At 72.0% G+C, this 51,701-nt stretch carries 46 protein-coding genes and 1 tRNA gene; 28 read left to right on the top strand and 19 right to left on the bottom strand.

Going from position 1 to position 51,701, the window contains the following annotated elements; genetic code table 11:
* Positions 1 to 165 precede the first annotated feature (165 nt).
* From J2S22_RS28990 to J2S22_RS28975, 4 genes are all read left to right on the top strand, one after another.
* A complete protein-coding gene (locus J2S22_RS28990) occupies positions 166 to 819 on the top strand; it encodes a protein-L-isoaspartate(D-aspartate) O-methyltransferase (RefSeq protein WP_272780570.1) in 654 nt (217 codons plus the stop codon).
* Between the two features lie 134 nt (positions 820 to 953).
* The gene (locus J2S22_RS28985; RefSeq protein WP_272780569.1) at positions 954 to 1,958 is read left to right on the top strand and encodes an ABC transporter ATP-binding protein; all 1,005 of its coding nucleotides are present in this window, start codon (positions 954 to 956) and stop codon (positions 1,956 to 1,958) included.
* Positions 1,955 to 2,722, top strand: coding sequence for an ABC transporter permease (locus J2S22_RS28980; RefSeq protein ID WP_272780568.1), 768 nt, complete (start codon positions 1,955 to 1,957; stop codon positions 2,720 to 2,722). Before J2S22_RS28985 ends, J2S22_RS28980 begins: the two co-directional genes overlap by 4 nt.
* Before the next feature lie 265 nt (positions 2,723 to 2,987).
* Complete coding sequence (locus J2S22_RS28975; protein WP_272780567.1) at positions 2,988 to 4,451, top strand: LysM peptidoglycan-binding domain-containing M23 family metallopeptidase; 1,464 nt, start codon at positions 2,988 to 2,990, stop codon at positions 4,449 to 4,451.
* Positions 4,452 to 4,614: 163 nt separating this feature from the next.
* On the opposite strand, the gene J2S22_RS28970 is transcribed toward J2S22_RS28975, so the two are convergent.
* Complete coding sequence (locus J2S22_RS28970) at positions 4,615 to 5,544, bottom strand: ATP-binding protein (protein WP_272780566.1); 930 nt, start codon at positions 5,542 to 5,544, stop codon at positions 4,615 to 4,617.
* Between the two features lie 235 nt (positions 5,545 to 5,779).
* Here J2S22_RS28970 and yajC point away from each other — a divergent pair, with 235 nt between their 5' ends.
* The 7 genes from yajC (at position 5,780) to J2S22_RS28935 (ending at position 11,950) form a co-directional block, all read left to right on the top strand.
* Positions 5,780 to 6,124 carry a preprotein translocase subunit YajC gene (gene yajC, locus J2S22_RS28965; protein ID WP_272780565.1) on the top strand — a complete coding sequence of 115 codons (345 nt, stop codon included), beginning with the start codon at positions 5,780 to 5,782 and terminating at the stop codon, positions 6,122 to 6,124.
* A gap of 75 nt (positions 6,125 to 6,199) precedes the next feature.
* Complete coding sequence (secD, locus tag J2S22_RS28960; protein WP_272780564.1) at positions 6,200 to 7,807, top strand: protein translocase subunit SecD; 1,608 nt, start codon at positions 6,200 to 6,202, stop codon at positions 7,805 to 7,807.
* A gap of 60 nt (positions 7,808 to 7,867) precedes the next feature.
* A complete protein-coding gene (gene secF / locus J2S22_RS28955; protein WP_272780571.1) occupies positions 7,868 to 8,782 on the top strand; it encodes a protein translocase subunit SecF in 915 nt (304 codons plus the stop codon).
* Positions 8,783 to 8,790: 8 nt separating this feature from the next.
* Complete coding sequence (locus J2S22_RS28950; protein ID WP_272780563.1) at positions 8,791 to 9,174, top strand: Mth938-like domain-containing protein; 384 nt, start codon at positions 8,791 to 8,793, stop codon at positions 9,172 to 9,174.
* 361 nt (positions 9,175 to 9,535) lie between these two features.
* Complete coding sequence (locus J2S22_RS28945) at positions 9,536 to 10,675, top strand: chymotrypsin family serine protease (protein ID WP_272780562.1); 1,140 nt, start codon at positions 9,536 to 9,538, stop codon at positions 10,673 to 10,675.
* A gap of 132 nt (positions 10,676 to 10,807) precedes the next feature.
* Positions 10,808 to 11,035: a hypothetical protein gene (locus tag J2S22_RS28940; RefSeq protein ID WP_272780561.1), complete on the top strand. Its 228-nt coding sequence runs from the start codon at positions 10,808 to 10,810 to the stop codon at positions 11,033 to 11,035.
* Between the two features lie 78 nt (positions 11,036 to 11,113).
* On the top strand, positions 11,114 to 11,950 hold the full coding sequence (locus tag J2S22_RS28935) for a phytoene/squalene synthase family protein (protein ID WP_272780560.1): 837 nt from the start codon (positions 11,114 to 11,116) through the stop codon (positions 11,948 to 11,950).
* On the opposite strand, the gene trmFO is transcribed toward J2S22_RS28935, so the two are convergent.
* Together trmFO and J2S22_RS28925 are read right to left on the bottom strand one after the other, a co-directional pair.
* Positions 11,951 to 13,357, bottom strand: coding sequence for a methylenetetrahydrofolate--tRNA-(uracil(54)-C(5))-methyltransferase (FADH(2)-oxidizing) TrmFO (gene trmFO / locus J2S22_RS28930; protein ID WP_272780559.1), 1,407 nt, complete (start codon positions 13,355 to 13,357; stop codon positions 11,951 to 11,953). It abuts the gene before it with no gap.
* A 211-nt stretch (positions 13,358 to 13,568) separates the two neighbouring features.
* Positions 13,569 to 13,730, bottom strand: coding sequence for a DUF1127 domain-containing protein (locus J2S22_RS28925; protein ID WP_272780558.1), 162 nt, complete (start codon positions 13,728 to 13,730; stop codon positions 13,569 to 13,571).
* Between the two features lie 531 nt (positions 13,731 to 14,261).
* Here J2S22_RS28925 and J2S22_RS28920 point away from each other — a divergent pair.
* The 3 genes from J2S22_RS28920 (at position 14,262) to J2S22_RS28910 (ending at position 16,028) form a co-directional block, all read left to right on the top strand.
* Positions 14,262 to 14,690, top strand: coding sequence for a hypothetical protein (locus J2S22_RS28920; protein ID WP_272780557.1), 429 nt, complete (start codon positions 14,262 to 14,264; stop codon positions 14,688 to 14,690).
* Positions 14,691 to 14,865: 175 nt separating this feature from the next.
* Positions 14,866 to 15,363, top strand: coding sequence for a MaoC family dehydratase (locus J2S22_RS28915; RefSeq protein WP_272780556.1), 498 nt, complete (start codon positions 14,866 to 14,868; stop codon positions 15,361 to 15,363).
* 116 nt (positions 15,364 to 15,479) lie between these two features.
* The gene (locus tag J2S22_RS28910) at positions 15,480 to 16,028 is read left to right on the top strand and encodes a hypothetical protein (protein WP_272780555.1); all 549 of its coding nucleotides are present in this window, start codon (positions 15,480 to 15,482) and stop codon (positions 16,026 to 16,028) included.
* 77 nt (positions 16,029 to 16,105) lie between these two features.
* Here the strand turns inward: J2S22_RS28910 and J2S22_RS28905 are convergent, their stop codons facing one another.
* From J2S22_RS28905 to J2S22_RS28895, 3 genes are all read right to left on the bottom strand, one after another.
* The gene (locus J2S22_RS28905; RefSeq protein ID WP_272780554.1) at positions 16,106 to 16,897 is read right to left on the bottom strand and encodes a DUF2189 domain-containing protein; all 792 of its coding nucleotides are present in this window, start codon (positions 16,895 to 16,897) and stop codon (positions 16,106 to 16,108) included.
* A 237-nt stretch (positions 16,898 to 17,134) separates the two neighbouring features.
* Positions 17,135 to 17,365: a DUF3222 family protein gene (locus J2S22_RS28900; protein ID WP_272780553.1), complete on the bottom strand. Its 231-nt coding sequence runs from the start codon at positions 17,363 to 17,365 to the stop codon at positions 17,135 to 17,137.
* A 214-nt stretch (positions 17,366 to 17,579) separates the two neighbouring features.
* A tRNA-Lys gene (locus J2S22_RS28895) sits at positions 17,580 to 17,655 on the bottom strand.
* A gap of 208 nt (positions 17,656 to 17,863) precedes the next feature.
* Here J2S22_RS28895 and J2S22_RS28890 point away from each other — a divergent pair.
* Positions 17,864 to 19,039 carry a M20 aminoacylase family protein gene (locus J2S22_RS28890; RefSeq protein ID WP_272780552.1) on the top strand — a complete coding sequence of 392 codons (1,176 nt, stop codon included), beginning with the start codon at positions 17,864 to 17,866 and terminating at the stop codon, positions 19,037 to 19,039.
* Positions 19,040 to 19,252: 213 nt separating this feature from the next.
* Here J2S22_RS28890 and J2S22_RS28885 read toward each other — a convergent pair whose 3' ends face one another.
* Together J2S22_RS28885 and J2S22_RS28880 are read right to left on the bottom strand one after the other, a co-directional pair.
* Positions 19,253 to 21,970 (bottom strand): glycosyltransferase, encoded by a 2,718-nt coding sequence (locus J2S22_RS28885; protein WP_272780085.1) that lies wholly within the window; start codon positions 21,968 to 21,970, stop codon positions 19,253 to 19,255.
* A gap of 191 nt (positions 21,971 to 22,161) precedes the next feature.
* On the bottom strand, positions 22,162 to 22,761 hold the full coding sequence (locus tag J2S22_RS28880) for a beta-1-3, beta-1-6-glucan biosynthesis protein (protein WP_272780084.1): 600 nt from the start codon (positions 22,759 to 22,761) through the stop codon (positions 22,162 to 22,164).
* A 270-nt stretch (positions 22,762 to 23,031) separates the two neighbouring features.
* Here J2S22_RS28880 and J2S22_RS28875 point away from each other — a divergent pair, with 270 nt between their 5' ends.
* Positions 23,032 to 24,681, top strand: coding sequence for a glycoside hydrolase family 17 protein (locus J2S22_RS28875; RefSeq protein ID WP_272780083.1), 1,650 nt, complete (start codon positions 23,032 to 23,034; stop codon positions 24,679 to 24,681).
* On the opposite strand, the gene J2S22_RS28870 is transcribed toward J2S22_RS28875, so the two are convergent.
* Together J2S22_RS28870 and J2S22_RS28865 are read right to left on the bottom strand one after the other, a co-directional pair.
* Entirely contained in the window at positions 24,644 to 25,021 is a 378-nt protein-coding gene (locus J2S22_RS28870) for a hypothetical protein (protein WP_272780082.1), read from the bottom strand. The genes J2S22_RS28875 and J2S22_RS28870 overlap by 38 nt on opposite strands.
* Positions 25,022 to 25,147: 126 nt before the next feature.
* Positions 25,148 to 26,215, bottom strand: coding sequence for a hypothetical protein (locus J2S22_RS28865; protein WP_272780081.1), 1,068 nt, complete (start codon positions 26,213 to 26,215; stop codon positions 25,148 to 25,150).
* Positions 26,216 to 26,374: 159 nt separating this feature from the next.
* Between J2S22_RS28865 and glmU the strand changes: the two genes are divergently transcribed.
* The 5 genes from glmU to J2S22_RS28840 all read left to right on the top strand — a co-directional run bounded on the left by glmU (position 26,375) and on the right by J2S22_RS28840 (position 31,619).
* Complete coding sequence (gene glmU, locus J2S22_RS28860) at positions 26,375 to 27,724, top strand: bifunctional UDP-N-acetylglucosamine diphosphorylase/glucosamine-1-phosphate N-acetyltransferase GlmU (protein WP_272780080.1); 1,350 nt, start codon at positions 26,375 to 26,377, stop codon at positions 27,722 to 27,724.
* Between the two features lie 73 nt (positions 27,725 to 27,797).
* Positions 27,798 to 28,226, top strand: a complete 429-nt coding sequence (locus J2S22_RS28855) for a GNAT family acetyltransferase (protein WP_272780079.1) — start codon at positions 27,798 to 27,800, stop codon at positions 28,224 to 28,226.
* 118 nt (positions 28,227 to 28,344) lie between these two features.
* A complete protein-coding gene (gene glmS, locus J2S22_RS28850; RefSeq protein ID WP_272780078.1) occupies positions 28,345 to 30,168 on the top strand; it encodes a glutamine--fructose-6-phosphate transaminase (isomerizing) in 1,824 nt (607 codons plus the stop codon).
* A 67-nt stretch (positions 30,169 to 30,235) separates the two neighbouring features.
* Positions 30,236 to 31,051, top strand: a complete 816-nt coding sequence (locus tag J2S22_RS28845; RefSeq protein ID WP_272780077.1) for a DUF502 domain-containing protein — start codon at positions 30,236 to 30,238, stop codon at positions 31,049 to 31,051.
* A 4-nt stretch (positions 31,052 to 31,055) separates the two neighbouring features.
* Positions 31,056 to 31,619 carry a hypothetical protein gene (locus J2S22_RS28840; RefSeq protein ID WP_272780076.1) on the top strand — a complete coding sequence of 188 codons (564 nt, stop codon included), beginning with the start codon at positions 31,056 to 31,058 and terminating at the stop codon, positions 31,617 to 31,619.
* Positions 31,620 to 31,688: 69 nt separating this feature from the next.
* On the opposite strand, the gene J2S22_RS28835 is transcribed toward J2S22_RS28840, so the two are convergent.
* From J2S22_RS28835 to J2S22_RS28820, 4 genes are all read right to left on the bottom strand, one after another.
* Complete coding sequence (locus J2S22_RS28835; RefSeq protein ID WP_272780075.1) at positions 31,689 to 32,003, bottom strand: HdeA/HdeB family chaperone; 315 nt, start codon at positions 32,001 to 32,003, stop codon at positions 31,689 to 31,691.
* 227 nt (positions 32,004 to 32,230) lie between these two features.
* Complete coding sequence (gene recG, locus J2S22_RS28830; protein WP_272780074.1) at positions 32,231 to 34,333, bottom strand: ATP-dependent DNA helicase RecG; 2,103 nt, start codon at positions 34,331 to 34,333, stop codon at positions 32,231 to 32,233.
* A gap of 98 nt (positions 34,334 to 34,431) precedes the next feature.
* Positions 34,432 to 35,304: an SDR family NAD(P)-dependent oxidoreductase gene (locus J2S22_RS28825; RefSeq protein WP_272780073.1), complete on the bottom strand. Its 873-nt coding sequence runs from the start codon at positions 35,302 to 35,304 to the stop codon at positions 34,432 to 34,434.
* On the bottom strand, positions 35,301 to 35,879 hold the full coding sequence (locus tag J2S22_RS28820; protein ID WP_272780072.1) for a TetR/AcrR family transcriptional regulator: 579 nt from the start codon (positions 35,877 to 35,879) through the stop codon (positions 35,301 to 35,303). Before J2S22_RS28820 ends, J2S22_RS28825 begins: the two co-directional genes overlap by 4 nt.
* A 276-nt stretch (positions 35,880 to 36,155) precedes the next feature.
* Between J2S22_RS28820 and J2S22_RS28815 the strand changes: the two genes are divergently transcribed.
* The 4 genes from J2S22_RS28815 (at position 36,156) to mfd (ending at position 42,045) form a co-directional block, all read left to right on the top strand.
* Positions 36,156 to 36,722, top strand: a complete 567-nt coding sequence (locus J2S22_RS28815; protein ID WP_272780071.1) for a DUF2087 domain-containing protein — start codon at positions 36,156 to 36,158, stop codon at positions 36,720 to 36,722.
* A gap of 90 nt (positions 36,723 to 36,812) precedes the next feature.
* Positions 36,813 to 37,667: an alpha/beta fold hydrolase gene (locus J2S22_RS28810; RefSeq protein WP_272780070.1), complete on the top strand. Its 855-nt coding sequence runs from the start codon at positions 36,813 to 36,815 to the stop codon at positions 37,665 to 37,667.
* A gap of 390 nt (positions 37,668 to 38,057) precedes the next feature.
* Positions 38,058 to 38,348: an FAD assembly factor SdhE gene (locus tag J2S22_RS28805; protein WP_272780069.1), complete on the top strand. Its 291-nt coding sequence runs from the start codon at positions 38,058 to 38,060 to the stop codon at positions 38,346 to 38,348.
* A 154-nt stretch (positions 38,349 to 38,502) separates the two neighbouring features.
* Positions 38,503 to 42,045, top strand: coding sequence for a transcription-repair coupling factor (gene mfd, locus J2S22_RS28800; protein WP_272780068.1), 3,543 nt, complete (start codon positions 38,503 to 38,505; stop codon positions 42,043 to 42,045).
* A gap of 81 nt (positions 42,046 to 42,126) precedes the next feature.
* On the opposite strand, the gene J2S22_RS28795 is transcribed toward mfd, so the two are convergent.
* The 4 genes from J2S22_RS28795 to J2S22_RS28780 form a co-directional block, all read right to left on the bottom strand.
* Complete coding sequence (locus J2S22_RS28795) at positions 42,127 to 42,840, bottom strand: DsbA family oxidoreductase (protein ID WP_272780067.1); 714 nt, start codon at positions 42,838 to 42,840, stop codon at positions 42,127 to 42,129.
* A gap of 142 nt (positions 42,841 to 42,982) precedes the next feature.
* Positions 42,983 to 44,251 (bottom strand): PleD family two-component system response regulator, encoded by a 1,269-nt coding sequence (locus J2S22_RS28790; protein ID WP_272780066.1) that lies wholly within the window; start codon positions 44,249 to 44,251, stop codon positions 42,983 to 42,985.
* 91 nt (positions 44,252 to 44,342) lie between these two features.
* A complete protein-coding gene (locus J2S22_RS28785) occupies positions 44,343 to 45,911 on the bottom strand; it encodes an AMP-binding protein (protein ID WP_272780065.1) in 1,569 nt (522 codons plus the stop codon).
* A gap of 83 nt (positions 45,912 to 45,994) precedes the next feature.
* The gene (locus J2S22_RS28780; protein ID WP_272780064.1) at positions 45,995 to 47,788 is read right to left on the bottom strand and encodes an extracellular solute-binding protein; all 1,794 of its coding nucleotides are present in this window, start codon (positions 47,786 to 47,788) and stop codon (positions 45,995 to 45,997) included.
* A 408-nt stretch (positions 47,789 to 48,196) separates the two neighbouring features.
* On the opposite strand from J2S22_RS28780, the gene J2S22_RS28775 reads away from it, so the two are divergent.
* Complete coding sequence (locus tag J2S22_RS28775) at positions 48,197 to 48,928, top strand: invasion associated locus B family protein (protein WP_272780063.1); 732 nt, start codon at positions 48,197 to 48,199, stop codon at positions 48,926 to 48,928.
* A 362-nt stretch (positions 48,929 to 49,290) separates the two neighbouring features.
* On the opposite strand, the gene J2S22_RS28770 is transcribed toward J2S22_RS28775, so the two are convergent.
* Complete coding sequence (locus tag J2S22_RS28770; protein WP_272780062.1) at positions 49,291 to 50,181, bottom strand: LysR family transcriptional regulator; 891 nt, start codon at positions 50,179 to 50,181, stop codon at positions 49,291 to 49,293.
* A 96-nt stretch (positions 50,182 to 50,277) separates the two neighbouring features.
* On the opposite strand from J2S22_RS28770, the gene J2S22_RS28765 reads away from it, so the two are divergent.
* Positions 50,278 to 50,718 carry a CidA/LrgA family protein gene (locus J2S22_RS28765; protein WP_272780061.1) on the top strand — a complete coding sequence of 147 codons (441 nt, stop codon included), beginning with the start codon at positions 50,278 to 50,280 and terminating at the stop codon, positions 50,716 to 50,718.
* On the top strand, positions 50,693 to 51,427 hold the full coding sequence (locus tag J2S22_RS28760) for an LrgB family protein (protein WP_370878261.1): 735 nt from the start codon (positions 50,693 to 50,695) through the stop codon (positions 51,425 to 51,427). Before J2S22_RS28765 ends, J2S22_RS28760 begins: the two co-directional genes overlap by 26 nt.
* Positions 51,428 to 51,701 lie beyond the last annotated feature (274 nt).

Genomic DNA, 51,701 nt, shown 5'->3' with positions numbered 1-51,701 from the left:
TCGGCTGCGCCCGGCTGACGCCGGTCTTGAACGGGCGATTCGTCATAAGACGAATCTTACATCAGCTCGACCCGCCGATTCTTGCCCAGTCTCGATGGTCGCCGCGCCGCCGCCCCGGCGCGAACACGCGACGATATCACGGCGTCCGAAAGGAACGCGAGCGCCATGACGACGCTTGCCGATCGGAGGATCGGCCGAATGGAGTTCATTCTCGGCCTGCGCCGCCGCGGCATCGCCGACGCCGCCGTGCTGCGCGCCATGGAGGAGGTGCCGCGCGAGCAGTTCGTGCGGGACGAGGACGTCGCGCTCGCCTATGCGGACCACGCGATGCCGATCGCCTGCGGCCAGACGATCAGCCAGCCCTACGTGGTCGCCTACATGACCGAGCGCCTCGCGGTGGAGCCCGGCCACCGCGTGCTCGAGATCGGCACCGGCTCCGGCTACCAGGCCGCCGTGCTGTCGCGGCTCGCCGCGTCGGTGGTCACGGTGGAGCGCTACCGCACGCTCGCCGAGTCGGCGCGCGAGAAATTCGCGGCGCTCGGCTGGGACAACATCGCGGTGGTGGTGGGCGACGGGCTCGCCGGGGTGCCGGAGCGGGGGCCCTACGACCGCATCATGGTGACGGCCGCGGCCGAGACGATCCCGCGGGCGCTGGTCGAGCAGCTCGCCCCGGGCGGCATCATGGTGCTTCCGCTCGGGCCGCACGACAGCGCCCAGATCATCGTCCGGCTGACCAAGGCGCCGAACGGGCTCGTGCGCGAAAACTTCATCGCGGTGCGATTCGTGCCGCTCCTGCCCGGCAAGGCGCGCGAGCTGTAGGATCGCCTGTCACCGCCGCGCCACACCGCGGCATGGCGGTTCTGTCCGGGGTTGCCGTGTGCCGCGGGCGTGCCGATATGTCGCCGGCGGCTCCGGCCGCGCCGAACCCCCGACCGGCCCGGAGCCGTGCCCCCATGTTCTCGCCTGCGGACTCGACCCTCGCGGATCCGTCCCCCGCGGACCGCACCCCGCCCGCCGTCGCGCCCGCCGCGACGGCGCCCGTGATCGCGATCGCCGGCCTGTCGAAGACCTACGCGTCCGGCTTCCAGGCGCTGAAGACCATCGACCTCGACATCCGGCGCGGCGAGATCTTCGCCCTGCTCGGTCCCAACGGCGCCGGCAAGACGACGCTGATCTCGATCGTCTGCGGCATCGTGCGGGCCTCGACGGGCCGCGTCACGGTCGACGGCCACGACATCCTCGCCGACTACCGGGCGGCGCGCGAACTGATCGGCCTGGTGCCGCAGGAGCTGACCACCGACGCCTTCGAGAGCGTGTGGGACACGGTGTCGTTCAGCCGCGGCCTGTTCGGCAAGCCGAAGAACCCGGCCCATATCGAGAAGGTGCTGCGCGATCTCTCGCTGTGGGAGAAGAAGGACAGCAAGATCATGACGCTGTCGGGCGGCATGAAGCGCCGGGTGCTGATCGCCAAGGCGCTGTCGCACGAGCCGCGCATCCTGTTCCTCGACGAGCCGACCGCCGGCGTCGACGTCGAGCTGCGCAAGGACATGTGGGAGGTGGTGCGCCGCCTGCGCGCCTCCGGCGTCACCATCATCCTCACCACGCACTACATCGAGGAAGCCGAGCAGATGGCCGATCGCATCGGCGTCATCAACAAGGGCGAGATCGTGCTGGTCGAGGAGAAGGCGACGCTGATGCGCGAGCTCGGCCGCAAGCAGCTCACCATCCTGCTCAACGGCCGGGTCGACGCGGTGCCCGAGGCGCTCGCCGGCTACGGCCTGACCCTGGCCCGGGAGGGGACGGCGCTGGTCTACACCTACGACACCCAGGGCGAGCGCACCGGCATCACCGGCCTGCTGCAGGACCTCGCGCGCGCCGGCATCGAGTTCCACGACCTGCAGACGACCCAGAGCTCGCTGGAGGACATCTTCGTCGATCTGGTGAGGCAGCGCCGATGATCAGCAACCTCCGGGCGGTGCGCGCCATCTACGTGTTCGAGATGTCGCGCACCGGGCGCACGCTGCTGCAGAGCATCGTCTCGCCGGTGCTGTCGACCTCGCTCTACTTCGTCGTGTTCGGGGCGGCGATCGGCTCGCGCATCTCCGAGATCGAGGGGGTGCCGTACGGCGCCTTCATCGTGCCCGGGCTGATCATGCTGCTGCTGCTCACCCAGAGTGTCGCCAACGCCTCCTTCGGCATCTACTTCCCGCGCTTCACCGGGACCATCTACGAGATCCTGTCGGCGCCGGTGTCGTACGGCGAGATCGTGCTCGGCTATGTCGGCGCGGCGGCGACCAAGTCGATCGTCCTCGGCCTGATCGTGCTCGCCACCGCCGGCCTGTTCGTGCCACTGCAGATCGCCCATCCGGTGTGGATGCTCGTCTTCCTGGTGCTGACCGCCGTCACCTTCAGCCTGCTCGGCTTCATCATCGGCATCTGGGCCGACGGCTTCGAGAAGCTCCAGCTGGTGCCGCTGCTGGTCATCACGCCGCTGACCTTCCTGGGCGGCACGTTCTACTCGATCTCGGTGCTCCCGCCGGCCTGGCAGACGGTCGCGCTGTTCAACCCAGTCGTGTACCTGATCTCCGGCTTCCGCTGGGCCTTCTTCGAGACCGCCGACGTCCATGTCGGGGTCAGCCTGGGTATGACGCTGGTCTTCCTGGCCGCCTGCCTGGCAACCATCGCGTGGATCTTCCGCACCGGCTATCGCCTCAAGGCGTGATCCGGATGGTTGCGCAAATGTGTCGGCACAGTTAACGCAAACAAGAACAAACGTAGAACAAAGTCGCGTGCCAGAAGAGCGCCGCCGGCGGCGCGCGGGCGCCAACATACGGGCGTCGCAGGGCAAAGTTCCATTGTAATCGTAAAGGAAACGTCTTTCGGGAACCCCGAGGGTTAAATCAATCTTTACTCGGCCGGTGCTTAACTCGCTCGCGTCTCCGAGTGATGTCCGTCGCGTAGCGTTGTCGCGTAGAGTGAGTGAGCCGATGCGTACGATCGCCGAATCGTCGAGCCCGTACTCCGTGTCGCGGGTGCTGGTGTTGCTCATCGTCGGCTTCGGCGTGGCGAACTGCAGCACCGATTCGACCCGGCTGGCGGAGAGCCCCCTTCAGAATCCCTATGCGGGCGGCGCCCGCCCGTCCTACGAGACCACCGGCGCGGTGCCGCACGGGCAGGGCGTCCCGGTGGGGCGCGTCGATTCGCGGCCGCTCGGCCAGCCGGTGGCGGCCCAGCCACTGCCGCCCCCGTCGGCCCCGCCCCAGACCTACGCGTCCTACACCCCGGCCTCGCATCACGGGGCGGTGGCGGGCGGCGGCGTCGCCGGCGGCGGCCGCGGCATGGGCTCGTACCAGCCCGCCTCGCTCGGAACCCAGGTCGCCTCGGCCGACGTGACCGGCACGGTGCCGCGCCTGCAGTCCCCGGCCAAGCCGATGACGGCGGCGGCCCCCGGCTGGCAGTGGGAGGGCGGCACGCCGGTGACGGTCGCCCCCGGCGACACGCTCTCCTCGCTGTCGAAGCGCTACGGCGTCCCGGTCAACGTGATCGCCGAGGCGAACGGCCTCGCCGGTCCGGCCGTGCTGCAGCCCGGCCGCCGGCTGGTGATTCCCCGCTATGCCGGCCCGGCGACCACGGCCGCGGCGGCGCCGGCCGCCCCCCAGGCGGGGCCGCGGGTGCAGCCCCCCGCCGGCGGCGTCCACGTGGTGGCGCCGGGCGAGACGCTGGTCGGCATCGCCAAGCGCTACAAGACCTCGATCAAGGATCTCGCGGCGGCCAACAACATCCCGCCGCACGCCATGCTGAAGATGGGCGACCGGCTGGTGATTCCCGGCAAGGGCGGCCGCACCGCACTGCTGCAGCCGAAGCCCGCCGCGGCTCCGGCGGCGGCTCCGGCGCCCGCACCCGTCGCCCAGCAGGCGCCGCCGCTCCGCACCGCGGCCGCGCCGCCCGCGCCGGCCGCCCAGCAGGCCCCGACCCGGGTCGCCTCGATCGAGCCGCAGGCGACCGCCTCGGTCCATCGCACCACGGTGGCCGACCCGCCGGCCGACGAGGACGACAAGGCCGCCCGCAACGGCGCGCTGTCGTTCCGCTGGCCCGTGAAGGGCCGGGTGATCGCGTCCTTCGGCAAGGCCAACGGCCAGCAGAACGACGGCATCAACCTCGCGGTGCCGGAAGGCACCGCCGTGCGGGCCGCCGAGGACGGCATCGTCGCCTATGCGGGCAGCGAGCTGAAGGGCTACGGCAACCTGGTGCTGATCCGGCACGCCAACGGCTTCGTCACCGCCTACGCCCACAACAGCGAGCTGATGGTGAAGCGCAACGACCAGGTCCGCCGCGGCCAGGTGATCGCCAAGTCGGGCCAGACCGGCACCGTCTCGTCGCCGCAGCTCCACTTCGAGATCCGCAAGGGCTCCGCCCCGATCGACCCGATGCAGCACCTGCCGGGGGCGTGAGCCGACGCCGCGTCCGGCACCAGCCGACTGTTTTTTCCGTCATGGCCGGGCTCGTCCCGGCCATCAACGTCGTCGGGCACGGAAACGCCGCAGGGCGTGGATGGCCGCGACGAGCGCGGCCATGACGGGCCTAGACGTCGACGGGCGCGCGGCGGCTCGCCGTCTAGCCCGCCGTCGGCTCGCTCAGCCGCACGCCGAGCCGGCCGGCGAGGTCCTGGACGAACTGCCAGGCGACGCGGCCGGAGCGCGAGCCGCGGGTGGTGGCCCATTCCAGCGCCTCGCGGCGCAGCGCGTCGGGCGCGATCGGGATGGCGTGGTGCGCGACATAGCCCTGGATCATCGACAGGTACTCGTCCTGGCTGCAGCGGTGGAAGCCGAGCCACAGGCCGAAGCGGTCCGACAGCGACACCTTCTCCTCGATCGCCTCGCCCGGATTGATCGCCGTCGAGCGCTCGTTCTCCATCATGTCGCGCGGCAGCAGGTGCCGGCGGTTGGAGGTGGCATAGAGGATGACGTTCTCGGGGCGCCCCTCGATGCCGCCTTCCAGCACGGCCTTCAGCGACTTGTAGGAGGTGTCGGCGGCGTCGAAGGAGAGGTCGTCGCAGAACACGACGAAGCGGCAATCGGAGCCGCGCAGCAGGCCCATCAGGTCGGGCAGGCTCTCGATGTCCTCGCGGTGGATCTCGATCAGCTTGAGGGTGCCGGCCCGGGCCCCGAGCCCGGCATTGACGCCGGCGTGCACGGCCTTGACCAGCGACGACTTTCCCATCCCGCGCGCGCCCCACAGGAGGGCGTTGTTGGCGGGCAGGCCGCGGGCGAAGCGCTCGGTGTTGGCGAGCAGCTGGTCGCGCACGCTGTCGATGCCGCACAGGAGCGACATGTCGACCCGGTTGACGTGCGGCACCGGGGCCAGCCGGCGGCCCTCCGGCTGCCAGATGAAGGCGTCGGCCACGCCGAAGTCCGGCACGGCCGGGGCGGGCGGCGCGATGCGCTCGAGCGCCGCGGCGATGCGCTCCAGCAGCGCCTGCGGCGCGGCGGTGGCGTCGGGGTGGGACGGCGGGGCGGCGAGGGGGGTCTTCGAGGGCTGATGCATGGGGTCGGGCTCCGGGGTTCCCCATACCGGGGGGCGGCCGGCGCCGCAAGGCATCGCGGCGATCCGCCCTGCGTCCGGCGCAGGGCTCGCTGCAACCCGCTGCCGCGACACGAAGAGCCGGCGACCGCCGTTGCAATCAGCCGGCCCCCCGGTATAGTCCCGGCGGTTTTTTCGCCCAGGCCCGCGCGAACGACCGGGCCCGCCGGCCAATCCCGCCTTCCGAAGGAGCAAGTCGATGTTCGTGACGCCTGCCTATGCCCAGGCCGCCGGAGCGGCGAGCGGCACCGAGATGGTGATGTCGCTGCTGCCGTTCATCCTCATCTTCGTGATCATGTACTTCCTCATCCTGCGGCCGCAGCAGCGCCGGGCCAAGCAGCACCAGGAGATGATCAAGAACGTCCGCCGCGGCGACAGCGTGGTCACCTCGGGCGGCATCGTCGCCAAGGTCACCAAGGTGATCGACGACAACGAGATCGAGATCGAGCTTGCGGACGGGGTCCGGGCACGCCAGATCCGCGCCATGGTGGCGGAGGTGCGGGCTAAGGGCGAGCCCGTGAAGGACGAGGCCGCCAAAGGCTGACCAGCCGGGCGGCGCGGCGGTTCGCCCGCTCTCCTCGCGCGCCGGCCGGCGCGCCCAATCGGGAACCCTTGACCCATGCTGTATTTCTCGCGGTGGAAGGCGACGGCCATCCTTGTCGGGACGCTTCTCGTCTGCCTCTGCGCGGTGCCGAACTTCTTCCCCGACAGCGTGGTCGACAAGTGGCCGAAGTGGGCGCAGCGCCACGTCGTGCTGGGCCTCGACCTGCAGGGCGGCTCGCACATCCTGCTCGAGGTCGACTCGAACGCGGTCCGCCGCGAGAAGGTCGAGACCCTGCGCGACGACGTCCGCCGCGTGCTGCGCGACGCCCGCATCGGCTACACGGGGCTGACCGGGCGCGGCGACACGGTGGACGTGCGCATCCGCGAGGCCGGCGACGTGCCCCAGGCGCTCACCAAGCTGCGCGAGCTGTCGCAGCCGCTCGGCGGCATCCTCGGCGGCAGCGGCCAGCGCTCCATCGACATCACCGACCAGGGCAACGGCCTGATCCGCCTGACCGTCACCCAGGCGGCGATGACCGAGCGCATCCGCCAGTCGGTCGAGCAGTCGATCCAGATCATCGAGCGGCGCGTCAACGAGCTCGGCACCGTCGAGCCGTCGATCCAGCGCCAGGGCATCGACCGCATCCTGGTGCAGGTGCCCGGCCTGCAGGATCCCTCGCGCCTCAAGGACCTCCTCGGCAAGACCGCGAAGCTGACCTTCCGGCTGGTCGACATGACGGCCGACGCGGCCGAGGCGGCGCAGACCGGGCGGGTGCCGCCCGATTCCGAGCTGCTCTACGAGGGCCGCGGCGGCCAGCGCGTGCCGATCCTGGTCGAGAAGCGCATCATGGTGTCGGGCGAGGACCTCACCGACGCCCAGCCCGGCTTCGACCAGCGCACCAGCGAGCCGATCGTCTCGTTCCGCTTCAACACCTCGGGCGGCCGCCGCTTCGCCCAGACCACCCAGGAGAACGTCGGCCGGCCGTTCGCCATCGTGCTCGACAACGAGGTGATCTCGGCGCCGGTGATCCGCGAGCCGATCCTCGGCGGCTCCGGCCAGATCTCCGGCAACTTCACGGTCGAGAGCGCCAACGACCTCGCCATCCTGCTGCGCGCCGGCGCCCTGCCGGCGCCGCTCACCATCGTCGAGGAGCGCACCGTCGGCGCCGGCCTCGGCCAGGACTCGATCGAGAAGGGCAAGATCGCCGCCTATGTCGGCTCCGGCCTGGTGGTGGTCTACATCCTCGCCACCTACGGCATGCTCGGCCTGTTCGCCAACGTCGCGGTCGCCATCAACGTCGCGATGATCTTCGGCGTGCTGTCGATGCTCAACGCCACCCTGACGCTGCCCGGCATCGCCGGCATCGTGCTCACCGTCGGCATGGCGGTCGACGCCAACGTGCTGATCTACGAGCGCATGCGCGAGGAGGCGCGGGGCGGCCGCTCGGCCATCAACGCCATCGACGCCGGCTTCGCGCGGGCGCTCTCGACCATCCTCGACGCCAACATCACCACGCTGATCGCCGCCGTGGTGCTGTTCTTCCTCGGCTCGGGCCCGGTCCGCGGGTTCGCCCTCACCCTCATCATCGGCATCTTCACCACGGTGTTCACGGCCTTCACGCTGTCGCGGCTGATCGTGTCGTTCTGGGTGCGGATGACGCGGCCCGCCGCCGTTCCGATCTGACGTCCGGAGCTGACCGTGAAGCTTCTTCGCCTCGTTCCCGACGACACCAACCTGCCGTTCATGAAGTGGCGGCGGATCACGTTTCCGCTGTCGGGCGCCCTGTCGCTCCTGGCCGTCGTGCTGTTCTTCACGGTCGGCCTGAACTTCGGCATCGACTTCCGGGGCGGCACCCTGGTCGAGATCCAGGCCCGCAACGGGGCCGCCGCCGATCTCGCCGACATCCGCAGCAAGCTCACCGCGCTCGACCTCGGCGAGGTGCAGCTCCAGCGCTTCGGCGCGCCGTCCGACGTGCTGATCCGGCTCGCCCAGCAGCCGGGCGGCGACGAGGCCCAGCAGGCGGCGGTCCGCAAGGTCCGCGAGACGCTCGGCGACGGCTACGACTACCGCCGCGTCGAGGTGGTCGGCCCGCGTGTCTCCGGCGAGCTCGTCCAGAACGGCGTGCTCGGCATGCTGGTCGCGATCTTCGGCATCCTGATCTATCTGTGGTTCCGCTTCGAGTGGGAGTTCGCGGTCGGCGCGACCATCGCCACCCTGCACGACGTGGTGCTCACCATCGGCTTCTACAGCATCACCCAGATCGACTTCGACCTGTCCTCGGTGGCCGCCGTGCTGACCATCATGGGCTTCTCGGTCAACGACACCGTGGTCATCTACGACCGAATCCGCGAGATGCTGCGCCGCTACAAGAAGATGCCGCTCGACCAGCTGCTCGATCTGGCGATGAACTCGACGCTGTCGCGCACCGCCATCACCTCGACCACGGTGATCCTGTCGCTGCTCGGCATGTTCTTCTTCGGCCCGGAGGCGATCCAGAGCTTCGTCCAGGCGATGCTGTTCGGAGCCGTGGTCGGCGTCTACTCGTCGGCCTTCATCGCGGCGCCGCTGCTGATCTATTTCGGCCTGCGCACCCGTCCGCTGGCGGAGGGGAGCGAGGAGGAGAGCGGCGCGCCGCGCGGCGCCAAGGCGAGGACCTGAGCGGAGGAATGCCGCTCGACCGCACGAGCCCGCATCTGCCGCGCCCGGCCGTGATCGACTCCTACGGGGACGGCGGCTTCCGGCTCGGCGACCTGTCGCATCGCGGCGCCATCGTCTGCCTTACCGACGGCGTCTGGGCCGCCGACCTGGCGTCGCCCGACCACATCGGCGACGAGGTGATCGCGCTGGTGACCGGCAGCACGCCGCCGGTCGAGCACCTGCTGATCGGCACCGGCACGCTGCCGTGGCCGGTTCCGGAGCCGCTGCGGGCGCGCCTGCGCGAGCACGGCATCGTGGTGGAGAGCATGACCACCGGCCCGGCGGTGCGCACCTGGAACATGCTGCTGGTGGAACGCCGGCGGGTGGGAGCGATCCTGCTGCCCATCGCCTGACGACGGAGCCTCGTGCCGGCGGCGGCGGTCGTGTATCGCCTTACGCAACGGCACCGCGGCGCGGGACCGCGCCGTGACCTGATCACGAGACTGCGATTTCGCCGCCTCGCACGATCGCGAACAACGCGACCCAAGCGCATCCATCGACACATGTTTCTCGAAACACCGCGTTCGAGGTGACGATGCACAAATAAGCGTATTCTAAAAAATGCGATCAAGCCCCTCATCTATCAACATAACGTGAGAAACTACATTACTCCTATGTCATGAATGATTGAACTATTCGTCGGTGTCGAAGCTGAAAGGTCGGATTACCTCTAGTATAGCCCGATCACGCTTTCGACATTCAGGAGGATTCATCATGTCGAAGCAGCCCAGAGACTCGTCGAGCCCCGAGGAGCTCCCGGATCCGGCGCAGCCGCGCGCGGGAGGTGATGGTGGTCCGGTGGAATTCGATCCCGATGCGCCGGGCGGCGGACCCGGCGCGGATGTCGACGTCGCCGAGGCGGACGAGACAGTCGACACGCTGTCGGTCGGCGACGACTGGTTCGCGGCCCAGGAGGAGCTGGAGAGCCGGCTCGGCGGCGTCGAGAGCTTCGCGGCGGCCCTGTCGAGCGAGGTGGGCGACTACACGACCAGCGCCGAACGGCCGGTCGGCACCGGCATCGGCTTCCGGGTCGTCGGCGGGCTGGTCACGTCGGAGCCGGTTCTCAAGATCTACGTCACCGAAAAGGTGACGGGCGGTGCCATCAGCACCTTCAGTGCCGCGCCGAGCAATGTCGGCGGCATGGCGGTCGAGGTCGAGGAGGTCGGCTCGATCGTGCCCCAGCTCTACAATCGCCGCTACGCGCGGCCGGTGCGCTGCGGCGTGTCGATCGGACACCCGCTGGTGACGGCGGGGACGCTCGGCTGCCTCGTGGTCACCCGCAACAACCATCTCTGCCTGCTCAGCAACAACCATGTCATGGCCAACTCCAACAATGCCCGGGTCGGCGATCCGATCATCCAGCCCGGCCGGGCCGACGGCGGTGTGTCGCCGGGCGACCGCATCGCCGTGCTGGAGAACTTCGTGCGCATCAACTTCCCCGGACCGAACCTCGTCGACGCCGCAGTGGCCTGGACGTCGTTCGCGTACGTCGATCCGCGCCACGTCACCTACACGCTGAACCCGACCCCTCTGGCGGCGCGGCTCGGCATGACGGTGAAGAAGAACGGCCGAACCACGCAGTCGACGGTCGGCACCGTCACCGACATCAGCGTCAACATCTCGGTCGGGTATCCGGGTGGCGTCGCCCAGTTCCGCAATCAGATCGGTATCCGTGGCGTCGGCGGCCCGTTCAGCCGCGGCGGCGATTCGGGCTCGCTGATCGTCACGGCGAACTCGAGCCAGCCGGTGGCCCTGCTGTTCGCCGGCCGCACCGACAACAGCATCACGTTCGCCAATCCGATCGCGGCCGTGATGAGCGCCCTCGGCATCGTGCGCTTCCTCAACCGGCGCTGACCGGCGGTCTCGCCGCGCGAGCCGCGCGAGGCTCGTGTCCCTCGGCCGCGGATATGGCGGACGCCAGGGTCGCGCTTATATGGTGCGGCAGGCGCCGGCCCCGGCGGCCGGGGGAGATTCGGAGCGACGACCATGGACAGCCACACGCAAGAGCAACTGCTCGCGCTGCGGGATCGCCACGAGGCCTGGCTCCTCGCCCAGCCCGGCGTCATCGGCACCGGCGTCGGGATCGAGCCCGACGGTCGGCTGGTGCTGCGCATCTTCACCAAGGGCATTCGTCAGGAGAGCCGCGACACGATCGCGCGCGCGCTGCCCGATGCGCCGCTCGCCTGGGAGGAGGGCGAGGTGGTCGCCCGATGATCGTGGAACGACCCGCGCCGCGTCGCGCGGCCGGACCGTGACACGGGCGCCCATCCGGCCGGCGTGCAAGGAAAGCCTTTGGAGTTCCATCGTCATTGCGAGGCGCTCGTCCGCGAGCAGGACCGCGACCGCTTCCTCGCGGCACTGTTCGCGCCGGCCGCGCAGCGGCCGCATCTGTTCGCCCTCTACGCCTTCAACGCCGAGATCGCCCGGGTGCGCGACGCCGCCAAGACCCCGATGGCGGGCGAGATCCGCCTGCAGTGGTGGCGCGACGCGCTCGCCGGCGAGGGGCACGGCGACGTGCGCGCCAACCCCGTCGCCGCCGCGCTGCTCGACACCGTCGCGGCCCGCGCGCTGCCGGTCGAACCGCTCCTCGATCTCCTCGAGGCGCGCAGCTTCGACCTCTACGACGACCCGATGGCGGGCCTGGACGCGCTCTACGGCTATGTGCGCAAGACCTCGTCGGCCGTGATCGGGCTCGCCGCCCATGTCCTCGCCGGACCCGATCCGATGGTCGCGGCGCTCGCCGGCCCGGCCGGCCTCGGCTGGGGCCTGTCGCGGATCCTGCAGGCGCTCCCGGCGCATGCCTCGCGCGGGCAGGTCTATGTCCCGGCCGACCTGCTGCGCGACCAAGGCGTCGATCCGGCCGACCTGCCGGCGCGCCGGGCGGGGCCGGGGCTCGCCGCCGTGCTCGCCGATCTGCGCGGCCGCGCCCGCCTCGAGCTCGCCGAGGCCGAGCGGGCCACGGCCCTGGTCCCGGCGGCGGCGCGGCCGGCCTTCCTGCCGGCGGCGCTCGCCCGGCCGCTGCTCGACCGCCTCGACCGTGCCCAGGCGGCCGACCCCTTCGCCGTGGTCGAGCTCGCCCCCTGGCGGCGCCAGTGGGTGCTCTGGCGCGCCGCCCGCCGGATGGGGTGACTATTCGGCCGCCGCCGGCAGGGCGCCACGCCAGGCGTCGAGGTCGGCGAGGGCGCGGGCCGAGAGGGCCTGCTTGCGGGCGGCCGTCTTGGCGCTGCCGCGCAGGCGTCCGCCGCCGGGCAGCTTGACCACCGAGCGCTCCAGCGGCGGGAACAGGCCGAAATTGACGTTCATGGGCTGGAACGAGCGCGGCCCGGCGTCGATCGTCACCACGTGGCCGCCGGTGATGTGGCCGAGCAGGGCGCCGTGCGCCGTGGTGGCGGGCGGCGGCACGACCGCCTCGCCGCGCCGCTCGGCCGCCGCGAACAGCCCGGCCACCAGCCCGATCGCGGCGGATTCGACATAGCCCTCGCAGCCGGTGATCTGGCCGGCGAAGCGCAGCCGCGGCATCGCCTTCAGGCGCAGGGTCGGGTCGAGCAGGCGCGGCGAATCCAGGAAGGTGTTGCGGTGGATGCCGCCCAGGCGCGCGAACTCGGCCTGCTCGAGCCCGGGAATCATCCGGAACACGCGCACTTGCTCGGCGTGCTTCATCTTGGTCTGGAAGCCGACCATGTTGAACAGCGTGCCGAGCCGGTTGTCCTGGCGGAGCTGGACGACCGCATAGGGCTTCTCGTCCGGCCGGTGCGGATTGGTGAGGCCGACCGGCTTCATCGGCCCCCAGCGCAGCGTGTCGCGGCCGCGCTCGGCCATCACCTCGACGGGCAGGCAGCCGTCGAAATAGGGCGTCGAGGCCTCCCAGTCGTGGAACGCGACCGTCTCGGCCGCGACCAGCGCGTCGACGAAGGCCTCGTAGCGGTCGCGGTCGAGCGGGCAGTTGAGGTAGTCGGCGCCGGAGCCGCCGGGCCCCGACTTGTCGTAGCGCGACTGCGCCCACGCCACGCCCATGTCGATCGAGTCGCGGTGGACGATCGGGGCGATGGCGTCGAAGAAGGCGAGTGACCTTTCGCCCGTGATGTTGCGCACCGCCTCCGCCATCGCGGCCGAGGTCAGCGGGCCGGTGGCGACGATGACGTTGTCCCAGTCGTCCGGCGGCAGCCCGTCGATCTCCTCGCGAACGATCTCGATCAGCGGATGGCCGTCGAGCGCCTGCGTGACGGCGGCCGAGAAGGCGTCGCGGTCGACCGCGAGCGCGCCGCCGGCCGGCACCTGGTTGGCGTCGCCGGCCCGCATGATCAGCGAGCCGAGCCGGCGCATCTCGGCGTGCAGCAGGCCGACCGCGTTGGTGGCGGCGTCGTCGGAGCGGAACGAGTTGGAGCAGACGAGCTCGGCCAGCCCGCCGGTCTTGTGGGCCGCGGTGGCGCGCCCCGGCCGCATCTCGTGGAGCACCACGGGGACGCCGCGGTAGGCGATCTGCCAGGCGGCCTCGCTGCCGGCGAGGCCGCCGCCGATGACATGGACAGGCTGCATGGATCCGCTCGTGTCAGGGCCCGGGGGCCGCCGCCCGGCCGCGGGCGTCCGGCCCGATATAGGGGAGAGGGCCCGCAAAAGAAAAGCGCCCGCCGTTGCGGGCGGGCGACTTTCGGATGCAGCGTCTGGCAGGCGGCGTGTCGGAGGCAGCGTCTCGGCGGGCCGGCGCGATGGCGAACGCCGGTCGCGAGGCCGGTCCGGCCGGCCGGTCTCAGTCGGCGCGGGCGGCGTCCCAGGCGATCTGCTGGATGTCGGCGCGCATGATGCCGATGTCGGCCAGCTCGCGGTCGCCCAGGCGGCTCAGCTCGCGCAGGCTCTCGTTGTACTTGCGCCAAACCCGGAACATGCGGACCAGGCTGGAGAAGAGATACATGGTAACCCCCGTCTTCGGTCACGCGGCATGGGGTGCCTGCGCGAAGTCTTTGTTGCATAAATAAGTTGCTGAAATGGGACGAGAAGTCCCCGTTTTTGCGATGCGGCTATTCATTTGCTGCATTGCCGGGCACGGAATGCGCAATCGGTGTGCAGTGCCGAGGGCGCCGGATCGGGGTGCCTGCCGGATGGCCAACCGGGCGCGGCGGTCCGGCCCGGCGAATGATCGCCGGAGCGGCAGCGGCCGCGGGTGCCTGCCGTCCGGTCACCGCCGGGCCGGATCGCGGCACCGTGAACCGGCTAGCCGCTTCGTGCGACTACTCTGTCGGGGGTGAGATCCGCCGGTGCGGCGGAGCGGGGACACCATGGACCGTCATCGGGCCGAGCCGAGCCGCGGGGCGTCGTCGACGCGCCGCGCCCGCACGTCCGCGCCGATCCGTTGCGCCGCGCGTCCGGCCGCATCAGTCTCTCTCCCGATACTCCCGAGAATCACAACGGGCCGGACGTGGGCCGGCCCCATCGGAGGACCTGCATGAATCGTCGCTTGATTGCCCTCGCGGCGGCCGCCGCCGCGATCGTGGCAAGTCCGGGCCTGAAGGCCGCGCCGCTCGGCGCCGCCGGCGGGCTCGGGGCCGCCGCCGACGCGGCCGCCGTGGTCGACACGGTCCAGTACTACTGGGGCGGCTACCGCCACTGCTGGTATCTCGACGGATGGCACGGGCCGGGCTGGTACCGGTGCGGCTTCGCCTGGCGCCGGGGCTTCGGCTGGGGTGGCCCGGCGGGCTGGCGCGGCTGGGCGCCGCCGCCTCCGCCGCCGCCGCGCATCTATCGGCCCGGGCCGCCGCGCCCGGCGTTCCGGCCGGGTCCCGGCCCGCGCCCGGGATTCCGGCCGGGCCCGCCGCCCGGTCCGCGTCCGGGGCCCGGGCCGCGCCCGCGTCCTCCCGGACCGCCGCCGCGCTGAGCCGCGAGGCACCGGTCTCGTTTCGCGGGCCGCCTCCGGGCGGCCCGTTTTACGTCCTGCGCGCACTCTGCCGCCGGCTCGCGCTACTCCGGGTATCGTCTTGCCATCCGGCACAGCCCGTGGTGCTCTGCGGGATTGATGCAGTGCATCCCTTCAGGCGGAACGAGAGTGCACCATGGCCGACACTGTTCTGGAGCCGCGCAGCCTTTATTTCGAGGACCTCGCCATCGGCATGAGCGAGACGCTGGAGCGCACCGTCACGGACGCGGCGGTCCGCGCCTTCGCCGAGGTGAGCGGCGACCGCAACCCGATCCACCTCTCCGAGGAGTATGCCGCCGGCACGCTGTTCAAGACCCGCATCGCCCATGGCATCTTCACGGCGAGCCTGATCTCCGCCGTGCTCGGCATGCGGTTGCCCGGCCCGGGCGTCATCTACTTCTCGCAGACGCTGAACTTCCGCGGTCCCGTGAAGATCGGCGACGTCGTCCATGTGCGGCTGGAGATCGCCGAGCTGATGCCGGAGAAGTGCCGCGCCCGCATCGCCTGCAGCTGCACGGTCGCCGGCGAGGTGGTGCTGGACGGCGACGCCTGGGTGAAGGTGCCGTCGCGGCTGCCCAAGCCCGACGCGCCCAAGCCCGACGCGCCGAAGCCGGACGCGCCGAAGCCGGCGTGAGCCGGTCCATAAGCGGTCCCGCCGGTGACATGCGGCGTTTGAATTAGCCGGCGCACACAATCCGTGTATACTTGCGTGTGCACGATCGGGGCGGGACCTGACACGAGGAGCACGGCATGACTCCTCCTCGACGATCCTGGGGTGAGCTCGCCGCCATCCTGTGGTCGAGACGCGATCGCTCTCCCGGCCTGCCGGCCTTCGGGGCTCTCGCCCACGGCGGCACGACCGGCTCCGGCGGTGCCGATTCCGACGTGACCGATCTTGCCGCGACCGATCCTGCCTTCCTCGAGGCGTGGCCCGGCGCCTTCGCGCCCCGCGACACCGACGATCTCGACCTCGACGAGCTGGCGCTCGATCGCGATGCCGGCGACCCGCCGGCGGCGCGCAGCGCCGTGGCCGACGACCTGCTGCTGTGCCGGCGGATGCGGGCGCTGCGCCTAGACCCCGACGAACTCTACTGCAGCGAGCCGCGGGCCTTCGGCGTGCTGCGTCGGCGCTGCGCCGGCTGCACGGTGCCGGGACGCTGCGCCCGCGACCTCGCCGACGAGTTCGCCGATCCGGCCTGGCAGGACTGGCGCAACTACTGCCCCAACGCGACGACGCTGAGCATCCTCAGCGCGCTGCGGGCCTGCGGCCCGGACGCGCCGGACCCGGCGGCCGGCTGAGTGAGGGGACCGTCGGACCGACCCGCGGGACGGCGCCGGCGGTGCCGCACCGCCGCGCGGGACCGCGACCCGGGCCGCTAGACCACGACCCTGCGGTAGAGGTGCCAGGTCGCGTGCGCCAGCACGGGCAGCACCACGGCGAGGCCGATGAAGAACGGCAGAGACCCCAGCGCCAGCGCGGCGGCGACGATCAGGCCCCACGCCGCCATGGCGACCGGGTTCCGGGCCACGGCCCGCACCGAGGTCTGCATGGCCGTCACCGCGCCGATGTCGCGGTCGAGCAGCATCGGGAACGACACCACGCTGATCACCAGCACGACCAGGGCGAACAGGAAGCCGATGGCGTTGCCGGCGATCAGCAGGGTGCGGCCGTGCGCCGTGCCGACCACCTCGGCCAGGAAGCCGGAGAGCGATTCGGGAACGCCGTAGCCGAACAGGCTCTGGTAGAGCCCCTCGGCGACCGCCAGCCAGATCACGAACAGCAGCATCAGCAGCCCGCCCAGCAGCGCGATCGAATCGATCGCCGGGTTGCGCAGCACTCCGAAGGCGTCGCGCCAGCCGGCCGGCCGGCCCTGCTCGCGCCGGCGGCTGAGCTCGTAGAGGCCCAGCGCCACGAAGGGCCCGACCAGGGCGAAGCCGGCGACCAGCGGGAACAGCAGCGGCACCACGTCGTAGCCGAAGCTCAGCCGCGCCAGCACCAGGCCGACGATCGGGTAGAGCAGGCTGAGGAAGATCACGTGGCTCGGCATCGCCCGGAAATCGTCGATGCCGCGGGCGAGTGCGTCGCGAAGGTCGCGCAGCCCGATCCGGCGGATCTCCGGTCGGACGGGATGCTCGACGGAGCCTGCGAAGACGTGAAGAGTCGACATGCCGTTCCTCCCTCGGACGTCCCGCGCGGGACGTCGGTGTCGCGGGGCGGCGCCGCGGCTCGTTCCGGCCGCTTCGCATGCCGCCCGACCGCCCTCAGGCTAGGGCGAACGAGGGATCACGCGGTGTCACGAACGCGCCAGCCCGGGCGCGCGTATTGTCGCATCACACCTGTACGCCAACACCGGCGCATGGCGCCGGGGGCGGGACGGGCGACGGCGGCGGCGGAGGAGGGCGCCTCACGGGCGCAGGAGCTGCACCTTGGCGGTGGCGACGATGCGCTGCGCGATCACCACCGGGCAGTCCGGCGCGTGGACGATCGCTTCGACGGGGTGCTGCCAGGACACCGAGGCGCCGCACAGCTTGCACCGGTTGGCGGCGCCGCCGTCCTCCTCGGACACGGTCTCGATCGCTGTCTTGAGCAGCGCGGCGGCAACCTTGCGGACGTCCTCTTCGGTGGTGTCGATCATGGCCCTGGCAATCCGTCGATCCGCCCGGCGGACGCTGCGCCGGGCTGCGCGACCATGGCGCCGTCGCCCGGCCGAGTCCAGTCCCGGCACGCCGCCGAGTCCTCGGCGAGCGCGCGTTCGAGCGCGGCCGACGTCCGCGGTCAGGGGAGTGCCGCCGCCGGTCGGCGTGGCGGGCGAGGATCGACGGTCTGGGGTCGGGCGGCTGGTCAGGGGATGGTGAGCCCGCCGGGACTCGAACCCGGGACCCCATGATTAAAAGTCACGTGCTCTACCGACTGAGCTACGGGCTCCTGTGCCGCCGTGTGTAAAGACCCGGCCGGGGCGTTGCAAGTCGGACCGGCGGGCCGTCTCCGCCGGCCTCCGGGGCGCGGCTTCGACGGCGGGCGGCGGCGCCGCCGATGCGCCGGGCGGGACCCCGGGCCGCCGCGGGCGTGTGTGGTGTTCGGCCGGCCGGCGCGCGATACTCCGGCCAAACCGAGACGTCGAACGAGGATTCCGATGCCCATCGTCAACCGTGTCGCCGACCTGCACGCCGAGATCACCGCGTGGCGTCGGGATTTCCACGCGCATCCGGAGCTCCTCTACGACCTGCCGCGCACCTCCGCCGTGGTCGCCGAGAAGCTGAAGGCGTTCGGCTGCGACGAGGTCGTTCCCGGCATCGGCCGCTCCGGCGTGGTCGGCGTCATCCGCGGCGCCAAGGGCAAGCCCGGCGCGCCCGGCAAGACCGTCGCGCTGCGCGCCGACATGGACGCGCTGCCGCTCGACGAGATCAACGACCTCCCGTACCGGTCGACGACGCCCGGCAAGATGCACGCCTGCGGCCACGACGGCCACACCGCGATGCTGCTCGGCGCCGCCCGCCATCTCGCCGAGACCCGCAACTTCGCCGGCACCGTCGTGGTGATCTTCCAGCCGGCCGAGGAGGGCGGGGCGGGCGCCAAGGCGATGATCGAGGACGGCCTGTTCGAGCGCTTCGGCATCGACGAGGTCTACGGCATGCACAACTGGCCGGGCCAGCCGGTCGGCCGCTTCGCCACCCGCACCGGCCCGATCATGGCGGCCCAGGACACGCTGCACATCGACATCGAGGGGGTCGGCGGCCACGCGGCGCGGCCGCATCTCGGCATCGACACGATCCTGGTCGGCTGCCAGATCGTCAACCAGATCCAGTCGATCGTGTCGCGCAACGTCGACCCGCTGAAGAACGCCGTGGTGTCGATCTGCCTGTTCCAGGCCGGCACCACCGACAACGTCATCCCGCAGACCGCGAAGCTCCTCGGCACCGCCCGCAGCCTCGCCCCCGAGGTGCGCGACCTCCTGGAGGCGCGGCTGACCCGGATGATCGCGGCGACCGCGGAGGCGTACGGCGCCAAGGCGAAGTTCGAATACCGGCGCGGCTATCCGGTGCTGGTCAACCACGCCCGCGAGGCGGAGTTCGCCGCCAGCGTCGCCGGCGAGGTCGCCGGGCCCGACAAGGTCGACTTCGGCATCGCCCCCTTCATGGGCGCCGAGGACTTCGCCTACATGCTGCAGAAGCGTCCCGGCGCCTTCGTGTTCGTCGGCAACGGCGATTCGGCCGGCCTGCACAACCCCGCCTACAACTTCAACGACGAGGTGATCCCCTACGGCACCTCCTACTGGGTGCGCCTCGTCGAGACCGCGCTGCCGGGGTAGGGCGCCATCTTCCCTCTCCCCTCGCGGGAGAGGGTGCCGAGCGCAGCGAGGCGGGTGAGGGGGCTCTCCACCCACTCCGAGTTCGTGGCACGCCCCCTCACCCGTCTCGGACCGATGAAGCGTGTCCGGGACACGGGGCCGACCATCGCCCCAGACGAAAAAGGCCCGGCGCGAGCCGGGCCTTTCGCATTCGGGATCAGGACGGGCCGGCGCTCACTGCGCCGGCTCGGCCGCCTTGTCGGCGGTCACGGGCGGCTCGGCGAGGCGGGTCGCCGGCTGTGCCGGGGCGAGGCCGAGGAGTTCGGCGGTGCGGGCCTGCAGGCCGCGCCAGACGGCGAAGTCGTTGAGCCGCGAGCCCTCGAGCCCGGCCAGCGCCACCGCCGAGAGGAACGGCAGGCTCTGCACCACGAGCACGATGGCGAACAGGTTCACCTCGCGCACGCTCTCGTGGTTGGTCACCCAGACGATGAAGGCGCCGATCAGCAGCAGGGCCCCGAACACCGCCTCGTCGAAGGCCGGGAACGACAGCCGCTTCTTGGTCTTGCCGCCCTTGGCGGTGACCACGAAGGGCAGGTGGTCCTTGATCAGGCCGGCGGCGACCGCCTTGGCGACCGTCCACTGCATGGCCATGGCGGCCACCATGGCGCCGGTCGCGTGCGCCGGGCCGATGCCGACGCGGGCCCGGTAGAGCGTCGCGAAGTGCAGCATCGACACCACCGAGGCGACCAGGATCGGGATGGTCAGCACCTTGTCGGGAATGGCGATGCCGACGAAGGCGACGACCGGGACCCAGATCAGGTTGAGCATGGCGACGACGACGCCGAGGCTCTCCGCGCCCATCCAGTTGAGCCAGCCGAGCGCGAACTCGCGCCGCTGCGCCGCCGTCAGGTTGCTCATGCCGGGCAGGAACCGCCGCCAGTGCTTCTTGACGATCTGGAAGCCGCCATAGGCCCAGCGATGGCGCTGCTTCTTGAACGCCTCGAACGTGTCGGGCAGCAGCCCGTGGCCGTAGCGCCGGTTGGTGTAGAGGGCGCGCCAGCCCTGCTCGTAGATGGTGAGGCCGAGATCGGTGTCCTCGCAGATCGTGTCGGACGACCACCCGCCGGCGTCGTCCATGGCGGTGCGGCGGATCAGGCACATGGTGCCGTGCGTCACGATGGCGTCGACCTCGTTGCGCTGGACCATGCCGATGTCGAAGAAGCCCGCATACTCGCCGTTCATGATGGCGTGCAGCGGCGTCTTCTCGCCGTCGCGGTGGTCCTGCGGGGCCTGCACCAGGCCGACCTGCGGGTCGGCGAAGGCCGGGACGAGGTCCTTCAGCCAGTCGGGCGTCACCGTGTAGTCGGCGTCGATCAGGCCGATGATCTCGGCGTCGGGCGCCGTGTGCTGCAGGGCGATGCGCAGCGCGCCCGCCTTGAAGCCCTTCACGTTCTGCAGGTTCAGGAACTTGAACCGGTCGCCGAGCAGGCGGCAGTGCTCCTCGATCGGATCCGTGTAGGCCGGGTCCGTGGTGTTGTTGATCGCCACCACGCACTCGAAGTTCGGGTAGTCGAGCCGCGCCACCGAATCGAGCGTCGCCTTCAGCATCTCGGGCTGCTCGTAGTAGGCCGGGACGTGGATCGACACCTTGGGGGCGAAGCCCTCGGGCCCCTTCTGGCCGGGCCGCACCAGCCGCTGCGGGCCGCGCCCGAACAGCACCTGGGCGACCTCGTCGATCTTCCACATGGCGATGACCACCAGCGGGATCATCAGCACGACGCCGACGCCGAGCGCGATCGCCTGGCCGACCACGAAGTAGTGGCCGTTCCAGTAGTCCCAGACGACTCCCGTCCAGGCGCCGACCACGTTGGCGAACACCGCCATCACCAGGGCCTGGAGCAGGGTGGCACCGGTCATGAACAGGATCGGCAGCGACACCACGAGGCTCGCCACCACGGCGACCACGGCGAGCGACACGAAGGCGGGGTCGTAGACCGGGCCGGTCCAGGCGAACTTCGGCTGGCGGGCGGCGTCGAACAGGCCCCAGTAGGCGCCGACGCTGCCCTCGAAGGTCTTCCACGGCTGGTCGAAGGCTTCGATGATGTTGTAGTCGATGCCCAGCGCCTCGGCCCGTGCGACGAAATCTCGCAGCAGGCTCGCCTGGATCACCCGGCCCGGCTCGGCGGCCCGGCGGTTGTACCCGGCGCTCGGCCAGCCGAACTCGGCGATGACGATGCGCTTGCCCGGAAAGGCTTCGCGGAGCTTGAAGTAGTTGTTGATCGCGAGGTCGACGGTCTCGGACGCCGAGAAGCCTTCCCAGTAGGGCAGGATGTGGACGGCGATGAAGTCCACGGCCGAGGCGAGCTCGGGATGATTTAGCCAGGTCGAGTAGATTTCGCCGGTGGTCACCGGGACATTCCCGCCGACCTCGCGCTTGACCTGCTGGATGTAGCGGATCAGCTCGGCGATCTGCTCCTTCTCGTTGAGGTCGCGCACCACCGTCGCACCGTCGACGGTCTCGGTCCGCTTCTTGAAGTCGGCGCGGTAGATCGCCTCGTTGCCGACCACGATGGCGTTGATGTTGCGGTTCTTGCGGTAGAGGTCGACGACCGACTTGATCTCGCGCTCGTTGCGCTTGACGTCGCCGTCGAGCCAGGCGCCCACCGCCACCTTGAGGCCGAACTCGTTGGCGACCGGCGGCACCAGCTCGGCGCCACCGGTGGCCGAGTAGGTTCGGATGGCCCGGGTGTAGGGGGACAGGACCTTCAGATCGTTGCGGATCTGCTCGGTGGTCGGGCGGTTGCCCTCTTCCGGATGCCCCTCGAAGGGAGAGTAGGACACGCTGGTCAGCGGGCCCGAGACATTGGGAGCAGACGTCTGACTTTGCCAGATGGCCCACGCGCCCGCATGAAGGCATGCCACGAGCGCGACCACGGCAGCGACGGAGCGCATGGTCTCTTCTACCGAATGGGGCGGAAATGATCGGTCTCGAGCCTGTCCCCTAGGCTCGACCGGGACCGGGGAAACCCTTGCGATGCACCATATGGATACCGCACGGGCACGTTCAAGTAGACTTCCGACATGGCGAATTCAGGGCGATCCGACCCGCCATGCACCGCAACCTCACAGCCCCGTAAACAGCCTCAACGCGGGTTCGTTCCTTGCGGCGCGGGCGGAGCAGCCGAGGCGGCCGCGGGGGCCGGGACGTGCTCCGGATTGAGCCAGCAAGCGTGGACACGCGCGTTCAGCGTTTCGGTGGCCTTGGGGTCGATGTTTCCCTGTCGCACCACGCACCTGAACGTCGTCTGAACGTGTCCGCCCGGACAGCCGAAACGATCGTAGAGCTCGAGGTGCCGGAAGGCGGTGTCGAGGTCGTCGCGCCACAGCAGGCTGACCACCCGCTCGCCCAGCCAGACGCATTCGGCGGCGGCCGCCGGACCCTGCAGCGTGCGGCCGGCCTCGACGATCTGATCGGTGCGGGTCTTGCGCTCGGTGCGGGCCGGATCGCCGGGCTGCGCCGGCGGCTGTGCCTGGCCCTGCGGCTGTCCCTGCTGCGCGGGCGGCTGCGGCGTCGCCTGCTCCGGCGGCTTCTGCTCGGGCGCCTGCGCCAGGGCCGGGCCGTGACAGGTGGCATACGAAACCAGAGCTGCAGCTGCGGCGACGGCAGCGACGCGCGAACCAGGAAGATACATGATGGTGCTGTTGGCCTGGGCGAGTTCGTCCATGACGGCGGCGAAGGCCATCGCGGACCGGGGAGGCATTACGGCATGGCGACAATGTCAATCTTGCGACGGAAGACCGGTCTTGTCTACTTGTCCGCATCGCAATCCCGGCCCTCCCGACGCGCGCTCGTGCGCCCCCTTTCGTGAGCTCTCCGGCGCTCGCCCGCGGCGCCGGACGTGAGACGATCGGGGCCCCGCGCGCCGTGCCCCTTGGCGCGGCGGCGGCGGCACGGTACGAGCCTGCCACGGTCCGCGTCCGGTTCCACGACTGCCTGCAGAAGTGCCCGCCTCATGCGCCTCCCTCTCGGTCTCATGGTCGTCGCCGTCGCGCTCGTGGCGGGCTTCTGGTGGTGGATCGGCCACCCGGTTCCGGTGGCGTCCGGCGCGCCCGCCGACCGCAAGCTCGAATGCATCTCCTACGCGCCGTTCCGCGGCGCCCAGAACCCGTTCGACCTGACCCTGAAGGTCGAGCCGTGGCAGATCGAGGAGGACCTGAAGCGGCTCGCCGCGGTGACGCGGTGCATCCGCACCTACTCGATCCGCAACGGCCTCGACCAGGTCCCGGCGATCGCCGAGCGGCACGGGCTGAAGGTCCTGCAGGGGCTCTGGCTGAGCAGTCATCGCGAGCTGAACCGGGCCGAGATCGCCGGCACCGTCGCGCTGGCGAAGCGGTTCCCGCAGGTGATCACCGGCGTCGTCGTCGGCAACGAGGTGCTGCTGCGCGGCGAGCTCTCCGCCGTCGACCTCGGCGCCATCATCCGCGACGTGAAGGCGGCCGTCCCGGTGCCGGTCACCTATGCGGACGTCTGGGAGTTCTGGCTGCGCAACCGCGACCTCGCGAGCGCCGTCGACTTCGTCACCATCCACATCCTGCCGTACTGGGAGGACATCCCGATTCCGGCCGAGGAGTCCGGCGCCCACGTCGAATCGATCGTCCGCAAGGTCGCCGAGGTCTTCCCGGGCCGCGACATCCTGGTCGGCGAGGTCGGCTGGCCGAGCGCCGGCCGCATGCGCGAGGCGGCGCTGCCGTCGCTGCGCAACCAGGCCCTGGTGGTGCAGGACGTGCTGGCGCGGGCGGCGCGGGCCGGGTTCCGGGCCAACATCATCGAGGCCTTCGACCAGCCGTGGAAGCGCATCCTCGAAGGCACGGTCGGCGGCCACTGGGGCCTGTTCACGGCGGGCGACCGGGTGGTCAAGTTCATGGTCGGCGAGCCGGTGTCCGACCATCCCGACTGGCCGAAGCAGGCCGGCCTGGGCATCGCCGTGGTGCTCGCCGTGTTCGCCGCCGCCATCCTGGTCGCCGGGGCCGGGCGCGCGCGGATCGCCACCGGCGTGTGGGTCGCGGTCGCCGTGAACGCCACGGTCGCCGGCGCGCTCGCCGGCTGGTCGGCCGAGAAGATCATGGTCGAGAGCCTCGGCTGGGGCGGCTGGGTGCGCGGCGCCGCCTTCGCGCTGGTGGCGCTCGCCGCGCCGATCGTCGGCGCCGGCCTGCTGGTGCGGGGCGAGCGGGTGCCCGGCTTCGTGCTGGCGCTCGGCGCCCGCCCGGACCGGGCCGGCGATCCGCTCCTCGCCGCCGGGGCGTGGCTGCTGGTGCTCACCGCGGGATTCGCCGTGCAGACCGCGCTCGGCCTGGTCTTCGATCCGCGCTACCGCGACTTCCCGTTCACGGCGCTGACCGCCGCCATCGTGCCGTTCCTGCTGCTGGCCGTCCTGGCGCCGGCCGGGCCGGGCGGAGGCGAGGCGGATGGCGAGCGGGCGGATGGCCCGGGCGCGGCCGGCCGCGGCGCGGCCGAGACGGCGACCGCCGTGGTGCTCGTGCTGTCGGCGGCGTTCATCGTCCTCAACGAGACGGTGGCGAACTGGCAGGCCGTGTGGCTCGCCGCCGGCTTCGTCGCCCTCGCCGTCACGCTTCGTCGCGTGCGGGTCGCGCCAGGCTCATGATCAGGATCGCCGCCCCGGTGCCGGCGAGGCCGGCATTGTAGAGCACGATGCCGAGCGCGCTCGCCGCGAGGCCGATGGCGAAGAGGAAGACCGACGGCCGGATCAGGTTGATCAGCGCGGCGCCGAGCGCCACCCAGCCGAACACCCCGACATTGAACAGGCGGGTCGCGGCCAGCCGCACCGTGCAGACCGCGGTCTGGGCGCCGGCGTCGCAGGCGAGCCCGACCGGCGTGTTCTCGATCACCAGGTAGCGCACCCAGAAGGCGCAGCCGAGCGCCAGGAAGCCGACCGTGATCAGCCCGTTGGTGGCGCGGCAGGAGGGCAGGAAGCGCGGACGCATGCGGAACCTTCTTCGGCTGGCGGCCGCACCGGCCGGGGTCGGCGGCGGACGCGACGCCACAGAAGCCGGATCGCGGCCGCGGCGCAAGCCCGCCGGGGACGTCGCCGGGCGCCGGAAGGCGACCCGTCAGGGCAGGTTGAGCATCTGCCCGTCGTAGGAGGTCGCCCGGCAGGCGACGCCGGCGATGGCGACCGAGGCGCACAGGCGCGACGCGGCGAGCGAGTTCGCCACCGGCCCGGCGACTAGGCGCATCTCGACGATGCCGGGCTTGCCGCCGTCGCGCAGCGCGATCGCCGGCTTGACCTCGGCGAGCAGGTCGCCGGCCTGGCTGTCGCGCACCTTGGCCCACAGCGCCCTGAGATTGTCGATGCTGTTCGGCCCGCCGATCTCGATGGCGAAGCGCGCGCCGGCCGGCGCCGCGGCGGCGGGCGCATCGGCCCGCAGCGCCGCCGCCTGGGCGCCGAGCGACTGGGCGTTGGGATTCGGCCGCGGCAGCGGGATCTCGCTCGGCGGCAGGCCGGCCACCGTGCCGGCGACAGAGGTGCCGGCGACCGCGGCGGCCGGTGGCTCCTCCGGGTGCGGCACCGCGACCGAGGCGCTCGCCATGACCGGGGGCATCGCGCCGCCTGCCAGCGGCTCGCCTGCCAGCGGGCCGGCCGTGTCGATCGGCGGCACGGTGCGCGGATCGACGGCGTGCGACCCGGCGGCCAGCGGCCGCGCGGCCGGCCCGGTCTCGGGCGGCCTGAACGTGCCGGGCGTGAGGACGGGAGGCAGCAGCATGAGGTCGCCGAAGTCGGAGCCGGCGGGGCCGCGCCTGGCCGGCTGGATCAGCGCGATCGAGCCGGTCAGGTCCTCGATGTGTCCCTCGAGCTTGGTCACCCGCTCGGCCAGCCGGTCGCGGTCGGCGGTCAGCGCCTTGACGGTCTCGCCGAGGCGCTTCGCCTCGCGCTCCGCCTCCAGCACCCGCACGAAGGTCTGGGCGGTCGCCTCGCGGGTCGCCTCGGTCTGGGCGGCGAGCGGCGCCGTGACGGCGGCGACCCGGCGCTCGCCCAGGTCGGACTGGGACTGGGCCGCCAGCACGGCGACCGCGAGCGCGCCGGACGCGGCGAGACCCCAGGCCACCAGCCGCAACAGCGGACCGAGGCCGGGCCGCTCCTCGTCGTCGATCAAGTGCTGTCGGGCCACGTCGGTCATGTCGCTCTAAGACTTCGAATCAAGTGACGGAAACGTACCAGAATTCGGTGACGGCCGCCGCTGCCCGCAACCGCCGATCCGGCTTTTCGCAGCGCGTTCGGCAGGCTATGAGGGCCCATTCTCCGGGCACCCGGCCGCCCGGCACCACGAGGAGTCGTCATGACGGCGCGGAGCTGCCTCACCGTTGTTCTCGCCGCCGGCGAAGGAACGCGCATGCGCGCGTCCCGGCCCAAGGTCCTGCACGCCGTCGCCGGCCGCACCCTGGTCGGCCACGTGCTCGCCGCCGTGCAGGCGACCGGCGGCCGGATCGCCGTGGTGGTCGGGCCCGGCGCCGACGCCGTCACGGCCGAGGTGAAGCGCGCGGCGCCCGATGCCGCGGTGTTCGTCCAGGCCGAGCGCCGCGGCACTGCCCATGCGGTGCTGGCCGCGCGCGCCGCGCTGGAGCAGGGGGCCGACGACATCCTGGTGGTGTTTGCCGACACGCCGCTGATCCGCCCCGAGACGCTGGCCGCGCTGCGGGCGCCGCTCGCCGCCGGCGCCGCCGTCTCGGTGCTCGGCTTCCGCCCCGCCGACCCGACCGGCTACGGCCGCCTGGTCACCGACGGCGCCGATCTCGTCGCCATCCGCGAGGAGAAGGACGCGAGCCCCGACGAGCGGGCGATCCGCCTGTGCAATGCCGGTCTGATGGGCCTGTCGGGCGCGCATGCGCTGGCGCTGCTCGACCGCATCGACGCGGCCAACGCCAAGGGCGAGTTCTATCTCACCGACGCGGTCGCGCTCGCCCGCAAGGCCGGCCTGCGCGCGGCGGTGACGGAGGCGGCCGACGACAGCGAGGTGCTGGGCGTCAACACGCAGGGCCAGCTCGCCGAGGTCGGCGCCGTGCTGCAGCAGCGGCTGCGCGCCGCGCTGCTCGACGCCGGCGTGACGATGGCGGCGCCCGAGACCGTGCATCTCAGCGCCGACACGGCGATCGCCCGCGACGTGACGATCGAGCCCTATGTGGTGTTCGGCCCCGGCGTGACCGTGGCGGAAGGCGCCGTCATCCGGTCCTTCTCGCATCTCGAGGGGGCCCGGGTCGGGCCCGGCGCCATCGTCGGCCCCTATGCGCGGCTGCGCCCCGGCGCCGTGCTGGAGAACGACGTCCATGTCGGCAACTTCGTGGAGATCAAGGCGGCGACCGTCGAGGCCGGCGCCAAGGCCAACCACCTGAGCTACATCGGCGACGCCCGGGTCGGGGCGAAGGCGAACATCGGGGCCGGCACCATCACGTGCAACTACGACGGCGTCCTCAAGCACCGGACCGACATCGGCGCGGGCGCCTTCATCGGCTCCAACTCGTCGCTCGTCGCGCCGGTGAAGATCGGCGACGGCGCCTATGTCGGCTCCGGCTCGGTGATCACGGCCGACGTCCCGGCCGACGGCCTCGCCGTCGCCCGCGGCCAGCAGACCGTCAAGCCCGGCTGGGCGGCGCGCTGGCGCGCCGTCGCCGCTGCCCGCAAAAAGCCTTGATCGGGGTTCGGAACCGGACCCCATCACCCGGTCGTTCCGGTGCGACCGCGCGGCCGGGATCACAGAGGCCCCCATGGACGTGACCATCCGGCCCGCCACCGCCGAGGACGAGGACGCGGTCGTCGCCCTGTGGCGGGCGTGTGGGCTGACGGTGAGCTACAACGACCCCGCCGCCGACTTCCGCTTCGCCCGCGGCCGCGGCGCCTCCGACGTGCTGGTCGGCGCCGATGCGGCCGGCCGCGTCGTCGCCAGCGTCATGGTCGGGCACGACGGCCACCGGGGGTGGCTCTACTATGTGGCGGCCGATCCCGAGTCGCGCGGCCGCGGGCTCGGCCGGCGGATGATCGCCGCCGCCGAGGACTGGCTGCGCGCGCGCGGCGTCGCCAAGGTCCATCTCCTGGTGCGCGAGACCAACACCCGCGTCGTCGGCTTCTACGAGCAGCTCGGCTTCGAGGTGGCGCCCCGGGTGATGATGAGCAAATGGTTGACCGGGGCGCCCTAGGCTCCCGGCCAGGACCGTCGCCCCGGGACCGGGCGCCGGTCGTCGTCCGACGGTCCCGCCGGGGCGCCGGCCACGGCTCGTCCGGTCCGGTCTCCCTGCCGCAGAAAGGTGCATCCCCATGTGTGGAATCATCGGAATCCTCGGGCGCGAGCCGGTCGCGGCCCAGATGGTCGACGCCCTCAAGCGGCTCGAGTATCGCGGCTACGACTCGGCCGGCATCGCCACCCTGGAGCACGGGCACCTGACGCGCCGGCGCGCCGAGGGCAAGCTGAAGAACCTGGAGCACCGGCTGGAGCACGAGCCGCTCGCCGGCACGGTCGGCATCGGCCACACCCGCTGGGCGACCCACGGGCGGCCGAACGAGGTGAACGCCCATCCGCACGCCGGCAAGCGGGTGGCCGTGGTCCACAACGGCATCATCGAGAACTTCAACGAGCTGCGCCGCGAGCTGGAAGGCAACGGCGCCCGCTTCGCCACCGAGACCGACACCGAGGTGGTGGCGCACCTCGTCGACCACCTGATGGCGACCGGGCTGGCGCCGGCCGAGGCCGTCCGGGCGGCGCTGCCGCGGCTGCGCGGCGCCTTCGCGCTCGGCTTCATCTTCGAGGGCGAGGAGGACCTGCTGATCGGCGCCCGGCGCGGCTCGCCGCTGGCGATCGGCTACGGCCAGGGCGAGATGTATCTCGGATCCGACGCCATCGCGCTCGCCCCCTTCACCTCGACCATCAGCTATCTCGAGGACGGCGACTGGGTCGTGCTGAAGCGCGGCGGCGCCCAGGTCTACGACGCGGAGGGCCAGCCGGTGAACCGGCCGGTGATGCGTTCGGCCGCCTCGGCCTTCCTGGTCGACAAGGGCAACTACCGCCACTTCATGGCGAAGGAGATCCACGAGCAGCCCGAGGTGGTCGGCCACACGCTCGCCCACTACGTCGACTTCGCCGCCGAGCGGGTGGTGCTGCCCGAGCTGCCGTTCGACGTGCGCACGCTGGAGCGGGTCACCATCGCGGCCTGCGGCACCGCCTATTACGCCGGCCTCACCGGCAAGTACTGGTTCGAGCGCTTCGCCCGGCTGCCGGTGGCGGTCGAGATCGCCTCGGAGTTGCGCTACGGCGACGCCCCGATGGCGCCCGGCAACCTCGCCGTGTTCGTCTCCCAGTCGGGCGAGACCGCCGACACGCTGGCGACGCTGCGCCACGCCAAGGCGAACGGCCAGCACGTCGTCTCGGTCGTCAACGTCCCCACCTCGACCATCGCGCGCGAGAGCGACGTGGTGATGCCGACGCTGGCCGGCCCGGAGATCGGCGTCGCCTCGACCAAGGCCTTCACCTGCCAGCTCGTCGTGCTGGCCTGCCTCGCCATCGCGGCCGGCCGGGCCCGAGGCAACCTCTCCGAGGAGGACGAGCGGCGGCTGGTGCGGGCGCTGGTCGAGGTGCCACGCCACATGACGGCGGCGCTGGCGCTGGAGCCGGACGTCGAAAAGCTCGCCCGCGACATCGCCAAGAGCCGCGACGTGCTCTATCTCGGCCGCGGCACCTCGTTCCCGCTCGCCCTCGAAGGGGCGCTCAAGCTCAAGGAGATCTCCTACATCCACGCCGAGGGCTACGCCGCCGGCGAGCTCAAGCACGGGCCGATCGCGCTGATCGACGAGACCATGCCGGTGATCGTCATCGCGCCGCACGACCGGGTGTTCGAGAAGACCGTGTCGAACATGCAGGAGGTGGCGGCCCGCGGCGGCCGGATCATCCTGGTGACCGACCCGCAGGGGGCCGCCGAGGCGACCGTCGACTCGCTCGCCACTCTGGTGCTGCCGCACATGCCGGCTTCCGTCACACCGATGGTGTATGCCCTGCCGGTGCAGATGCTCGCCTACCATGCTGCCGTCATCATGGGCACCGACGTCGACCAGCCGCGGAACCTCGCCAAATCCGTCACGGTCGAATAGATTCGGGGCCATGCCCGGCGGCGCGGCGACGCGCCGACCCCCGCGTGACGAGACAGGGCCGAGAACCGTGACCGAGACGTCGAAGCCGCCCGCCGACAAGTCCGACAAGCCGATCCTGCATCCCGATCCCCGTCCGGGGGCGGGGGCACGGCTGCGCAACTACTTCCTGACCGGCCTGGTGGTCGCCGGGCCGGTCGCCATCACGCTGTGGCTGACCTGGTCCTTCGTCACCTGGGTGGACGCGCTGGTGCAGCCGTTCATCCCGATGCAGTACCGGCCCGAGACCTATCTGCCGTGGCGCATCCCCGGCACCGGCCTGATCATCGCCTTCCTGGCGCTGACCATGCTGGGCTTCTTCACCGCCAACCTGGTCGGCCGCACCCTGGTCGAGTTCGGCGAGCGGCTGCTCGACCGCATGCCGCTGGTGCGCTCGCTCTACAAGGGCCTCAAGCAGGTGTTCGAGACGCTGTTCTCGGAGACCGGGTCGAGCTTCCGCAAGGTCGCGCTGATCGAGTTCCCGTCGCCCGGCATGTGGTCGCTGGTGTTCCTCTCGGCGCCGCCCGGCCAGCAGGTCTCCGAGCGGCTGCCGGCCGAGGAGCACGTCTCCTGCTTCATGCCGTGCACCCCCAACCCGACCACCGGCTTCTTCTTCTACGTGCCGAAGAGCCGGCTGATCGAGCTCGACATGTCGGTCGAGGCGGCCGCCAAGCTGGTGATGTCGGCCGGCATGATCCAGCCCAACGGCGACGGCCAGAAGAAGCTCGCGGCGCTCGCCGCCGCCGCGCAGACCGTGCAGGCCGCCCAGGCGGCCGGCCGTGCCGCCGCCGAGGCGGACGCGGACGCCGGCGAGACGCCGCGCAAGGCCGAGGTCGCGGCGGGGTAGGGCGATGGTGGAGGTGATCGCGCGCGGCCGCCTGCGCGGGGCGCGCGCCGCCGAGGCGCTGAGCGCGCGGCTGCTGCTCACCCAGCGCGCGACCCGGGCCCTGGAGGACTGGTGCGGCGAGCGCGGCTTCGCCTCCGGCCGCATCACGGTGCGGCGGCACGACCCTCCGGCCCCGGCGATCCTGGATGCGGGCAGCCTCGCGGCGCTCGGCGGCGACGCCCATGGCCTCACCCTCCGCCGGGTCGACATCCGGCTCGGCGGGATCACCCTGGTCGACGCCGTCAACTGGTACTTCGCCGACCGCCTCACCGCCGCGATGGGCGAGCTGCTCACCGGCGACACGCCCTTCGGCGAGGCCATCGCCGACCTGGCGCCGCAGCGGCGGACCTTCCATGTCGCGGTCGCGCCGGCCGAGGTGATCGAGGCGGCGGTGCGGGACCCGGCCGACGCGGCGGCGATTGATCGCCCGCCCGTCCACGTGTTCGAGCACCGCGCCGCCCTCGCACTGCCCGACGGCACGCCGATCGCCGTGGTGCACGAGCGGTACCGCGCCGTGCTGGTGGGCTAGGAACGGCCGCGCCGTCACGTGGCCGGGCGGGCGCTGCACGCCGCGCCCGGACGACGCAGCGTTCGACGATCAGTCGAACAGCTTGTCGGCGGCCGTGATCACGCCGATCGAGGGGTTCTCGGCGCAGTAGGCGGCGAGCTTCTTGGTGTTGGATTCCAGCCGGTCGGTGTCGATGATCGGCGGGTCGTCCTCGTCGCGGTAGTAGGCGTCGAGCCAGGCCAGCGTGATGGTGATGTCGTCCTTGCTGCTCGACAGGAACTGCTTGCAGCTCATGGTCGACAGGTCGAACTTCTCCGCGGCGGCCGGCGCGGCGGCCGCCGCCGCGAGGACGATGCCGATCGAGGCGGCGGAGACGAGCCGGGTCACGGGGGAGAGACGGATCATTCAGCGCTCCTGGGCAGACGGGTCCTGGTCGGGCGACGGCCTTGCCGCGGCCGGTTCACGCGCCGGATTATGCTGAACGGGCGGGAGTTTCGCCCGCCCGAACTGCACGATCTTACCGGTCCGCCCCGCACGTTGCCGTGATCTGACCGCCCTCCGCCGCCGTCGTCTCGGCCGTAGCCCGCGAGGAGCGCAGCGGATCGCGGGACCGCCACTCGCCACCCTCCGCGTCATCCCGCCCGCAAGAGCCGCACCGCCTCGTCGCGGCCGAACAGGTAGAGCAGCGTGCGCAGCGCGGCGCCGCGCTCGGACGCGAGATCCGGGTCGCGCTCCATGATCAGCCTGGCGTCGTCGCGCGCCGCCTCCAGCAGCTCCCGGTGAATCTCGACGCGGGCCACGCGGAAGCCGGGCAGCCCGCTCTGGCGGGTGCCGAGCACGTCGCCCTCGCCACGCAGCTTCAGGTCCTCCTCGGCGATGCGGAAGCCGTCCTCGGTCTCCCGCATGGTGGCGAGTCGCGCCTTGGCGGCCTCGCCGAGCGGCGCCTTGTAGAGCAGGAGGCAGGTCGACTTCTCCGAGCCGCGGCCGATGCGGCCGCGCAGCTGATGCAGCTGGGCGAGGCCGAAGCGGTCGGCGTGCTCGATCACCATCACGCTGGCGCGCGGCACGTCGACGCCGACCTCGATCACCGTGGTGGCGACCAGCAGCATGGTCTCGGCGGCGGCGAACTTCGCCATCGCGGCGTCCTTCTCGGACCCGCGCATCTTGCCGTGCACGAGGCCGACGACGCCGTCGCCGAACACGCCGGCGAGATCGCGAAACCGGTCCTGCGCGGCGGCGAGATCGACGGTCTCGGACTCCTCCACCAGCGGGCAGACCCAGTAGACCTGACGGCCGTCCTGGATGGCGCGGCCGACCGCCGCGACCACGTCGTCGATGCGGTCGAGCGCCACGGTGCGGGTGTCGATCGGCTTTCGCCCCGCCGGTTTCTCACGCAGCTCCGAGACGTCCATGTCCCCGAAATAGGTCAGCACGAGCGTCCGCGGGATCGGCGTCGCCGTCATCACCAGCACGTCCACGGCGCGGCCCTTCTGGGCGAGCGCGAGGCGCTGGTGGACGCCGAAGCGGTGCTGCTCGTCGACCACCGCGAGCGCCAGATCCCTGAACGTCACCTCGTCCTGGAAGATCGCATGGGTGCCGACCAGGATGTCGATCGCGCCGTCCGCCAGCCGCGCCAGCGTCTCGGTCCGCTCGCGCCCGCGCTCGCGGCCGGTCAGGATGGCGACGCGCAGCCCGGCTTTTTCCGCCAGCGGCGTGATGGTCTTGAGGTGCTGGCGCGCCAGAATCTCGGTGGGCGCCATCAGGGCCGCCTGGCTGCCGGCCTCGACGGCGGCCGCGCAGGCGAACAGGGCCACCACGGTCTTGCCGGAGCCGACGTCCCCCTGCAGCAGCCGCAGCATACGCTCGGGCTTCTCGAGATCGGCGGCGATGTCCTCGACGGCTTTCGCCTGCGAGGCCGTGAGGGTCCAGGGCAGGGCGGCGCGGAGCTTGTCGCGGATGCGGCCGTCGCCCGTGGTCGAGCGGCCGACCGCCTTCTTCATGCGGGCCCGCACCATCATCAAAGCGAGCTGGCCGGCCAGAAACTCGTCGTAGGCGAGGCGCGACCACGACACGCTCTCGGGCGAGAGATCGACGGGCGCGCTCGGCCGGTGCACGGTGCGCAGCGCCTCCGCAAAGCCCGGGAAGCGCCGCGCCGCCAGGAAGGCCGCGTCCTGCCATTCGGGCAGCGCCGGCAGCTTCGTCAGCGCCGCCTCCACGGCGCGCCGCACGCCCCACGGCGACAGGCCCTCGGTGAGCGGATAGACCGGCTCCACGGCCGGCATCTTGGCGACGTCCTGCTCGGTGACGACGCGGTCGGGATGCACCATCTGCAGCATCCCGTCATAGGTCGCGACCGTGCCCGAGACCCAGCGGGTCTCGCCCACCGGCAGGAGCTTCTCCACCATCTCGGGCCGCGCCTTGAAATAGGCGATGATCAGGTCGCCGGTGCCGTCGCTGGCATAGACCAGGTACGGCGCACGCGAGCGGCCCGGGGCGGGCGGCCGGTGGCGATCGACCGTGACCAGCACGGTCGCGATCTCGCCCGGCTTCACGTCGCGCAGCATCGGCCGGGCGCGGCGGTCGACCACCCCGCTCGGCAGATGGAAGACGAGGTCGAGCACCCGCGGCTCGTCGCGGTCGAGCAGCCGGCGATAGAGCTTCTCGAACTTCGGCCCGATCCCGGACAGGGTGGTGACCGGGGCGAACAGGGGATTGAGGGCGTCGGGGCGTCGCATGGGCTGATCGGCTCGGTCGGGCGCCGAATGTCCATCCGATGCGGTCGCGGTTCAACCGTCGTGTCGGACCGCGTCGCATCGGCTGTGGACGCCGCCCGTCACGACGCCTCGCGGCCGCTCCCGGCGGGGGGCTCGGCGCGGGCGAGTTGCGCCCGGAACGCCGCGGCTTTCTTCGCCACCGCGCTGTCGTAGGTCGCCGGCCGCAGGCGGGCGAGGAGATCGATCGCGGTGGCGTCGGAGCCGATCAGGATGCGCGGCGCCTTGCGGCGGATGCCGCGCAGAATCGCTTCGGCCGCGGCCTCGGGGCTGGTGTGCTGGCTCGCCGCGAAGGCGGTGCGCAGGCGCTCCTGCTCGGCCGGCGACATCGCGCCGTCGAAGCGCGAGCCGGCAACGATGTTGGTCCTGACCCCGCCCGGGAACACGAGCGACACGGCGACGCCGGTGCCGCGCAGATCCTGCCGGACCGCCTCGGTGAAGCCGCGCACCGCGAACTTGCTGGCGCAATAGGCGGCCTGGCCCGGCACGCCGATCAGCCCGTAGACGCTCGACACGTTGACGAGGCTCGCCTCGTTGCGCCGCACGAGCTGCGGCAGGAACGCCATGGTGCCGTGGACGACGCCCCAGAAGTTGATCTCCATGGTCCAGCGCAGCGTCTCGCCGGTCAGCTGGCCGATCGCGCCCGAGGAGGAGACGCCGGCATTGTTGACGAGGACATCGACGCCCCCGAAGCGGTCGACCATGGCCTGCGCCGCGGCCGCGACCGCGTCGCGCCGGGCCACGTCGACCGTCAGGGTTTCGACGGCGGCACCGCCGGCGGCGCGGCAGAGCGCCGCCGTGTCCGCGAGGCCGCTCGGGTCGCGGTCCAGGAGCGCCACGCAGGCGCATTCGGAGGCCAGGCGAACGGCGAGCGCCCGGCCGATGCCGGAGGCCGCGCCCGTGATGGCGATGGTCTTGTCGGTCAACGTCTTCATGAGAAAATTCCATGCATGAACTGGTGGATCGACTGGTTCACGAGAGACTCGTCGAGCGCCGCGACGCCGTTCAGGCCGAACGAGGCGTAGTTGTTGATCATGCCGAGGAAGGTCGCCGCATAGGCGCGCTGCCGCCCGGCCATGGTGCCGTGGTCCGCGACGGCGGCCGCGAACACCGCCTCGATCATGGCGAAGTGCCGCTCGTGCCAGGGCAGGGCGGCGCGGTAGGCCTCGCTCGCCGGCGGCGCGAACCAGAGCGACAGGTAGAGCCGGTACAGATCGGGATGCGCCTGCGCGAAGGCGAAGGTCTTGCGCGCGATCGCCGCGAGCGTCGCCGCGACGTCGCCTTGGTAGGCCGCCGCCTCCGCGAGCCCCGCGTGGAGCGGCCCGAGCCCGTCGGCGAGCAGCCGCTCCAGGAGCCCGAGCTTGCTGCCGAAGTGATGATAGAGGGTCGGCTTGGTGACCCCGGCCGCCTCGACGATCTGCTGCACGCCGACGGCATCGTAGCCGTGCGTCGCGAACAGCCGCAGGGCGCAGGCCGGAAGGGCGGAACGGGGCTCCAGGGGCGTGGACATGGAGCCTCTATATACCGATCGGTAAAGGGAGTCCATACCGAACGGTATAGAGGGCTGCCGGGGCCGGCCCGGGTCCGGGCCGCCGGCGGGCTTGCGTGGCGAAATACTTCGGCCTATACGGCGCTTCGGTCGGCAGTTCACCCAGGCGTCGCCGCCCCGCGAGGGGAGCTAAACCTGCCAAACCTCCTCGTCACGGTCGACAACCTCGTCCCGTGCCACGTCGAAGCCGGCGACCACGACAGTCCCTGCAGGACCCGGCACGTCGAGGATCCGTCGATGCCCCGTGAAGCCATTCCCTATGTCGCGGACGACATGTCCGCGCTCGCCCGCGCCCTCAAGGGCGAGGTGTCCCACGCTCTCGCCGCCAGCGGCGGCGAGCCGCCTGGCCATGTCGAGCTCCTGAACATGCTGGCCCGCGCCGCCGGCTGCCGCAACTTCCAGCATTTCCGCGCCCAGGCCGAGGCGCGGGAGCGGCTGGAGAACCCCGCGCTGCCGGCCGCCTCCGAGCCGCCCGTCGACTTCGTCCGGGTCGAGCGCGTCGCCCGTTATTTCGACGCGGCGGGCGGCCTCACCCGCTGGCCGGGCAAGCACACGGACCGCGTCGCCTGCCTGTGGGTGATGTGGTCGCGGCTGCCGGCCCGCACGGTGCTGTCGGAGCCCGCCGTCAACGAGGCTCTCAAGGCCGCGCACCGGTTCGGCGACCACGTGCTGCTGCGCCGCGCGCTGGTCGATCTCGGCCTCCTCGCCCGCACGCCCGACGGCCGCGAGTACCGCCGCGTCGAGCAGCCTCCGCCCGCCGAGGCCCGGGCGCTGATCCGGCATCTGGCCGCACGGGCGGGCTGACCGGCCGCCGCTCCATCGATGCGACATTCGTCCCGGGAGGGACACATGATTCAGTTTCCGACTGGACGGGCAGCGGACATCCGCGCCCGCATGCCGGCCCCACGCGTGATCGAGACACGTGGCGGCCGGCTCGAATACGCCGCGGCCGGAGAGGGGCCGGCCGTGCTGTGCCTGCACGGCGGGATGGGCGGCTACGACCAGGGCCTGCTGCTCGGTGCCGCCGCCGTGGGCGACGGCTTCTCGGTCGTGGCGCCGTCCCGCGCCGGCTATCTCGGCACGCCGCTGGCCACTGGCCCGAGCCCCGAGCAGCAGGCGGACGTCTGCGTCGACCTTCTCGATGCCCTCGGCATGGCGGACGCAGCCGTGGTGGCGATCTCGGGCGGCGGGCCCTGCGCCCTGCAGTTCGCGCTGCGCCACCGCGAGCGCTGCCGCGGCCTGGTGATGATCTCGGCCTGCTCCGCCCGGCTCGAGATCAGGTTGCCGTGGCAGTACCACCTGATGCGCCTCGTCGCCCACGTTCCGGCGCTCGCGGCGGCGTTCGGCCGGTACGCCATGAAGAACCCGGAGCGGGCGCTCGTGCGCTCCCTGCCGGCCCCCGAAGCCCGGGCCCGGCTCCTGGCCGATCCGGAGGCGGCGGCCCTGTGGCTGGCGCTGCAGGCAACCATCGGGAACCGCCTCGGCGACCGGATGCCCGGCACCGACAACGACACGGCCCGGTTCCGTGCGGCCGCGGGCTGGCCGCTGGAGGCGATCGCCGTGCCGGTGCTCGCCGTGCACGGCACTGCCGATCGGATCGTCGCGTTCTCCCACGCCGAGCAGCTCGCCGCCCGGGTGCCGGGTGCGGAGTTGCTCGCAATCCCCGGCGGCGAGCACGTCTGCCTGTTCGCCCACCGGAGCGACATTCGCGCACGGGCGGCGGCGTTTCTTGCGCGGACCACGCCGTGATCCGGAACCGGCAGGTCAGCGGAGACGGCGGGATGCGCGGCCGATCCACCAATAGGCCGCGCCCGCCATGCCCAGGATGATCACGGGCAGAACGAAAAACGCGTAGACTTGGAGGATCTTCATTCAGGTCGCCTCCGGAGCACGGCCGTCGAATTGCGGCTCGGGAATGCTGCAACTACGGCCGCGTCGCATTGGCGACGCGGCCTGCGGTCGCTATATCAACTCCGCGCCCGGCCTCGTCCGGGCTTTCGGCGTTTTCGCTCTCCGACCGTAGGGTGGGCAAAGCCGCGACAGCGGCGTGCCCACGCGGTCGGCTCGGGCGGTCATTGGTGGGCACGGCGCGATCCGCGCCTTGGCCCATCCTACGAGCAGGATTGGAGCGGCGTGGCCATGACCGGAACCACACGATCGAGCGCGGGGCTGTCGGAGCGGCGGCGGCGGCTGCTGTTCCGCGCGTGGCGGCGCGGCACCCGCGAGCTCGACCTGCTGACCGGACGCTTCGCCGACGCGGTGATCGCCGACCTCACCGAGGCGGAGATGACCGAGTTCGAGGGCTGGTGCTCGGCTCCCGACCTCGACCTCTACGCCTGGATCACCGGATCGAAGCCGGTGCCGCCCGAATACGACACGCCGCTGTTCCGCCGCCTCAAGGCCTTCGACCACGGCGCGGCGGCGGTGTGATCCCGGTCATTCCGGGGCGAGTGCCGAAGGCACTCGAACCCGGAATCCAGCGGCAATGTCGGTGGAGTCGGCTGGATTCCGGGTTCGCCGCTGCGCGGCGCCCCGGAATGACCGTGTCCAGAGTCCGCCCGACGACGAAAACCAAAGACACCTCATGGCACTCGTGAAGACACGTTCCCCGGCGGAGCTGGTGAAGCCCGGCCGCGCCCTCACCCTTTCGAGCGTCGCCGACGGGGCGGAGGGCTTCGTCCTCGGCGATCTCGCCCGCGCCGTCGCGGCGCGGCCGAACGCGCCGGCCGTCAGCCTGATGGTGGTCTGCCGCGACGGGCCGCGGATGGCGCAGCTCTCCCGCACGCTGCGCTTCTTCTCGCCCGACCTCGTCCAGCTGCAGCTGCCGGCCTGGGACTGCCAGCCCTACGACCGCGTGTCGCCGCACGCCGGCATCGTCGCCGACCGGATGATCACGCTGGCGCGTCTCGCCCGGCTCAAGGGCAGCGAGGCGCCCACCGTCCTGCTCACCACGGTCAACGCCGTCGTCCAGCGCGTGCCGGCGAAGCGGCAGGTCGCCGGGCAGGCGCTCTCGGCGGCGCCCGGCAACCGTCTCGCCATGGACGGCATCACGAAATGGCTGGAGCTCAACGGCTACCTGCGCACCGCGACGGTGCGCGAGCCCGGCGAGTACGCGGTGCGCGGCGGCATCATCGACCTCTACCCGCCCGGCCTCGACGAGCCGGTGCGCTTCGACTTCTTCGGCGACACGCTGGAATCGATTCGCACCTTCGACCCCGAGACCCAGCGCACCCAGGACCAGCTGCACGCGCTCGACCTCGTGCCGGTCGCCGAGTTCCAGCTGGTCACCGAGACGATCCGGAAATTCCGCCAGGCCTATGTGACGACCTTCGGCACGGCCGGACCGGACGACCAGCTCTACGAGGCGGTGAGCGAAGGCCGCCGCTATCCCGGCATGGAGCACTGGCTGCCGCTGTTCCACGACCGCATGGACACGCTGTTCGACTACGTGCCGGACACGCCGGTGGCGCTGGAGCCGCTGGCCGAGGAGGCCGCCCACGAGCGGCTCGCCCAGATCGCCGACTACTACGAGGCCCGCAAGCAGGCCGTCGCGATGGACGGCGGCGGCCCGCCCTACAAGCCGCTGCCGCCGGACCGGCTGTATCTCTCCGAACCCGAGTGGCGCGAAAAGCTCGCCGATGTCTCACTGGTCCGGGTCACGCCCTTCGCGACGCCGGAAGGTGCCGCGGAGAAGGGCGCCGCCGCGCCGGCGGCCGTCGTCGACGTCGGCACCCGGGCCGGACACAACTTCGCGGCCGAGCGCACCAAGACCGACGGCAACGTCTTCGAGGCCGTGAAGACCCACGTCGAGACGCTCCAGGCCGCCGGCAAGCGCGTCGTCATCGCGCTGTGGAGCGAGGGCGCGCGCGACCGCACCGGCAACGTCCTGGCCGACCACAAGCTGGTCAATCTGAGACAGGTGGCGAGCTGGCCCGAGGTGATGTCACGGCCGGCCTTCGAGGTGTCGCTCGCCGTGTTCGGCATCGAGGCGGGCTTCGAGACCGACGACCTCGCCGTCATCGGCGAGCAGGACATTCTCGGCGATCGTCTCGTGCGCCAGCGGCGGACGAGCAAGAAGGCGGAGAACTTCATCGCCGAGGTGACCAGCCTGTCGGCCGGCGACCTCGTCGTCCATGTCGACCACGGCATCGGCCGCTTCGTCGGGCTGAAGACGATCGAAGCCGCGGGCGCGCCGCACGACTGCCTTGAGATCCACTACGCCGGCCAGGACAAGCTCTACCTGCCGGTCGAGAACATCGAGCTCCTGTCGCGTTACGGCTCCGAGGACACGGCGGTCGAGCTCGACCGTCTCGGCGGCGCCGGCTGGCAGACCCGCAAGGCGCGGATGAAGCAGCGCATCCGCGAGATCGCCGGCGAGCTGATCAGGATCGCGGCGGAGCGCCAGCTCCACGAGGCGCCGCGGCTGGCGGTCGGGCAGGGGGTCTACGACGAGTTCTGCGCCGGCTTCCCCTATGACGAGACCGAGGACCAGAACAACGCCATCAACGCCGTGCTGGACGATCTCTCGGCCGGCCGCCCGATGGACCGGCTGGTGTGCGGCGACGTCGGCTTCGGCAAGACCGAGGTGGCGCTGCGCGCCGCGCTCGCCACCGTGATGAACGGCAAGCAGGTCGCCGTCGTGGTGCCGACGACGCTGCTGGCGCGCCAGCATTTCCGCACCTTCTCGTCCCGCTTCCACGGCTTCCCGGTCAACGTCGCGCAGCTCTCGCGGCTGGCGACCGCCAAGGAGACGGCAGCGGCCAAGAAGGGCCTCGCCGAGGGCCAGGTCGACATCGTGGTCGGCACCCACGCGCTGCTCGGCAAGACCATAAAGTTCAGGGATCTGGGCCTCGTCATCGTCGACGAGGAGCAGCATTTCGGCGTCGCGCACAAGGAACGCCTCAAGAAGCTCCGCTCCGAGGTGCACGTGCTGACGCTGACCGCGACGCCGATCCCGCGGACCCTGCAGCTCGCCCTCACCGGCGTGCGCGAGCTCTCGATCATCGCGACGCCGCCGGTCGACCGTCTCGCGGTGCGCACCTTCGTCACGCCGTTCGATCCGCTCACCGTGCGCGAGGCGCTGCTGCGCGAGCGTTACCGCGGCGGCCAGGCCTTCTATATCTGCCCGCGCATCGAGGACCTCGCCGAGGCCAAGGAGTTCCTCGACAAGCACGTGCCGGAGGCCCGCGTCGTCACGGCGCACGGGCAGATGCCGGCGGCCGTCCTGGAGGACGTCATGTCGGCGTTCTACGACGGCAAGTACGACGTGCTGCTCTCCACCACCATCGTCGAGTCCGGCCTCGACATCCCGACCGCCAACACGCTGATCGTGCACCGCGCCGACATGTTCGGCCTCGCCCAGCTCTATCAGCTGCGCGGCCGTGTCGGCCGCTCGAAGACCCGCGCCTATGCGCTGTTCACGATTCCGGCGGGGCGCAAGATCACCCCGACGGCGGAGCGGCGGCTCAAGGTGCTGCAGTCGCTCGACACGCTCGGCGCCGGCTTCCAGCTCGCCTCGCACGACCTCGACATCCGCGGCGCCGGGAACCTGCTCGGCGACGAGCAGTCCGGCCACATCAAGGAGGTCGGCTTCGAGCTCTATCAGCAGATGCTGGAGGAGGCGGTGGAGAGCCTCAAGGCCGGCGTCGCCGCGCCCGTGGAGGACCGCTGGTCGCCCCAGATCACCATCGGCATGCCGGTGATGATCCCGGAGGACTACGTGCCGGACCTGTCGGTCCGGCTGGCGCTCTACCGGCGTCTCGCCGATCTCGAGGACGAGCGCGAGATCGACGCCTTCGCGGCCGAGCTGGTCGACCGCTTCGGCACGATGCCCGTGGAGGTCGACTATCTTTTGAAGACGGTGGTGCTGAAGGCCCTGTGCCGCCGCGCCAATGTCGCGAAGATCGACGCCGGCCCGAAGGGCGCCGTCATCGCGTTCCGCGACGACAGCTTCGCCGACCCGGCCGGTCTCGTGCACTACATCCGCAAGCAGGGCGTGATGGCGAAGGTCAGGCCCGACATGAAGGTGGTGTTCTTCGAGGACTGGGAGGAGCCCATCGATCGCCTGAAGGGCTCCACCGCGATCCTCCGCGACCTCGCCGCGATCGCGACCAAGAAGGCGGCGTGAGTGGAGAAGCGATGCGTCGCCGCCCTTGACCCTCTCCCTCGTGGGAGAGGGTCGGCTGCGGAGCAGCGGTAACGAGGTGATTCAATACGGCCGCTTCTCCGGATCGGCGATCTCGCCGGCCGCCAGCTTCTGCTGGAACGTCTCGTTCGCGCGGCGGATGGCGCCGGCCAGATAGTCGGGCGACTGGGCGCCGGAGACGGCGAGCACGCCGCCGAACACGAAGCAGGGCACGCCGTCGACGCCGGCGCGCTGCGCCGCCTCGGCCTCGGCCGTGACGACGTCCTCGTCCTCGGTGGTGGCGAGGCGCTCCCCAGTCGCATGCGGGTCGAGCCCCACGTCGGCGGCGGCGCGGAGAAGCACGGCGCGCTGCGAGAGGTCCTGCGCCTCGGTGAAGTACAGCTCCATCAGCCGCTGCTTCATGGCCGACGCCGTGGCCGGGTCGGCCTCGCCGGCCCACTTGATCAGGCGGTGGCAGTCGATGGTGTTGGGCTGCCGCTCGATCCGGTCGATCGCGTAGACGAGGCCTTCGGCCTCGGCCGCCGCGACCATGCGGGGCGCGTTCGCCATGTAGCGCTCGACCGAGCCGAACTTCCGCTCGAGGTAGTCGCGCCGGCCGATGCCCTCGCGCGGCACCCACGGGTTCAGAAAGTAGGCGCGCCAGCGTACCGTCACCGGGATGTCCGCGGTCGCGGCGAGGGCGCGTTCCAGCCGCCGCTTGCCGATGAAGCACCACGGGCAGACGACGTCGGAGACGACGTCGATCGGCATCTTGGTCAGGACGGGGGCGTCGGTCATCGGGGGCTCCTGCGGTTAGGCACGGAACCGTAGCCCGGATGGAGCGCCGGCGAAATCCGGGGCGGCGTGTCCGGTCCCGCAATCCGCTGGCGCTCCATGCGGGCTGCGCCTGCGCGCCGGAACGACCGGTCTGATGGGGATCCTACTCCGCGGCGACCGGGCTCGGCTCGGAGACGCGGGTGAGCAGCGTCTCGACCGTGTCGGCGGGCTTGAGCATCGCGAGGGTCACCGAGGCGTCGATGCGGCCGGTCGGGTCGTCGGCCGGCGCCAGCATGGTGTGGCGCAGGACGCTGGCGAGCCGGCGCGCCACCGCGTGGGCCTTGTCGAGCGGGGTCGCCTGGAAGGCCACCAGGATCGAGCCGTCGCTCGCCCGGCAGGCGAAGTCGACGTTGCGGACCAGCCGGCCGGCCAGCCGCGCCGCGTCGAGGCTGGCGCGCTGGTCGAGGCCCGACGGGAACGAGAAGCGGGCGATCGACAGCGCGGCGCCGCGCGCCTTGGCGTCGTCGACGGCGCGGGCGAGGTCGCGCAGGAAGCCCGCGATGGTGAACAGGCCGGTCGCCGGGTCGACCAGGCCCTGGGCGTCGAGCGAGGCGAGCTGGCGGCGCAGCCGTGCCTCGAAGGCGTGCAGCCGCACCAGCGGCAGGATGGCGGCGACGATGGCAGCCGGCTCGCCCGAGAGGCATTCGAGGTTGGGCAGCCGCACCGCGTCGAAGGTCGCCGGCAGCTCGGGCAGCAGCGCCACCGGCAGGTCGCGGAAGCGCGGGTCCTCGGCGAGCGCGGTCAGGAACGCCTCGAGGGTGCGCGGCCCGAAGCCGTCGCCGAGCACGATGCCGTCGACGTCGCGGGCGTTGAGGTGGCGGGCGGCGGTCTCGATGCCGAGCGCGCCGATCAGGCCGAGCCGCTCGCCGACCGCGGTGCCGAGTCCCGGATAGGTGCGGCCGCGGCCGCACACCAGCATGGTGGCGTCGTCGAGCGGATCGCCGTCCGGCCAGGCCGGCGCCTCGGGCTCCTTCTCGGCGACCAGGGCGGCGCGGCGCGCCACCGTCGCATGCAGGGTGCGGACCCGCTGGGCCGAGGCGAGGCGGGCGACGACGCGCTCGCAGGCGGCATCGGCGGCGATCGGCAGCACGTCGGGGAGAGGGTCGCGCAAGCCCTCGAGGGGCGCGGCGAGCACGGGCGTGAACACGGCGAGCTCGGCGAGTGCCTGGGCCACCTTGTCGAAGGTCTTGGCCGGGACCGCGTCGCCGGCCTGCGGCATCACGATGCCGGCCGGCGCATGCCTGGCGATCGCCGCGGCCGCCTTGGCCCAGCCGACCTGGAGCACCGGCTCGGCCCCGGCGGATTCCAGCGCGTGCACGAGGATCGGATCGGCATCCTCGGCAATCACGAGCAGGGGACCTTGCAGCGACATCGACGCTCCTCGGGCAGGACGCCGTGCAGCCTATGCGATCGCCGTTAACGCGGCGTCAACGCTTCCGTGAGCCCGGCGAGTCGTGGCGCGCTCACGCGGCGGCCGACTCGGCGGCGCCGCGGCGGTCCCGGAAGGCGGCGACCACGAGGGGCGAGATGCCGCGCTCGGCCAGCGCCGCGCGGGTCTCCTCGCCGTGGCCGGCATGGCCGAACAGGCGCTGGCCCATCAGGATGTCGGGCAGGGCGAGCAGCGTGGTGCCGGGCGCGATGTCGTCGGTGACGCGCTCGATCTCCGACAGCGCCACCCGGTAGCCGCCGATCGAGACGAAGCCGGAGGGCGGCGCCGTCACGGTGAGGATGCCGGCGCCCTTCTCGACCCGGCAGGGCTGGCGGGTGTCGACATACAGGTCGGGCCCGACCTGCAGGAACGGCGCGTTGCCGCGCGCGGCGCCGGGCGGGAAGGGATGGCGCGGCACCATCGAGCCGCGGATCTTCAGCGTGCCGAGCTCCGAGCGGGCGATCTCGGCGACCAGCGTCGCGCCCGGCGTGGTGCGTGGCGCCGTCACGGCGCCGGCCGTGATCGCGGCGGGGCGGCCGTCGGGGCCGCGGCGGGCGGCGATCAGCCCGGTCTCGCCGAACACCTGGAGGTCAACCAGGGCGCAGCCGGCGGTCGTCCAGTCGGCCGCGGCGGCGAGCCGCTCGGGCGTCCGCCACACCGCGATGACGCTCTTCAGGCCGGCGGCGCGGCCGAGCACGCCGGCTTCGGCGAGCCGCTGGGCGAGCGGCCCGGGCAGCGCCAGCACGCGGCCGTCGAGGGCGGCGAGCTGGTCGCCCAGCACGGCGGCGTCGAACGGCGGGTGCAGGGCGAGCGTGCCGCCGAGCAGCAGCCACGGCACCAGCCCGGTGGAGAGGCCGGCGAGCGACGACGGCTGCAGGGTCGAGACCACCGTGGTGGCGTGCTCCATCCGGCATTCGAGCGCGATCGACAGGCCGGCGGCGAGCAGCTCGACGTGATTGCGGCCGACCGCGACGGGGCCGCCGAGATCGGTGTCGAAGGTGACGACCGCCACATGCGCGGCCGGGTTGACGGGCCGCTCGACGACCGGCACCGGCGCGGCCGGAGGCGCCGCCAGCACCGGGTCGAGCGGCACCATGCCGTCCGGCAGGTCCGGCCCGAAGCCGCACACCGTGCGCACCGTGAAGCAGTCGGCCGCCGCCGTCATGGCGACGTCGACGAGGCGGGTGTCGCCGACCCGGCCGCCGGCGACGATCGCCTTGGCGCTGACCCGGTCGAGCGCCTGGGCGAGCTCGGCGCGCCGCCACAGCAGCGGCAGCGGCGCCGCGATCATGCCGGCGCGCAGCACCCCGAGCAGCGCCAGCACCTGCTCGGCCGTGTTGGGCCCGTGCAGCGCCACCACGGCGTCGGTCGCCAGGCCGAGCGAGCGCAGCCGGGCCGCGATCGCCGCGACGGCGCGGTCGACCTCGGCCCAGGTGAGCCGCAGCGGCGCCCCGCCGCAGGTGGTCGTGCGGTGGGCGGCGTCGACCAGCGCGACCGCGTCCGGGCTCTTCGCGATCGCCCGGGCGATCAGGTCGTCGAGGGTGACCCGGCCGGCGTGCTGCGCCTGCAGGAGCTCGTCGGGTGAGGTGTCGCCGAGAATCATCGCCGCATCCTTGCGGACCTGATCAGGAGCGCGCCGCCGTGGCCCCGGCCGCGAATCGTCCTGCTGGTCCGAGGGAAGAGTATCTAGCGGCCGCCGGCGCGCCACCATGTTTCAGGGAGCCAGCCATACAGCGACGTGGCCGCCGGGTGGCGGACCTCGCTCCATCGGGCGACCCACTGGGTGGGCAGGTGATACAAAGGGACGACGTAGACGCCCGACACCAGCACGCGGTCGAGCGCCCGCACGGCGGAGACGAGGTCCTCGCGGGTACGGGCGCGCAGCACCGCGGCGATCATCGCGTCGACGGCCGGCGAGCGGACCCCCATGTAGTTGCGGCTGCCCGGCTCGTCGGCCGCGGCGGAGCCCCAGTAGAACGCCTGCTCGTTGCCGGGCGACAGCGACTGCTCCCAGCGGTTGGGGATCATGTCGAAGTCGAACTGGATGCGGCGCTGCTCGAACTGCACGGCGTCGACCATGCGGATCGCCGGCGCGATGCCGGCCCGCTCCAGGGTGCGGGCGAAGGCGAGCGCCAGGCGCTCCTGGTCCTTGCTGGTGACCAGGATCTCGAAGGCGAGCGGCTGGCCGGTCGCGGTGTGGCGAAGCACCCCGCCGTCGAGCCTGAAGCCGGCCGCGCCGAGGAGATCGAGCGCCGCCTTGAGGGTGGCGCGGTCGCGGCCGGAGCCGTCGGTGACGGGCGGCGCGTCGGTGCCGGCCATCACGTCGGGCCGCACCGCGTCGGGGAAGGGGGCGAGCAGGGCGCGCTCGGCGGCGTCGGCCGGGCGGCCGCGATGGGAGAGCTCGCTGCCCTCGAAGAAGCTGCCGGTCCGCCGGTAGCGGCCGAAGAACAGGTTCGTGTTGATCCACTCGAAGTCGAACAGCCGGACGACCGCCTCGCGCACCCGGATGTCGGAGAACACCGGCCGGCGGGTGTTGAACACGAAGGCCGCCATGCCGCGCGGCAGGCCGGTCGGGAACTCCTCCCGGACGACGCGGCCCTCGCGCGCCGCCGGGAAGTCGTAGCCGGTCTCCCAGCGGCCCGGATCGGTTTCCGCCCGCAGGTCGTAGAGCCCCTTGCGGAACGCCTCGAAATACGCGGCGTCGTCGCGGTACCAGTCGAGCCGGATGGTGTCGAAGTTCCACAGGCCCCGGTTGACGGCGCGGTCGCGGCCCCAGTAACGCGGGTTGCGCGCCAGCGTGACGCTGCGGCCGGCGTCGACCGCGGCGACCACGTAGGGGCCGCTGCCGAGCGGCGGCTCGAGCGTCGTCTCCTCGAAGCGCTCCGGGTCGACCGCGTGGCGCGGCAGGATCGGCATCAGGCCGAGGATCAGCGGCAGCTCGCGGTCGTCGGCACCGGCGAGGTCGAAGCGCACCGTCCGCGGCCCCAGCGCCTCGGCCTTCGCCACCTTGGCGTAGTAGGTGCGGTAGTTGGGCCGGCCGTGGTCGCGCAGAAGCCGCCAGGAGAAGATCACGTCCTCGGCCGTCACCGGCGCGCCGTCGGCGAAGGCGGCGTCGGGATCGATCCCGAAGGTGACGAAGCTGCGCGCCGGGTCGGTCTCGACCCGGCTCGCCAGCAGCCCGTAGAGCGTGAACGGCTCGTCGTAGCCGCGGGTCAGCAGGCTCTCGATCACGTGGCCGCGCACCATCTGCACGGGCAGGCCGCGGACCACGAAGGGGTTGAGGCTGTCGAAGGTGCCGAGCACCCCGAGGGTCAGCCGGCCGCCCTTCGGCGCCTCCGGATCGGCATAGCGGAAGTGCGGGAAGTCCGGCGGCAGGGCCGGGGCGCCGTGCATGGCGATGGCGTGGGTCGCCTCGCCGGCCCGGGCGGCCGGGCCGGGCACCACCGCCGCGACGGTCGCGAGCACCGCCAGGGCGAGCATCGCCGGGCGACCCGGGGGGCGGGGGCGCGGCAGGGCCGGTGGCGGGGTTCCGATTCGGCGCATGCCGGCACGCTAGCACGGTCCGCGGGCGCCACCCCGGCACCCCCGGAGCGGGCCGCGGCGGACGTGCAGGGGTGTCGATCGAAAACCCCTGCGGCAGGCGCGCCGCGCTCTTCGGGAAGGGCCACTTTACTGCCGCATTTAGACGGTGTTACAGCCCTCGCCAGGGGGACGCGCGTCGCCCGCCGGTCTTCCGCCGCACGGCACGCCAGACGGCCACGCCTCGCGGCACCTCGCGACACGGCATTTGCGGCACGGCAACTGAAGAGGATTTCGATGACCCGTCTGAGCCCACTCGCACCGGCTCGCCCGGTGCGGCGATCGCTTACGAAGGCAACGGCGGCGCTCGTGTCGATCTCCGCGGTGTCGGTGCTCGCCGTCGTCTCCGCCCAGGCCCAGCAGCCGCAGCCGGCCCGCCCGGCGCCGGCCCAGCCCGCCCGTCCGGCGCAGCCGGCGAAGCCGGCGCAGCGTCCCGCCCAGGCCCAGCAGCCCGCCCCGGCGCCGGCCCCGCAGCAGGCCCAGCCGGGCCAGCCGCAGATGCCGCAGCTGATCTACTCGCCGTGGGCGAAGTTCTGCGGCAAGGGCCAGGACCCGAACGCCAAGCAGGTCTGCTTCACCGGCAAGGACGCCCGCACCGAGGCCGGCCAGCCGGTGGTCGCCGCTGCGCTCATCGAGCCGGAGGGCGAGCCCAAGAAGCTGTTCCGCATCACCCTGCCGTCGCCCCTGCAGCTGCAGTACGGCACCCGCCTGATCATCGACCAGCAGCAGCCGATGACGGGCCCGTTCTTCACCTGCTTCGCCAACGGCTGCATGGCCGACTACGAGGCGACGGCCGACATGGTCGGCAAGCTCAAGGCCGGCCAGATGCTGACCATCCAGGCCATCAACCTGGCCGGCGCGGCGATCTCGTTCCCGCTGCCGCTGACCGACTTCAAGAAGGCCAACGAGGGCCCGCCCACCGACCCGAAGGTGTTCGAGGAGCAGCAGAAGAAGCTGCAGGAAGAGCTCCAGAAGCGGGCCGAGGAGGCGCGCAAGAAGCTCGAGGGCCAGGGCGGCGCCGCGCCGGCGCCGAGCCGCTGAGCCGCGGCCCCGTCCGCCGGACGGGGCACGCCGGACCTTTCGACCGGACGTTTCGAGAAGCGCGCCCCTGCGGCGCGCTTTTTCGTATCTGATGCGTCGCGTGTGATGCGTCGCGTGTGGTGCGTCGCGTGTGCCGCCCGGCGTCCCGCGGGGGGGCGGGGGCCGCCCCATAGGCGCCAGGTTCAGGCCCGAAGCCCCTCCGCCGTCGTGCTCCGCGAAGGCGGAGCACCCAGTACGCCGCAGCGTTTCGACTGAAGCAACGAACGCTGGTGGATACTGGGTCGTCCGCCTGCGCGGACGACGACCACCGAGAGGTTGTGCCTTAACTCCTAACTTGGCGCCTGTGGGGGGCCGCCCCCGGGTCAGGCGGCGTCGTCCTTCCAGGTCTCGCGCAGCAGCGCCAGCCAGGCCGCGCCGGCGGGCGGCAGCCAGGCGTCGCGCCGCCAGGCCATCGCCATGGTCCAGTCGGTGCCGGGCGCGTCGAGCAGGACGAGGCCGATCGGCACCTCGGTGCGCTGCATCGCGATCATCCGGGGCAGGAAGGCGACGCCGAGCCCGGCGCCGGCGAGCCCGGCGATGAAGTCGATCTGGCTGCTGCGCGCCACCACGGTCGGCTCGAAGCCGTCGCGCCGGCAGGCGTCGAGGATGATGCGGTTCAGCGCGAAGCCGCTCTCGAACAGGATGAACGGCGTGTCCCGCAGGTCGCCGAGCCGCACGGCGGGGCGGCCGGCGAGCGGGTGGTCGGGGGCGAGCAGCGCCATCACGGGCTCGCTGCGCACCGGCTGCTGGGCGAAGGCCGGGGCGATCGGGGTGAGCAGGCCGGCGAAGTCGATCTCGCCGGCCTCCAGCAGCTCCTCCAGCCGCTCGCTGCCGTGCTCGACCAGGCGGATCTCGATCTCCGGGTGGCGCTGCCGGTAGGCGGCGACGAGCGGGGCGAACAGCACGCTGCTGCCGATCGGCGGCAGGCCGAGGCGCAGCGTGCCGCGGCGCAGCCCGCGCAGCTCGGCCAGCTCGGCGCCGAGGTCGTCGCGCTCGGCGAGCAGCCGCACCGCCCGCCGGTAGACGATCTCGCCGGCCGCCGTCGGCGCGACGCGATGGCCCAGCCGGTCGAGCAGCGGCAGGCCGATCTCCTGCTCGAGCTGGCGCACCGCCTTGCTGACCGTCGACTGGGTGGCGAACACGACCTTGGCGGCCGGCGAGAAGCCGCCCTGCCGCACCACTTCCACGAAGGCCCGCAGCGTCCTGAATTCCATGATCTATTCCATACACGACTGGAGATCAGTCGTACAATTCATTTTGCGCATACCGCAATGCAATATAACCTCCGCGGCAGATCGAGGACCCCCGCCATGACCCGCAGCCTTGTGCCGCCGCCGCTCCGCCGTCTCGCCGTGCTGTCCCGCCGGCGCGTCCGCCGCAGCCGGCTGCTGCAGATCGGCGTGGTCGCCGCCTTCTGGCTGGCCGGCGAGGCGCTGGTGCGCACCACCGGCCTGCCGGTGCCGGGCGGCATCGTTGGCCTCGCCCTGGCGTTCGCGGCGCTCGCGGCGCGGCGCCTGCCGGTCGCCACCATGAAGCGCGGCGCCGACTGGTTCCTGGCCGAGATGCTGCTGTTCTTCGTGCCGGCCGTGCTGGTGGTGCTCGATCACGGCGAGCTGGTCGGCCTGCTCGGCGTGAAGATTCTCGCCGTCATCGTGCTCAGCACGGCGGCCGTGATGGGCGCGACGGCCCTGACCGTCGATCTCTGCTACCGCTGGACCGAGCGCCATGATCATGCCCGCCTCGCCGATTGACCTGCTGCCCGCCTGGCCGGCGGCGCCGCTGGCCCGGGCGGTCGCCTGGTCGGCCGCCACCATCCTGGTCTACGTGCTGGCCAAGCGGCTGCACCGCCGCTGGCCGCGCTGGTGGCTGATGCCGCTCGCCGTCGCCCCGGCGCTGCTGCTGATCGCCGCGCTGCTGCTGCACGAGTCCTATCGCGACTACATCCGCGGCACCGGCTGGCTGGTGGCGATGCTCGGGCCCGTGACGGTCGCCTTCGCGGTGCCGATCTACGAGCAGCGCGCCATGATCCTGCGCCACTGGCCGCTCCTCGTGGTCGGCGTCACGGTCGGCAGCGTCACCGCGGTGGCGTCGAGCTGGGGGCTGGCGTCGCTGCTCGGCGTCGACGGGGCGCTGCGGCTCAGCCTGCTGCCGCGCTCGATCAGCACGCCCTTCGCGGTCGAGATGTCGGGCGAGATCGGCGGCATCCCGGACCTCACCGCCGTGTTCGTGGTGATGACCGGCATCACCGGCGCGGCGATCGGCGATCTCGTGCTGGCGCGGCTGCCGCTGCGCTCGGCGATGGCCAAAGGTGCGCTGTTCGGCGTCGGCGCCCACGGCGTCGGCACGGCCCGGGCCCACCAGATCGGCCGCGAGGAGGGCACCATCGCCGGCCTCTTGATGGTGATGGTCGGCATGGCCAACGTCGCCGTCGCCCCGCTGCTCGCCCACCTGCTGCCCTGAGCGGGGGCGGGCGTCACGCCGTGGCGTCACGCCGAGGCACCCGTAGCCCCGATGGAGCGCAGCGAAATCGGGGGCAGGGGCACCGCAGGAACCAAGCAGAGCCCAAGCCACTGCCGGGTTACAGCTTCCTCTGCTCGGCAAGCGTAGCCCGGCTTTCGTCGTCGCCCGGGCGGAGCGCAAGAGACTGGGCAAGAATCGGCGGATCGAGGTGATGTAGGATTCGTCGTATGACGAATCGCCCGTTCAAGACCGGCGCGAGCCGGGCGCAGCCCAG

Origin of the sequence: Rhodoplanes tepidamans (assembly GCF_030813915.1) — a bacterium.
GTDB lineage: Bacteria > Pseudomonadota > Alphaproteobacteria > Rhizobiales > Xanthobacteraceae > Rhodoplanes > Rhodoplanes tepidamans.
The sequence above is the reverse complement of the archived record's forward strand: the minus strand, read 5'-3'. Positions and strand labels throughout refer to the sequence as shown.

Excerpts from the sequence above, each read along its gene's own strand:
- J2S22_RS28990 (WP_272780570.1), top strand. The coding sequence starts at position 166 with ATGACGACGCTTGCCGATCGGAGGATCGGCCGAATGGAGTTCATTCTC.
- J2S22_RS28985 (WP_272780569.1), top strand. The coding sequence starts at position 954 with ATGTTCTCGCCTGCGGACTCGACCCTCGCGGATCCGTCCCCCGCGGAC.
- J2S22_RS28980 (WP_272780568.1), top strand. The coding sequence starts at position 1,955 with ATGATCAGCAACCTCCGGGCGGTGCGCGCCATCTACGTGTTCGAGATG.
- J2S22_RS28975 (WP_272780567.1), top strand. The coding sequence starts at position 2,988 with ATGCGTACGATCGCCGAATCGTCGAGCCCGTACTCCGTGTCGCGGGTG.
- J2S22_RS28970 (WP_272780566.1), bottom strand. The coding sequence starts at position 5,544 with ATGCATCAGCCCTCGAAGACCCCCCTCGCCGCCCCGCCGTCCCACCCC.
- yajC (WP_272780565.1), top strand. The coding sequence starts at position 5,780 with ATGTTCGTGACGCCTGCCTATGCCCAGGCCGCCGGAGCGGCGAGCGGC.
- secD (WP_272780564.1), top strand. The coding sequence starts at position 6,200 with ATGCTGTATTTCTCGCGGTGGAAGGCGACGGCCATCCTTGTCGGGACG.
- secF (WP_272780571.1), top strand. The coding sequence starts at position 7,868 with ATGAAGTGGCGGCGGATCACGTTTCCGCTGTCGGGCGCCCTGTCGCTC.
- J2S22_RS28950 (WP_272780563.1), top strand. The coding sequence starts at position 8,791 with ATGCCGCTCGACCGCACGAGCCCGCATCTGCCGCGCCCGGCCGTGATC.
- J2S22_RS28945 (WP_272780562.1), top strand. The coding sequence starts at position 9,536 with ATGTCGAAGCAGCCCAGAGACTCGTCGAGCCCCGAGGAGCTCCCGGAT.
- J2S22_RS28940 (WP_272780561.1), top strand. The coding sequence starts at position 10,808 with ATGGACAGCCACACGCAAGAGCAACTGCTCGCGCTGCGGGATCGCCAC.
- trmFO (WP_272780559.1), bottom strand. The coding sequence starts at position 13,357 with ATGCAGCCTGTCCATGTCATCGGCGGCGGCCTCGCCGGCAGCGAGGCC.
- J2S22_RS28925 (WP_272780558.1), bottom strand. The coding sequence starts at position 13,730 with ATGTATCTCTTCTCCAGCCTGGTCCGCATGTTCCGGGTTTGGCGCAAG.
- J2S22_RS28920 (WP_272780557.1), top strand. The coding sequence starts at position 14,262 with ATGAATCGTCGCTTGATTGCCCTCGCGGCGGCCGCCGCCGCGATCGTG.
- J2S22_RS28915 (WP_272780556.1), top strand. The coding sequence starts at position 14,866 with ATGGCCGACACTGTTCTGGAGCCGCGCAGCCTTTATTTCGAGGACCTC.
- J2S22_RS28910 (WP_272780555.1), top strand. The coding sequence starts at position 15,480 with ATGACTCCTCCTCGACGATCCTGGGGTGAGCTCGCCGCCATCCTGTGG.
- J2S22_RS28905 (WP_272780554.1), bottom strand. The coding sequence starts at position 16,897 with ATGTCGACTCTTCACGTCTTCGCAGGCTCCGTCGAGCATCCCGTCCGA.
- J2S22_RS28900 (WP_272780553.1), bottom strand. The coding sequence starts at position 17,365 with ATGATCGACACCACCGAAGAGGACGTCCGCAAGGTTGCCGCCGCGCTG.
- J2S22_RS28890 (WP_272780552.1), top strand. The coding sequence starts at position 17,864 with ATGCCCATCGTCAACCGTGTCGCCGACCTGCACGCCGAGATCACCGCG.
- J2S22_RS28885 (WP_272780085.1), bottom strand. The coding sequence starts at position 21,970 with ATGCGCTCCGTCGCTGCCGTGGTCGCGCTCGTGGCATGCCTTCATGCG.
- J2S22_RS28880 (WP_272780084.1), bottom strand. The coding sequence starts at position 22,761 with ATGGCCTTCGCCGCCGTCATGGACGAACTCGCCCAGGCCAACAGCACC.
- J2S22_RS28875 (WP_272780083.1), top strand. The coding sequence starts at position 23,032 with ATGCGCCTCCCTCTCGGTCTCATGGTCGTCGCCGTCGCGCTCGTGGCG.
- J2S22_RS28870 (WP_272780082.1), bottom strand. The coding sequence starts at position 25,021 with ATGCGTCCGCGCTTCCTGCCCTCCTGCCGCGCCACCAACGGGCTGATC.
- J2S22_RS28865 (WP_272780081.1), bottom strand. The coding sequence starts at position 26,215 with ATGACCGACGTGGCCCGACAGCACTTGATCGACGACGAGGAGCGGCCC.
- glmU (WP_272780080.1), top strand. The coding sequence starts at position 26,375 with ATGACGGCGCGGAGCTGCCTCACCGTTGTTCTCGCCGCCGGCGAAGGA.
- J2S22_RS28855 (WP_272780079.1), top strand. The coding sequence starts at position 27,798 with ATGGACGTGACCATCCGGCCCGCCACCGCCGAGGACGAGGACGCGGTC.
- glmS (WP_272780078.1), top strand. The coding sequence starts at position 28,345 with ATGTGTGGAATCATCGGAATCCTCGGGCGCGAGCCGGTCGCGGCCCAG.
- J2S22_RS28840 (WP_272780076.1), top strand. The coding sequence starts at position 31,056 with ATGGTGGAGGTGATCGCGCGCGGCCGCCTGCGCGGGGCGCGCGCCGCC.
- J2S22_RS28835 (WP_272780075.1), bottom strand. The coding sequence starts at position 32,003 with ATGATCCGTCTCTCCCCCGTGACCCGGCTCGTCTCCGCCGCCTCGATC.
- recG (WP_272780074.1), bottom strand. The coding sequence starts at position 34,333 with ATGCGACGCCCCGACGCCCTCAATCCCCTGTTCGCCCCGGTCACCACC.
- J2S22_RS28825 (WP_272780073.1), bottom strand. The coding sequence starts at position 35,304 with ATGAAGACGTTGACCGACAAGACCATCGCCATCACGGGCGCGGCCTCC.
- J2S22_RS28820 (WP_272780072.1), bottom strand. The coding sequence starts at position 35,879 with ATGTCCACGCCCCTGGAGCCCCGTTCCGCCCTTCCGGCCTGCGCCCTG.
- J2S22_RS28815 (WP_272780071.1), top strand. The coding sequence starts at position 36,156 with ATGCCCCGTGAAGCCATTCCCTATGTCGCGGACGACATGTCCGCGCTC.
- J2S22_RS28810 (WP_272780070.1), top strand. The coding sequence starts at position 36,813 with ATGCCGGCCCCACGCGTGATCGAGACACGTGGCGGCCGGCTCGAATAC.
- J2S22_RS28805 (WP_272780069.1), top strand. The coding sequence starts at position 38,058 with ATGACCGGAACCACACGATCGAGCGCGGGGCTGTCGGAGCGGCGGCGG.
- mfd (WP_272780068.1), top strand. The coding sequence starts at position 38,503 with ATGGCACTCGTGAAGACACGTTCCCCGGCGGAGCTGGTGAAGCCCGGC.
- J2S22_RS28795 (WP_272780067.1), bottom strand. The coding sequence starts at position 42,840 with ATGACCGACGCCCCCGTCCTGACCAAGATGCCGATCGACGTCGTCTCC.
- J2S22_RS28790 (WP_272780066.1), bottom strand. The coding sequence starts at position 44,251 with ATGTCGCTGCAAGGTCCCCTGCTCGTGATTGCCGAGGATGCCGATCCG.
- J2S22_RS28785 (WP_272780065.1), bottom strand. The coding sequence starts at position 45,911 with ATGATTCTCGGCGACACCTCACCCGACGAGCTCCTGCAGGCGCAGCAC.
- J2S22_RS28780 (WP_272780064.1), bottom strand. The coding sequence starts at position 47,788 with ATGCTCGCCCTGGCGGTGCTCGCGACCGTCGCGGCGGTGGTGCCCGGC.
- J2S22_RS28770 (WP_272780062.1), bottom strand. The coding sequence starts at position 50,181 with ATGGAATTCAGGACGCTGCGGGCCTTCGTGGAAGTGGTGCGGCAGGGC.
- J2S22_RS28765 (WP_272780061.1), top strand. The coding sequence starts at position 50,278 with ATGACCCGCAGCCTTGTGCCGCCGCCGCTCCGCCGTCTCGCCGTGCTG.
- J2S22_RS28760 (WP_370878261.1), top strand. The coding sequence starts at position 50,693 with ATGATCATGCCCGCCTCGCCGATTGACCTGCTGCCCGCCTGGCCGGCG.